A 57671-nucleotide genomic window follows, 5' to 3' on the forward strand; every position below is an offset into this window, starting at 1 on the left:
GTGACCGGCCCGGCTGGGCAGCGGCTCTACCGCACCGGTGACCAGGTGTGCCTCGGCGCGGACGGGCAGGTGGAGTTCCTCGGCCGGGCCGACAACCAGGTCAAGCTGCGCGGGCACCGCATCGAGCTGGGCGAGATCGAGCAGGCGCTGCTCGGCGCGCCCGGGGTCGCCCAGACCGCGGTGGCGGTCCGGGACTCGGAACTCGTCGCCTACCTGGTCGGGGCGGGCGAACTGCCGCCGATCCGGGCGCACGTCGCCGAGAACCTGCCCCGGTACATGATCCCGATGCACTATGTCTGGCTGGACCGGCTGCCCCAGACGCTCAACGGCAAGCTGGACCGCGCCGCCCTGCCCGCCCCCGACCGCACCGAGGCCGCGCCGCCGGCGGCCGCCTCGGACCTCACGCAGATCGTGACCGGCATCTGGTGCGAAGTGCTCCGGGTCGACGAGATCGCACCGGACGACACCCTCTTCGACCTGGGCGGACACTCGTTGACGATCATGCAGATCACCGCCCGGATCCGGAAGGTCCTCGGCGTCGAGGTGCCGTTCGACGTCTTCTTCGACACCCCGACGATCGACGGGGTCGTCAATGCCATCGACGAGTTGCGACAGGAGCAGCCCGCGTGACTGACCTTGATCTCCATCGGGAGCTCGCCACTCTGGTCGCCGAGGCCAGCGACGGCCAGATCAGCGTCGCGGAGGCTCTGGCCGAGTCCGAGTCGCTAGGGCTGCTCGGCCTCACGTCGATGGGCTACGTGCGGCTGATCCAGGCCGTCGAGCGCAAGTGGGGCGTCGCCATAGAGGCAGACGACGATCTTTCCACTTTGGACACCGTGCCCGCCCTGGCCAAGTACCTCCACTCGACCGGCGCCCTCCCCGGTACGAACGCTTCACGTTGACAGGGGTCTGACACCGGCGCGGATGGCCCTCGGCGAGGCATGCAGGACCTGCCTGCACGCCTTGTTGAAGGCCTGCAGGTCGCGGATGCCGACGCTCGCGGCGACGGCGGCGATGGGCAGCGTCGAGGCGCGCAGCAGGTGCTCGGCCCGCGCGAGGCGCCGAGCCCGGATGTAACCGACCACGGTGCTGCCCATCTCCGCGCGGAACAGCCGCGTCAGGTGGTTGTGCGAGATGCCCGCCGCCCGCGCTATCGCCGGCACCGCGAGCGGTCCGGCCAGATTCGACTCGATGTACGCGACGGCGGTGCCGATCGCGGCGTGCGTGCGCCTGTCCTCAGCAGACTCGGCGAGGTGGGCGACGCGCCAGAGCGCAGCCCAGATCTGCGCCACCGCCTGCGTCGGGGTGCGCGCGGAGACGTCGATGGCGTTTCGCATGAGGTCGGACAGCACCGGCGCCTGCGTGCCGGCGTCCTGCATGACCGGGACCTCGATGGCCGGCCCGTGCGGAGCCAGGCGCAGATGCGCGTAGAGGTGCTCGGACCGGCCCTGGTACAGGTAGCGCACCACCACTCCCGGCGGGACGAGGCTGACATGCCCGGGCCGGATCGCGTGGGCGACGCCATCGACGAGGATGTCGGCGTGGTAGCGGTACAGGTGCATCTGCCACAGGTCGCGCAGCTGAAACACGTCTTGCCGGCTGGTGGTGCCGTGCACGCCCACACCCACGTTGACCACGTCGGGCGGTGCGTCGAGGTGGACGGCGACCAGGTGCCTACCCATGATGAAAATTTACCAGTAATAGTGATCCTGACCGACGCGCTTGCGGGTCCTTGCTTCGTAGCCTCGTTGAACAGCAACCAGTTGGAGAGGCGTATGAGACAACACCTGCTGACCTCCACGCAGATGGCCCGCTTCGTGGCGTACGGATCGGTGCGGCTGGACGCCGTCGTGCCGGCCGACATGAACGACGAGGCCGTGAAGGTCCTGACCGACGGCATCCCACCGGTGCCGTACGGCACGCCGGTGGCGGAGGCGTTCCCGGAGGGCTCGTTCGCCCGCCGGCTCGTCGACCTGCCCGAGATCGCCGGGGCGCTGCGCAGCCTCGTCGGGCCGGCGCCGACCGTCGACCACCACGCCGTCCACGTCCGCGAGGCGCGCGGCGGCGAGGCGCAGCCGCTGCACGGCGACGCCATCATCGACACCCGCGTGGACGCGTTCGACGTGCAGCTCATGTACTACCCGCAGGAAGTCACGCTGGACATGGGCGGCACGCTGAGCGTCCCCGGCAGCCACTTTCGGCGCACCAACGAAAGCGACACCGGGCGGTACCAGAATCTGCGCGGCCAGACCCGCTTGGTATGCCCGGCGGGCACCGTCGTCCTCCTACATCACGGCCTGTGGCACGGCGGTCGGCGCAACGACAGCGACACCGCCCGGTACATGTTCAAGATCCGTTTCAACCCGACGGTACGCCAGGTGCGGCTCTGGAACACCGACGACCTCGCCGACCCGCCGGTCGCCCAGACCCTGTCGACCTGGTTCCCCTGGTACGAGGGGGCCACCGGCCGGCTGGAGCTTTACAACCGGATCCGGATGTGGCGGGCGCTGACCGGTGACGACACCTTCGACATCGAGTACTGGATGACCCGGGTGTCCAACCGACCGCAGCGGGTCGCGTCATGAGCGCCCCTACCGAACCCGTTGTGCGCCAACAGGTCCTGGTGCTCTACCTGTCGACCTCCGCGCTGGACAGCGACGTCATCGGCTGGTCCAGGTACGACGGCACCGGCCGGACCTCACCGACCACGGGCGACAGCGACGAGCCTCCATACCGGACCGGTGTGGCCGCTCTGTGCGACGGCTGGCGCCTGATCCAGGCCTCCCCGCTGATCCCGCCATACCCCGGGCACGAGTACGACGTGTCGTTCCTCAAGCACGAGTTCTTCTTCGAGCGGCTGATGAGCGTGTCATAGCGGTTCGACGGGGCCGTCGCGGGCCGGTGGGCTCGCGACGGCCACGTGCTCGGGGGTGCTATCCCGCTTATGGTTGGCAGTGCCAGACCACGGGCTGGATGACTCCGTCGGCGTCGTCGGCCTGGCCAGCGACGACGCGGCCGTCCTCGCTGATCGTCGAGGCCATGTTGGCGGTGGCCGACTTGTGGTTGTCCATGTCCGGCAGCGTCAGCATGCCCCGGCCGGCGGACAGGACCGCCCGGCCCGTGTCGGTCGAGCCGACCAGCCAGCCGGAGTCGTTGGCCTCGCTGGGCAACATCGACACGGCGGCCAGCCTGGTGTACTCGCCGGTGGTCACGTCGAGCCGGACCGGCGTGACGCTGCGTTCCCGCCCCCCGCGGGCGAAAAGCTCCTCGCTGTACGCGACCCCATAGGCCCAGTTCCGCTGGATCGAGTACGGCCGGAAGTACTCCCCGTCGGACGGCTTGGGCAGCGCGCGCCCCGTCCCGTCGGGTCCCCACAGGTACGCCTGCGGCGACTTGTTGCCCTTGGCGCGCAGGAGCGCCAGCACGCTGCCGTCCTCGCTGACAGCCACCGCGTTGCCGGTCCAGCCGGACGGCACCGGCAGGTACGTGGCGGGTTCGGTCGCGGAGCGCCAGACCACCGGTACCGAGTCGGGGTTGCCACCGCCCTGGCCGACGATCACGCCGGCCTCGTTGATGGCGACCGCCTCGCCCGTCGCGACGCCCCGCAGCACGCTCACCTTCCCGTCCCGGTAGACGTACGGCAACGGTCCGGCGTCGTGCCATCCGGCGCCTACCGCGACACCGGCGGTGTTGGCGTCGCGCAGCGCCTGGTCCTTGCCCGGCACGTTCACCGTACGGGGGACGCCGTTGTCCCAGATCACCACCGGGTACGCGCCGCTTTGGCGCTCCGGGTACGCACGGCCCAGCAACAACCGGCCGGTCGGGTCCGCCCCGGTGACCAGGGCCATGGGGTGGCCGCCCGGGATGGGCAGCCGCGACACCGTACACGCCGTGGGCGGGGTCGGGGCCGGTGGCGGCGCCGTCGCTGGCGCCGTCGCGGCGATCGAGTCGCCCACCGACGGGTCCTCACCGGCCAGCGCGCCTGCCACCAGCGGCACGCTGGCGAGCGCCACCGCGGTCACCGCCGCGCAGGCGCCTATCCGGGACCAGCGCCTGATCCGGCGCTTGCGCCGCCCCTCGCTGACGGCCCGGGACACGTCCACCTTCGACGCCGTCGTGAGCTCCACGTCAAGGGTCCGCAGCACGGCGACCCCGTACCGCTCCTCAGACTCCACCGACCATCACTCCGTCCATGCCAGTGCCTTCGACCGATCACCCAACACCTGCCGCAAGGCCACCAACCCGTGATGGGTCTGGCTCTTGACGGTGCCCTCCGAGCAACCCAGGATCTCGCTCACCTCGGCGACCGGAAGGTCATAGAGGAACCTCAGGACCAGCACCGCCTGCTGGCGGGTCGGCAGCCCGGAGAGGGCGGCCCGCACGACGGTGCGGTCGTCGGCGCCGGTGTCGACCCAGTTCGGCCGGTCCGGGGTGGTCGCGAACAGGCGCACCCGCGACCAGGCCAGGCGCTTCTCGTCCAGAAACGTGCGCACGACGACCATGCGCACGTAGGCGTCCACGTTCGTCGCGGCCCGCGCCTTGTCCCAGTGCACGTAAAGCTTCGTGATCGCGTCCTGCACGATGTCGTCGGCACGGTGCTCGTCACCGCACAACAGGCAGGCCAACCTGCGCAGCGCCGGCAACCGCGCTGTGACGTACTCGACGTACTCCTGCTCCCAGGCGTCCCTCATCCGATTCCCTTCAGCGAGGTTCCCCTCTCAGACGGGATCACCGGCCGGATCGGTTGTATGGGATCTCGCGCGTCACCACGCCTACCGCGGGCATCCGCCACAGCCGTACCGTGCCGTCGCGGCTGCCGCTGGCGAGTGTCCCGCGGTCCGGGGCGAACGCGACGCAGCCGGTGGAGTCGGCGTGGCCGGTGAACGTGGTCGTCGGCCCATCCGGCGCCGACCAGAGTCGAACCTTCCGGTCGAATCCGCTGGCGAAGGCGACGTGCCGCCCGTCCGGGCTGAACCACGCCTCGAACACGCTCGAACCCTCACCGGGCGTGGCGAGATACGTGAGGGCGGGCGGATCGCCCGCCAGGCTCCATACCCGGACCACGCCGTCGCTGCCAGAGGTCACGACGCGGGAGCCGGCCGGGTCGAACCCGACGCTGAACACCTGGGGGGCGTAGCGGCTCTGGTGGGCGGAGACCCGGGCGACCTCCTTGCCAGCTGCCAGGTCCCACAGGAGCAGGTCGCCGTCGCTGCCGACGGCGAGCAGCTTGCCGTCCGGGTGGAACGCCGCCGCGTCGTCGTCGGCGTCGTTGCCGTCCAGGATCGTGCTGGCGGTGCCCTTCTCCAGGTCGTACAGCGTGACCGAGGTGCCGGCGATGGCGAGCGTCCTGCCGTCGGGGCTGAGAGAGAGTTGGCCGGTGCCGCGCTCCACCAGCGTCGCCAGGTGTTCCCCGGTCGAGACCCGCCACCGGTGGACGCCGTCCGTGTAGCTGCTGGTGAACACCGTCTCGCTGGCGCTGTCGAAGGCGACCTCGGTCTGGCTGGTCGTGGTGCCGACAGCCGCGATCCGCCGGCCGGTCGCCGCTTCCCACAGGTCCACCCGGTACGGGCCGACCCAGGCCGTCGTCGCCGCCACTGTCGCGATGATCTTCCCGTCCGGGCTGTACCGGACCTGCGCCACGGGCCCGTCGGGGTCGATGACCCGGCTGGCGAACGCGGGGGTTGCCTGGATCGTGGCGACCACGCCCGCGGTGGCCAGCACGAGCGCCGTACCGGCCGCGACCAGCGTCCGCGGCTGGCGCAGCAGCGGACGCCGTGGCCCGTCGGCCGGCCCGGCGAGGAGCCTGCGCGGGACGGTGGCCAGCGATACTCCGAGGCCAAGCGCCGCGACCACCGTCAGCCAGCCGGTCACCGGTGGTATGAGCGCTGGCCACCCGGCGAGGTGCTGCCAGCGGTCCCAGCCGTACGCCAGGACGTTGGCGACGGCGACTGCGCCCAGGACCAGCGGGGCGTGCCGCCGCCAACCCGCCAGCGGACTCCTGCGGGCGCACACGGCGCCGGCGACCAGCGCCAGGATCGCGGCCAGACCGTCGACCGGCGAAATCTCCAGCCGTCGCCATTCGTACACGTCTGCGACGATGCCGGCGAACGGATTCGTGCCGTCGCCGCTGTCGACCAGCGCGGGCCGGGCGAGCAGCAGCAGGGTCAGCGGCAACAGGGCCCACCACGCCCGCCGTCCACCGGCGCCAGCCAGGAGCAGACCGACCGCCAGCGCGGCGAACCCGACGCCGGTGGCGACCAGGTCGATCCGGACGGCCCCGGCGGCGTGCGCGGCGACGGCCGCCGCGAGGCCGCCCACGGCCACCGCGCCGGCGATCCGGACCTGCCGGGTCCGCGGTTCCGCTGGCGTCCGCGGCGCGGATCGACTCTCCACAGCGGCGGGCTCGTCGGCTGCCGGCCCATCGGGTACCGGGTCAGCGGGTACCAATTCAGCGGGTACCGGCGCGGCGGCCACCACGGCGTGCAGGCTGCCCTCGGCCACCACCAGTTCGGGCACCTCGGTGGCGATCGGCGCTATGCGCAGGGCACGGTGCAGCATGGTCGCCACCAGCGGCACGCGGCTCGCCCCGCCCACCAGAAACAGCCCGTCGACCTGCTCCGGCGGCACCGCCGATCCGCGCAACACCTGGAGGGTCAGCTCGACGGTCCGCCCCAGCGGCTCACGGGCCGCCTTGTCGAACTCTTCCCTGGTCAGGTGCGCGTCGGTGCCGACCAGCGGCACGTGCAGCGGCGCGGTGGCGTGCCTTGACAGTTGCTCCTTCGCCGCCCGGGCGCCGCGCCACAGCTGATGCCGCGCCTGCTGGTCGGTGGAGGACTGCGGCCAGTCGAGCCGGCTCCACGCGTCGGTGGCGCTCGCGGTCAGCGTGCGGACGTGGCCCACCACGGCGGCGTCCAGGTCGAGCCCGCCGACGTCGTCGAGGCCGCCGCTGGCCACCACCTCGAAACCGCCCGACGTGCGCCGTACGACGCTGACGTCGAACGTGCCGGCGCCCAGGTCGTACACGATGAGACCGTGGCCGGTGCGGACCCGCCGGCCGAGCACGGCCGTGAGGTACGCGGCGGCGGCGACCGGCTCCGCGACCAGCCGGACACCGGCGAGCCCGGCCCGCGCGGCCGCGTCGACGAGCACGTCGAGCCTGCTGCGGCCCCACGCGACGGGGTGGGTGAGCACGACGTCGTCGGGTGGGCTGCCGGCGACCCGCCGCGCCTCCGCGGCCACCCGGGCGAACACGCCGGCGATCAGATCTGGCACCGCCACTTCGCGGTCGCCGAGCCAGACCACGCCCTCGTCGATCCGGCGCTTCGGGTTGGCCTCGAAGGCGCCCGGGTCGGCGAGCGCGGCCCGCTCCGCGTCGCCGCCGGTCAGCAGTGAACGGTCGGCACCGGATGGCGCCGGGCCTGCCGGCACCGCCACGGCGGACGACAGCAGCGGGGACGAATCGAACAGCAGCGGCACGGCCGGCCGGTCCGGGATCGCTAGGACCGCGACGGTGCTGGAGGTGCCAAAGTCGATCCCGAGCCGATAGCCTCCCGCCACCACGCCACTCTAAGGGCGCCCGCCAACCCCTTTCTCAGGCCTTGGGGCGTTGGTTGATGCGGACCTGGTTGCCGGCCGGGTCGCGGAACGCGCAGTCCCGCACGCCGAAAGGCTGGTCAATCGGCTCCTGCATGACCTCGGCCCCGGTCGCCCGTATCGACTCGAACGTCGCGTCGACGTCGTCGGTCTCCAGCACCAGACCGCCCAGGGAGCCCTTGGCCAGCAGTTCCTTGAGCGCCTGCGCGTCCTCGGCGGGCCGGCCCGCGCCCACGGTCTGCAGGACGATGCCGAGCTCGGGCTGTGACGCGGGCCCGACGGTCAGCCAGCGCGCCTCTTCCATGGCGACGTCCTCGCGTACCTCGAAGCCGAGGGCGTCGCGGTAGAACGCCAGCGCGGCCTCGTGGTCGTCGACTTCCAGAAAGGTGTATCCGACAGCGATATCCATGCCAAGAACGCTACGAGCCCCGGCTGGCCTACGCTTCTCGATTCCTGCTCGGCCTGGTCACGACCTTTGCCCAGCATCCCGGGATGGTGGCGATGGCGGCGTGGTCGCGTGCCCGGTAGGCGCTCGGGCTCTCTCCGACCAGCTCGGTGAAGCGGGAGCTGAACGAGCCGAGGGACGTACACCCGACGGCCATGCAGACGTCGGTGACGCTCAGGTCGCCACGGCGAAGCAACAGCTTGGCGCGCTCGATCCGCCGCGTCATCAGATAGCTGTACGGCGTCTCGCCGTACGCCGCGCGAAACTGGCGGGAGAAGTGCGCCGGAGACATGAGGGCGGTGCGCGCCATCGCCGGCACGTCCAGCGGCCGCGCGTACTCCCGGTCCATCAGATCGCGGGCGCGCCGAAGGTGCTTGAGCTCGTCGGGCCTCACCCGACCAGCATAGATCGCACCCGGGACAGAGCCCGTACGACAACCTCGAAGCGAGTACCTCGTCCGCTTCTGGCCCACTACCTGGAGTACGGTGTGACGCCGATCCTGTCGATGATCGGTGCGTACCGGGACCGCAGCGGCTCGGTGTACCGGTCGCTGATGTAGGTGGTGCCGTCGAAGGCCGCGCGGCCGCTGCCGCCACCGGTGTCGACGTGCGCGGTGGCGCCGAACATGCCGGCGTTCTGGAAGGTGACCACGCCGTCGCCGGACGCGCCGCCGAACAGCGCCCGCGCCTGGTTCTTCGCCCTGTCCACCGTGGCCACGCCCTGCATGGTGTAGCTGACGTTGGGGAAACAACACAATCTCGGATGTGCATCATCGGCCGAACGGGAAGGCGGCCCGCCGTACCCACCGCCCACACTCGTCCAGGGCGAACCACCACAGCTCTGATGCCCAGCTGTGCAGCGGCAACACCTCCGCCAGCTCGGTCTCGGCCTCCTGGAGGGTGGCCCGGTTGCCCTCCCCGATGGTCAGGTGCGGCACCACGTCCTCGAACTCTCCGGCGTACCGTGGCGCTTCTGGCCACACTGCCGCGCTGCGGTCGGACAGCTCACGGAACAGCCGCTCCGGCGTCGGCGCGAGCCACAGAACCTCGTCGCCGAACCAGCGCACCTCCCCGAAGGTGGCGGCGGACGGCGCCGTCGTCGCGGCAGCTCGCGCACCTGAGCTAGCGTGGCGGTGTCGACGGTGGCGGCCGGTATCCACGGGAAGTGGATCGTGACGTGCGCGGGTACGCCGATTGGTGCTCGGGGATCGTGTCTCAGGCGGTGCGGCTCTACGGCGTGTTCGACGTCGGGGAACGGTATGACGAGGCCACTGTCAGCATCCATGACCAGAGTGTCTTCCGACCGCGAAGGACGCGCGACTTCGTTGCCAGCAAACTCGCGCACACCGCTTGAGCCGATTGGTCGGCGGCGCGCAAACTCGGTCGCATCGATCCCTGACGAAGGAGGGTCATCATGGCACTGCGGTTCCTCGGCAAAGATCCCGAAAGCCCGAACGGCGACTCCCCCACGCTGTACTACGACGAAGAGCGCGACACCTACCTGTTCCAGAGCTGGAAGGTCACCGACCCGGAACGGCTGGCGCAGATGAGCATCCCCGACCACGAGACTGTGATTGAGTTCCCGAAGCGGATGATGCGGTTCTTCCCGGAGGTGAACGGTGGCAGCGGAGCCGACGCTTGAGGATCTGATGTGCTCCTGCGAACACTCGGCAGTGCACCTGGAACTCCGCGACGGCTACAGCCGCAACGACCCGATGCTCGACGCGTGGCTCGCCGGAGTCCACCTCGACCCGGCGGACCGTGCCTCGTGGTGGCACCCGTGGCTGGAACTCGTCGCGGAGACCACCGGGCGGGGCGTGCAGATCCGGCGAGCGCGGATCGTCTCGGTGCCGGTCAGCGAGTACATCCGTTACGAGTACGACGTCACGTTCAGGAACGTGCTCGTCGGGGAGCAGGTGCGCTGGCTGCCCCGGCAACAGGCCACCGACATCGCGTTGCCGGGCAACGACTTCTGGCTGTTTGACGGCCAGCTTCTGCTCGTCCACCACTTCAGCGGCGAAGGCGACAAGGTGGGCGCCGAACTGGTACGCGACACCGCCGTCGTGCGGCTTTGCGGCTCGGCGTTCGAGGCGGTGTGGGAGCGCGCCACACCGCACGAGGACTTCCGGCCGGTCTGAGCGATCTCCCGTGGGGTCTCCGTCGTCCAGCGCGCAGCAAGCGCTCGAAGCGCTCGGCGCCCGCCTGCGCGAGATCCGCACCGACGCGGGCCTAAGCGGGCGTGACCTCGGCAAGCTCGCCGGCTGGCACTCGTCTAAGGTCAGCAAGATCGAGCACGCCAAGCAGACACCCTCGGCCGAGGACATCACCGCGTGGTGCGCCCACTGCGGTGCCGACGGGCAGGCAGCCGACCTCATCGCGTCGCTGCGCGCGGCCGAGGGCATGTACGTCGAGTGGCGGCGTATGGAGCGCACCGGTCTGCGGCTGGCACAAGAATCCGTGGTGCCGCTGTGGGAGCGGACGCGACGCTTCCGGATCTACTCCCCCGTCCTGATCCCCGGCCCCGTACAGACCCGCGCCTACATCGCGGCCAGACTCTCGGGTCTCCGCGATCGCCGCAGCCTGACGGACGACGTGGAAGCGGCCGTACAGGTACGAGTCGACAAGCAGCATGTGATCCACGAGGGAGACCACCGATTCGCCATCGTCCTGGAGGAGAGCGTGCTCCGGTACCCGGTCGGCGGCACCGAGACGATGGCGGGACAGCTCGGCCATCTACTCGTCGCCAGCACGCTTCCTTCGGTCTCGCTCGGCATCGTGCCGCTGGGCGCCGACCGGTCCGCGACGTGGCCCGTGGAGGGCTTCTGGATGTTCGACGACGAACAGATCAATGTGGAGCTGGTGTCCGGCCACCTGACACTTACTCAACCACGCGAGGTGGCCATGTACGCCGATGTGTTCGCGCAGCTGGCCGAGCAGGCTGTGTACGGCGCGGCGGCACGGTCGCTTGTCACAGCGGCTATCGCGACGCTCGATAGCTGATCCGCAAACTGACGCACACGGTCTCGGCATTGGCGAAGCTGTGCCGAAAACCCGCGCACTTCTATTGGGGCCACGAGGCCATCGTTCCTACCTTTCTCCACATCGGAATTCCTTCGAGGAGGTGGGCGATGCCGGCCAAGAGAGAACAGTTCGACCAAAGCCTGCGGGCACGCTGGCTGGGCGAACGGATGCGCAAGCTCCGCGACGAGCGCGGCCTGACGCTGAAGTACATCGCGGCGTACATCGGCGTGGAGTTTTCCACCCTGGCTCGCTACGAGCGGGCCGAGTGGCCGTTCCGCAAGGACCACGTAATCGCGCTGCTGGACGTCTACGGCGTGCGCGAGGAAACCGAGCGGGAGCGGCTGATCCAGCTCGCCTGTGACGCCTGGCGCGTCAACCGTTGGGAGCCGGACTTCGATGGAGCGATCGAGGACCCCCACTTCGTGGACTGCCTGTGGCTCGAATCCAGGTCCGAGCAGATCTGCGCCTACGGCACCATGGTCATACCGCCGCTGCTGTGCACCACCGACTACGCCCGTGCCCTGTTCTACGGCACCCACGGCCGCGACGCGCCGGAGTACAAAGTGGACAAGTGGCTGGCGCTGCTCGCGGAGCGACAGAAGGTACTGAACGCCGTCCGAGTACGCCGCGGTCACGGCGGGCAGGGAGGGTGCCGTGCCGACGGTGGTGGCGACGTCCACTGTGGTCTGCCCCACCGACGTCAGCGTGGCGAGGTTGTCTCCGGCGAGCCCTGCCACCTGCGCGTCGGTGAGGGCGGTGTCGTAGACGCGGAAGTCGTCCAGCGCGCCGGCGATCCCCTCAGTTCGTGTGCGGCGGCGAGGATGAGGTAGCTGCTGGCGGTCCAGGTGTAGGCGCGGTCGCGTAGACCGGCGCCGGTTTCGGCGTCGAAGTTCTCGGCGAAGCCGGACTTCTCGCACAGGGTACGGAAGCGGTGGCTGATTTCGTCGGCGAGGTCGGTGTGGCCGGCGCGGCGCAGGCCGTCTTCGATGAGCACGGTGGAGGGTGCCCAGATGGGGCCGCGCCAATAGCCATCGGCGGCGTAGTGGGGCGAGTCGACCGGTTCGGTGGCCAGGCCGTGCGCGGTCAGGTGCGTTTCGATGCGGCGGGCGAGCGCGTCGGCGACGTGGCCGGGCAGGTCGGCGCCCAGGACGATGGGCATGAGGTCGAGCAGGCTGGTGCTGGCCCGTGGTTGGCCGGTTTCGGCGCCGCGGGCGGTGAAGCGTTCGCCGTTCCACAGCTGGCCGAGCATGGCGGCCTGAATCCGGTCGGCGGTTTGTGCCCATCTGGCTGTGGGCTCGCCAAGCTCGTTGGCCAGGTCGGCCAGGCAGCGAAGTTGGAGGACGAGGAAGGCGGCCAGGTCCGCGGTCTCGATGACGCGGTCGCCGTCGAAGGTGGTGGCGTTGTCCCAGCCGCTGTCGTTGCCGTGCTGGTAGTGCGGCAGGTCGTGGCCCGGGACGCGGCGCGACTCCAGCCAGAACCCGGTCCAGGCGGCCAACCGCTCGTACGTCTCGGCCAGCCGCGAGCGATCCGCCGTCGCGTCGAGAAGCCGCCGCAAGGCCCACCCGTGGATGGGCGGCTTGACATAGTTGTATAGGACCTCCGAGTGGGTGACCGAGTCCGGCAGGGCGCCGCTCGGATCCTGGTGGTCGAACGGGAGCTGAAACTGGTCCCACGCCAACTCTGGCTGACCGGCGGCGAGCGCGAGGGCGTTGAAGCAGTGGTCCCAGCTCCACACCTTGTCCATCCAGTGCTTGGACATCAGCACGGCGGGTCGGGCGAGGAAGCCGGCCGGGGCGACGGTCGCCGACCACAGCACGTACGCGGCCAGCTCGGCGGCGGGTGTTCGCGGGCCGCGCCACGGCGCCACCGCGTCGGCGAACGCGGTGAACGCGGCCGCCGCGGCGTTCACGATTTCGTGGAAGGGGACGGTGGACGCGTACGGGCGTCGGGCGGTCTCGTACTCTTCGATGGCGACTTCCCACGGCTGTCCGGCCGGCAGCGTGAGGTGCCGGTCGGCGGCGCCGAGGGCCTGCACGCCGGCGGATCCGGCCGGTTCGCCGCGCAGCACGGTGAGGCGGTAGCGGCGGCCGGTCTCGTAGGCGGTGAACACGTGCGAGCCGTCGACCGGGTCGCGGTAGAGGTAGGTGCCGCTGAACGGGGTCAAGGCGGGCGCGGCCGCTGCGATCCGCATGCCGAGGCCGTCGCCACGGAGCCGGATCGTGTCCGGGCTCTCGTAGGCCAGCTCGACCCTGCCGGTCTCGTGCCGCCACGTCAGTTGGGCCGGCGTCGCGATGACAGCTGTGTCCGCGACGGACGGTGTGAAGCGGAGTACGGGATGCAGGCCGGTCTGGTGCGATATCAGGTGCAGGTCGTCGGCGTGCGTGTGCTTGGCCACCACCGGTGAGATGTTGAGCCAGGATCCGCGGTAGCTGAACGGGATGTCCTGGATGGAGAACATAGGTGGTAGCTCACTTTCTCAGTCTTTGATGGCGCCGGCCGTCACACCCGCGGCGACGTACCGCTGGGCGATGATCAGCAGGATCGTTGCGGGGATGGAGGCCACCACGGCGGTGGCCATGATGGCGTTCCACTGCTGGTTGTTGTTGCCGATGTACTGGTAGATGCCGAGCGTGATCGGCCGGTGGTCTCCGCCGCCATCCAGAGTGGACGCGAATATGAAGTCCGACCACGCCCACAGAAAGGCGAACAGCGACACGGTCACGATGGAGTTGCGGCTGACCGGCAGCACCACCGACCAGAAGGTTCGCAGCCGGCCGGCCCCGTCGACCACAGCGGCCTGCATCAGCTCGTCCGGTATCCCGGACATGAAGGCCGTGAAGATCAGAACGCCGAACGGCACCGCGATCGTCGAGTCGGCCAGGATCAGGCCGGGGATCGAGTTGAGCACGCCGAGGTTGAGGTAGATGGCGTAGAAGCCCATCGCCATGATGATTCCGGGAATCATCTGGGCGATCAGCAACACGAAGCTGAGTGCCCCGCCGCCGACCGGTCGCAGCTTGGCCAGCGCGTAGCCGGCCGGCGCCGCCAGCATCACGGTCAGCGCGACCGTGCCGAGCCCTACTAGCAGGCTGGTGCCGAGGTACGGCAGCTGCTGGTCCAGCACCGCCCGGTACCCCTCAAGCGTCCCGTCGACCGGAAACAGATGCGGTGGGTCGGCCCGCATGTCCTGGTCACGGGTGAACGATACGTTGACCATCCAGTAGACCGGGAAGAGCATGACAGCTGTCAGCACCAGCCCGATGACTGTCTTGATTGGACTTTTCATGCCCACTGCCTTCGCTGGAGCCGGACGTAGACCAGGCCGAAGACCAACGCCATCACGATCAGCAGGTTGCCGACGGCGGCGCCCGGTCCGAACGCGGGCAGCAGGTTGCCGAACCCGAGCCGGTACGACCACGTGGCGAACGTCGTGGAGGAGTCGGTCGGGCCGCCCCTCGTCATGATCCAGATGATGTCGAAGACCTTCAGCGTGTAGATCAGGCCGAGCAGCAGCGTGATCGCCGACACCGGGCGCAGCAGCGGGAACGTGATCCGCCAGAACCGCTGCCACCCGGTCGCGCCGTCCAGCGACGCCGCCTCGTACAGGGTCGTGGGGATCCCCTGCAGGCCGCTGTAGAGCACCACCAGGTTGAACGGGATGCCGATCCAGATGTTCGCGATGATCACGGAGGCCAGCGACCACTGCGGCGAGGTGAGCCAGTTGACCGGTTCGACACCGACCGCGCCGAGCGCGGCGTTGACCACGCCGGCGTCGCTGTTGAGCATCCACGACCACGTCGAGGCCGACACGATCAAAGGCAACAGCCACGGTACGAGGAACAGCGCACGCAGCGTGCCGGACAGCGGGAAGTGTTGGTGGAAGAAGACCGCCAGCGCCATGCCGATGCAGAACTGGAAGGCCAGTGACGCCACGGTGAAGACCACCGTGTGCAGCAGCGCCGGGCCGAAGGTGGGGTCGGACAGGATCTTGCTGTAGTTGTCCAGCCCGGCGAACGGTGCTCCACCTTGGACGAACGAGCGGACGGTGTACTCGCGCAGGCTCAGCTCGACGTTGCGATAGAGCGGGTAGGCGTAGAACGCCAGGAGGTAGACGGTCACCGGGGCCAGGAAGGCCCATGCGGCCCACTCGCCCCGGTGCCCGTATGTCTTACTTCGTCGCACCGGCGGCCGTGGTCTGCGCGGCGGACAGCGCGTCCTGTGGCGACTTCGCACCGCTGAGGGCGGCCTGCATCGCGGTCCACAGCGGCTCGGAGATCTTCGGGTACTTGGTGCCCAGGTTGTCACCGGTGCGTCCCTTGGCGGCCCGCACGGCGTCGACCCAGACCTTGAGCTTGGCGTCCGCGGCGACCTGCTTGTCCTGCACCGCGGCCACCGGAGCGATGTACGAAAGCGTGGTGTCGGTGGTGAGCAGGTTGTCCGCGCTGGTCAGGCACGCCACCAGCTTCTGAGAGGTCGCGTACCGGCCGGTGTCGCTCTGCACCGGGATCGAGACGAACTCGCCACCGGTGGGAGCCGGTGCGGTGCCGCCATCGCTGGCCGGAACGGGGATGATCCCGTACTCGAAGCCGAGCTTCTCCGCGTTGGCCAGCTGCCATGTGCCGTTCTCGCTGAACGCGTAGTCGCCGCTGGCGAACTCCTGCCAGCTCGTGGTCTGGGTGTTGTTGATGACCGAGTTCGGCGCGTACCCCTTCTTCAGCCAGTCTGTCCACAGTGTCAGTGCGGAGACCGCCTGTGGCGAGTCCAGCGCGGTCAGCTGCGCGCCGGAGCCCCAGAACCACGGCAGGAACTGGAAGCTGCCCTCCTCGGTGCCGATCGCGGAGAAGGTGATGCCCTTCTTGCCGGCGCTCTTGACCTTGGCCAGCGCCGCGGTGAGCGTCGGCCAGTCCTTGATGGACGCGACATCCACGCCCGCCGCGCTCAGCACGGCCTTGTTGTAGTAGAGGGCAAGGGTGTTCGCGCCGATCGGCACGCCGTACGTCTTGCCGCCGCTCTGGCCGGCGCCGAGCAGGTTCGGCTCCATCGCCGAGGTGTCGAGCTTGGTCTCCTCGGTCGTGGTCAGCGCTCCCGCCTCCGCGAGCGTCGAGATCACCGGGTTGTCGATGATCAGCACGTCGGGCGAGTTGTCCTGCTGCGCGGCCAGCAGGGCCTTGTTGGTCAGGTCGGTGGTGTCGTAGCCGGTCCGCTCGACGGTCACCCCGGCGGAGGTGCCGCAGCTCTTGAGCAGCTTCACCCACGCGGAGTCGTCGTCGAACTGCGGGTACGGGTCCCAGATGGCGTACGTGCCGCCGCCGGAGTTCTCCGGCGAGTCGTCGCCGGAGGACGAGCAGGCGGCGCCACCGGCGAGCGCGACGGCGGCCAGGGCGGCGCCAACGGCGCGCCATCCGCGAGCGGGGGTCTTCATATCGATGCTCCTCTGGGGTAGCGAATCGGTTCGCGGAATCGGTTCGACAGAAGATAGGACCGCATTCCTACGGCGGTCAAGTGGCCTTGACATCGATTCGAAACATCTTCTACGCTCCTAGCGAACCGATTCGCTACCTCCAGCGTTGCTCTAAGCTGCACTTCGTGAGGGATACGAGATGAACATCGGCGAGATCGCCCGCAGGGCCGGGGTGTCGCGCAGCACCGTCTCGTACGCGCTGAGCGGCAAACGTGTCGTCTCCGAAGAGACCCGCCAGCGCATCCAGGCCGTCATCGACGAACTGGACTACCGCCCCAACGCCGCGGCCCGCGCCCTGAAGGAGGGCCGCACCCGCACCCTCGGCCTGGTCATCCCGCCGGCCAGCCTGCGCCTCACCGACATGCAACTGGGCTTCGTCGCCAGCGTGGTCGAGGCGGCCGCCCGCGTCGACCTCGACGTGCTGCTGTCCCCCTCTGGCGGCGACCACGACCGCTCCTTCGAGCGGATCGTCAGCGGCCGGCGGGTCGACGGCGTCATCCTGATGGAGATCCGCCTGGAAGACGAGCGCGTCACCCGTCTCCAGCAGACCGGCCTGCCGTTCGTCACCATCGGGCACACCGCCCACCCGCAGGGCACCTGCTGGGTCGACGTCGACTACGCCACGCTTGTCGCCCGGTGCGTACACCACCTCGCCGACCTGGGCCACCGCCACATCGCCCTGATCAACCGATCGGCCGAACTTGTCGCCGCCGGCTACGGGCCGGCCCAGCGCGCCCTGACCGGGTTCACCCAGGCCATCACCCAGCGCGGGCTGACCGGCGTCGACCTCTGCTGCGCCGACGACGCACCCGGCGGCGAGGCCTGCCTCGAACAGCTGCGCGACCAACACCCGGACGTCACCGCCATCGCCACCATCAACGAGGCCGCGCTGCCCGGCATCCAGCGCGCCCTCGAACGCGCCCAGATCTCCGTACCCACGGACATGTCCATCGCCGGCATCGCCGCCCGGCACTGGGCCGAGGACTTCCGCCCTCCCCTGACCGCCGCCGACGTGCCGACCGAGATGGGCAACCACGCCGTCGATCTGCTCCTGGAGCGAATCGCCACCCCCGACGCGCCGCCCCGGCACCTGCTGCTCACCCCGCCGATATCCCTTCGCTCCAGCACCGGACCGGTACCCACCCGGTAACCCCGCCTCCGGACACCCCGGGACGAGCCCCCGCTCGCCCCGCGATCATCCCTGCCCCCCACCCCCGAAGGAGCAGACCATGCGACGAACCCTGCTCGCGCTCAGCGCGCTCGTCGCCACGTCCCTCATCACCGATGCCGCGCCCGCACGGGCCGCGGACGAGTCCATCACCGTCAACTTCTCCGTCGCCGGCGGCAACCCGACGTACCGCGCGTCAGGCTGGATCTACGGCATGACCGAGAACGCCTCCGGGCCAGCCGACCACTTCTACCGTGACGTCAAGTTCCGCTACATGCGCGCCGGTGGAGCGCAGCTCGGCCAGCCGGGCGGCTGGGTCGCCGGCACCTACCAGCGGCGGTGGAACTCGACGCTGGCACAGGCACGCCGCACCATCGCGCTCGGCGGCCAGTTCGTCCTGCTCCCCCACGACCTGTGGGGCGCCGACGGGTACCCGATCTCACGCTTCCCGGGCGACAACGGCAACTGGACCGACTACGACGCCTTCCTCACCCGTCTGATCAGCGACGTACGCGCGGCGGGGATCGCCGTGCAGTGGGACATCTGGAATGAGCCGAACCTGGGTCTGTTCTGGAACCGCTCGCAGGCGCAGTACTTCGAGCTGTGGCGCCGCACCTACCAGCGGCTGCGCGCCGAGTTCCCCAGCCACCTGCTCGTCGGCCCGAGCTGCGCCTGCGTGCCGTCGACCGGAGGTTGGTGGGTCCAGTACCTCGACTTCATCCGCGCCAACAACGTCGTGCCGGACATCATCAGCTGGCACAGCCTGCCCGGCGACCCGGTCGCCAACGTCGCCACCGCCAACACGACACTCAACTCGCGCGGCATCCCGCACCCGCGCCCATACCAGATCAACGAGTACGGGTCGACGAGCGAGCAGAACCCCGGCGACGGCTCCTGGTACATCGCGCGGCTCGAACGGGCCGGCGCCGACGGGCTGCGCGCCAACTGGGCCAGCACCGCGAACCTGCACAACGACCTCGGCAACCTGCTCGTGCGCAACTCGGCCGGCCAGCACCTGCCCAAGGGCGAGTGGTGGGTCTACCGCTTCTACGGCTCGCAGACCGGCCTGATCTCGTCCGTCACGCCGAGCCCGGCGTACGACGCCTTCGCCACCAAGGACAGCGGCGTCGCCAAGATCCTGGTCGGCGGTGGCGGCACCACCGGTAACATCGCCGTCAACCTGCAACGCCTCGACACGACCAGCGGCATCGTGCAGAACAACCAGGTGCGCGTCGTCGCCCAGCGCATCCCGCACAACGGCGGCGGCGCCGTGCAAGGCCCGATCACCATCGCCAACTCGGTCGTGACGCTGTCAGGCAACGCCACCACGGTAAACCTGCCGCACACCAACGCCAACGACACCTTCACCCTCACGCTCCTGCCACCGTCTGACGGCGGTTTCCAATCCGTGGCGGTCGCGCAGCACTCCCAGCAATGCCTGGACAACACCAACCTGAGCACGGCGGACGGCAACCAGCAGCAGCAGTTCTACTGCGAGGGCGGCGACCAGCAGGTGTGGAACTTCCGCCCCGTGGCCGGCGTCGCCAACACGTACACGGTCGTGAACCAGCAGAGCGGCAAGTGCCTCGACGTCAGCAGTATGTCCACTGCGGACGGTGCCGCGGTGCGGCAGTGGAGCTGTAACGGCGGCACCAACCAGCAGTTCACGCTGCGGAAGGTCACGTACGCCGGCAACGACCCCCACGACTACCAGCTCGTCGCCCGGCACAGCGGCAAGTGCGTGGACGTCAGCGCCATCTCGACGGCGGCACGCGCCGTCGTCCACCAGTGGACCTGCAACCCCACCACCCAAGCCACCCCGGCCAACCAGACCTGGCGCCTCTGGGCCCGCTAGCCCGCTCCCAGCTCCGCCGATCAAGGGCAGACGCACGTGGTTCGATCTCGGATCCACGTGCGTTTGCCCTTGATCGACACGCATCTCCTTGATCGAGATCCTAGAAACGTTCGGCGTTACCCGCGCGCCTGGACCAGGGCCTCACTCCCCGGCAGGTGCGGGCTCGGGAGAGCCCGCTGGAGGACTTCCGGGCCGCGCTCGGCGCCGACGGCGTCGAGGTGGAGTGGCCCGGCTGAGCGGTCACTGACCAGACCGGCTCACCGGGAGATGTCGAGGGTCGCGATGAGGTCCTCGTGGAGCTCGAACCAGACCCGGTGACACGAGTCGACCTCTATGCCCGTGATCCACTCTGGACGATCGACGGCCCGGGCCAGCGCGCCGCTGAACCGGTCGTGGTAACCGGTGAAGCGGGTCAGGTGCGCGGTCAGGCGTCGTTCGAGGGCGCGGAGCCCATCGGCGATGTCCGCGAGCTGGCCGCGTACGTCCCCGTCGTGCCCGAGCTGCGCCGCCGTGAAGACCCGAGACGCCGCGGCGTTGAAGGGGAGGAACTCCTCGTGGACGGCGTCGACGGCATCGCGGGCACCGGCGGCGGCGAGCTCGTCGCGTAGCTCGGACTCGTTTCGCTGGCGGCCCGTAGTCGTGAGTGACCAGCCAGCCAGGTCGGCGAAGGACGATCTGGTGACCCAGCCGTGGGCCTGCGCGTCGAGCAGGTACTCGTGGGTGTCATGAGTGTCGAGGTCGAAGCGGGCCGCGACAGCGGCGGTGTCGGCGTGCCCTTTGAGCCGCACCGCGTGAAGTACCAGCAGTTCGGTGGCCGACGGGTGGGTCATCGGGGACGCCTTTCAAGGTGTACGGGTAGTGCGGCGACCGTGCCGAGGGTGCCGTCGATGGTGACGTGTTCTCCGTCGGGGACGCGGGTCGTCGCGCCGGTGGCGCCGACGACGGCGGGGATCCGGTACTCCCTCGCGACGATCGCCGCGTGGCACAGGACCCCGCCGGTTTCGGTGACGACGCCGGCGGCGAGGCGAAACAGGGGTGTCCAGGCCGGGTCGGTCGTCCGGCACACGAGGACGTCGCCGCGCTGTACGCGGGAGAAGTCGTCGACCGAGCGCACCAGGCGTGCCGGTCCCCGCACGCGGCCAGGGCTGCTGGGCACACCCGTGACCAGCGTCGGGCCGGTATCCGGATCCGGCCGGCCGACCGGCGAGGTGAGGGTGGTGATGGGCCGCGACTGCAGGATCCAGACGCTGCCGCCGCGTACCGCCCACTCGACGTCCTGGGGCCGGCCGAAGAGGTCTTCGCAGCGCCGGCCGAGGGCCACGAGCCGGGTGACCTCGTTGGGGGCCAGGCAGCCGCGCGCACGCGCCGCTGCCGGGACGGACGTGCGGACCAGGCCGCGCTCACCCAGGTCGACCCGGGTCTGTTTGGTGCCGACGGTCGTGCGGACGGCGTCCGTTGGCGGGGTCACGGTGAGCTCATCCGGAACGACCTCGCCGGAGACGACGGACTCCCCCAACCCCCAGGAGGCGTTGATCACGAGCCGGTCGGCGCCGCTTCGAGGGTCGCGGGTGAAGAGCACCCCCGCGTGGTCGGCCTCGACGAGTTTCTGCACGATGACCGGCGCGCTTGCCTCGCCGTCGAGGTCCAGGTGCGTGCGATAGTTCTGGGCCCTTCGCGTACGCGTCGAGGCGGCGCAGCGCTGGATGGCGGCCAGCACCTCGTCGAGGCCCCGAGAGCCGAGGACGGTCGCGAGCTGTCCGGCGAAGGAGGCCGTTTCGGTGTCCTCGGCCACTGCTGACGATCGGACCGCCACCGCCCCGGCGCCCAGCCGGCGCAGGTGCGCCGCGATCAGTCGGGGATCGGTGGCCGGGTCGGTGACGACGAACCCGTCCGGGACCGGAAGGCCGGCGCGCAGCAGGACGGCGAGGGCGGAGGCCTTGTGGCCGTGGCCGCGGTCCGCCTGCGCCAGCGGTGTGACGCTCACGGCAGCCGAGCCACCACGCGTTCGTGCCGCTGCTGCGCCGCCTGAGCGGTGCGCAGTCCGAGCGCCTCGGCGATCTGCGCCCAGGTCAGCCCTTCCGCGCGGGCGACGAACAGCAGCCCCGCCTCCATCTGGTCCAGCTCGCTGCGCGCTGCGGCCAGCAACGTGACCGCGGCGAACAGGTCTTCGGGTATCTGCAGGGCGTCGCGATCGGTGTTGGCGCGCCACAACGCCTGGCGGATCAGCGTGACGGCGTCGTGGGGCTGACCGCTGATCATCCACGGAAGCCGGGGCAGGTCCTTGCCACCGCGATCCATCAACCGTTGCCGCGCCTGTTGCTCGACCTCGGCGACGGCCTCGTCTCCCGATCCACCACTCATGCCACCCAGCGTTCCCTTCAACAACTTGTTTGTCAACAACTTGTTGATATACCGTCCCGCCCATGCCCATCGCCCTCGTCCTGGACGTCGACGGTGTCGTGTGCCCGGCATCGGGGTTCAGCCCATTCGGCGAGCTCGTCGAGGTCGGGATCGCACTCCAGCCGGTGCTCGTCGCGCCAGCGCTGTGCGCCGCACTCACCAACCTCGCCGCGCCACCCGACGTCACCCCGGCCTGGCTCACCAGCTGGCTGCCGCAGACACGCCAAGCCATGCGATCCCCGTTCCCCGGGCACGCGTGGGAGCAGATCGAGCTTGAGCCCGGCGGCGACGGGTGGCCCAAGTGGTCGGCGCTGAACGCCTGGCTGGCCCGCAACCCCCAGATCACCCGGCTCGCCTGGGTCGACGACGACCTCACCGACCGTGCCCCGCTCTACACCAAAGAGCTGCGCCGCCGCGGCCTCGACGCCCTGATGATCGCCCCCGCGACCGACTACGGCATGACCCCCCACCACGTCGCCCGCTTGAACCACTGGTGCGCCCGCCACACCCTCTAAAGCATCCTAGGACAATAGGCTGTCGCGAGGCTCCCACACGCCGCGCTCCCGCGCCGCCGGCGGCCGCCTTGGGCCACCCGCGGCCGAATGCCGACGTGACGCCGCCACAGCGGGAAGCAGCGGCCTCGGGCCGCCCGGGACTAGAGGCCCATGTCCTGGCGCAGGGCCGCGACCATCCGGACGTTCCGGACGTACTCCTCGGCGGTCGTGGCCTCGCTGGCCTGGTTCAACCCGTGCGGCCAGAAGTGCGCGCCGTCCGCGAAGAGCACCGCCGAGCTGCCGTCCAGGGCACGGAGCTGGTTGATCGCGTTGGTGCCGGTCCACCGGCCGCCGGAGACGTAGGAGGACCAGTTCCTGTGCGTGCCCACGCCGAGGGTGTGCGCGATCTCGTGCATGGCGGTGGCCTGGACCATCGTCGACTTCGCGCCGAAGCGGATGGTGCCGTTGATGTTGCCGTCGGCCGTCGGCACGCTGGGCTCGTAGTAGATCGACAGCGACTTGCCGACGCTGAGGTAGCAGTTGTAGTGCGTCAGGGCCAGGTTCATGGCCTTGGTGATCCGGTCGTACGAGTCGAGTTGGTCGGCGGTCGGCGACGAGGCCCGGTTCAGGGTGTAGGTGATCCCGCCCGAACCCGGGCACCCAGCGCCGCCGGTGGTGCTGCTCCACCGCTGGTTGCCGCCGCCGTTGCAGGTCCACAGGATGATCGCGGTCCCGTTGGCGGTGCCGCCGCCGTTGGCGTCGAGGCAGAGGCCGGACTGGGCGCTGGTGATGGTGCCGTTGCCGTTGATGTTCCACTGCTGGTTGGCGCCGCCCGTGCAGTCCCAGATGACCACCTGGGTGCCGGCCGTGGTGCCGTTGTTGTACGCGTCCAGGCACTTGGTGCCCGCGTACGCCCTCAGCTGCCGGCCAGAGGCGTAGTTCCACTGCTGGTTGCTTCCGCCGTTGCAGTCGTACAGCTTCACCTGTGTGCCGTTGGTCGTGCTCGCGCTGGGCACGTCGACGCAGCGGCCGGACGGGACGCCGCGGATCGCGCCGACGGCGGCCGAGGCCGGGGCGGCGATCACCAACAGGGAGCCGGCCAGCGCGGCGACGGCCGCGGTGGCCACGGCGAGGGCCGGGCGGAGGAGGCGGAGGTTGGACATGCTCTGACTCCTCAAGGCCAGGGGAACCGCTTTCCGCAGAACGTACACATTTAGATATTTGGATGCAAGCGCTCATCGGCGACCGCACGCCCGCGCAGGCGTGCGGAAACGTCGCCGCGTGACGCCCACTCCGTTCGCTGATCCCCGCGACCTTCACCGGTCGCGGGGATCGATGTTCAGGCGCCGGCGATCACGGGTGGGAGGTCGTCGAACCAGCCCAGCATCGCGCGCTCGTACGCGATCCCGAACCTCAACGTGGCTATCGCGTATGGTTCCGCCTCGGTCGCCTCGGGCGGCAGCGCCGCGTCGATCTGCTCGTACGTGGCCAGGCGATCCGCGTGCACCTGCCGGTGTCTGGCCACGATCGCGGCCAGCCGTTCGGCGGGCAGGTGCCGGCCGAACATCACCGTCAGCAGCAGGGGAAATCGGATCGTCTCCGGATCGGGTTCGCGCGAGACCCACGCGACGAACGCGGCCCGGCCGGCGTCGGTGATGGCGTACGGGCGCCGGTCTCGCCGGCCGCGTTCCTGCGCCTCGACCAGTCCGTCGGCCGCCATGGCGGCCAGTTCCCGGTACACCTGGCTCTGCGTGAGGGACCAGAAGTCACCGATGCGGGACTGGGCGGTGGCGACGAGGTCCCAGCCGGACATCGGCTGCTCGTGCAGGAAACCGAGCAGCGACGCGGCGGTCGCGTTCAGCGGGCGAGCGGTCATCCGCGATACCTCCTTGACATGTCATTGTGTCAGGTCGCACGATGGGGTGACGACATTCCACTTAGATAGGTCACGGGGGCGTTTCCATGGACTGGTTGCATCCCGCGCTCGTCGGAGTCCACGCCACCGCCGGCGGCCTCGGTCTCCTGCTCGCCGGCCCGGTGATGCTGGCGCCCAAGCGGCGCGGCCGGCATCCGCTGCTGGGCCGGGCGTACGCGATCAGCGCCGGCGTGCTCTGCCTGACCGCATTCGGCCTGGTCGCATACGACCCGGCGGGCCTGGTGGGACTGGCCGTGCTCGGCACCCTCGCCGTGGTGTGGATCGCCGGCGGCGTGTGGCTGGCTCGCCGGCGGCCGGTGTTGCGCGGCAGCCGCCACGCCTGGCGGGTCTGGCATCTGAGCCTCATGGGCAGCAGCGTGATCGCCTTGGTCACCGCCTTTCTCATTCAGGTGGCCGAGGGCCATCTGGTCGCCTGGGTCGCACCGACCGTCGCGGGAACGCTGCTCATCACGTTCGCCAACATCCGCGAGCTGGCCCGCCAGGCGGCTCGCCCGGCGACGCTCACTTCCTGATGGCCCGTGCCGCGTGTGGCGGCGGACACGAACGGGACATACGGGCGTTACGCGCCGTTGAGCTGCGCTAGCGTGGACGGCTGGCCGCGCGCCCGATGGCGTGCCCAGAGAGGTGCGCTGTGACCCTGACGCCCGTGCTGCCGACGGCTCCTGCCGTCTTCCGGTCTGACACCGCCCCGGCCAGCCGCACCCTCCTGGACATCCTCGACGACACGGTCGCCCGGCACCCCGACGCCCCGGCGATCGACGACGGCGCGCGGGTGTACGACTACCGCCGGCTCGCCGCCGAGGTCGACGCGGTGCGGCAGAAGCTCGCCGCGTCCGGGATCGGCGCCGGCGACCGGGTCGGCATCCGCATCTCCTCCGGCACGGCGGACCTGTACGTCGCGATCCTTGCGGTACTCGCCGCCGGCGCGGCCTACGTACCGGTGGACGCCGACGATCCGCCGGAGCGGGCGGAGCTGGTGTTCGCGGAGGCCGGCGTGTGCGCGGTGCTCGGCGACGGCCTGGCGATGACATCGCTCGCCCCCGCGGGGGGAACGGCGCCGGAAAGGCCCGGTCCGGACGACGACGCCTGGATCATCTTCACCTCCGGTTCGACCGGCAAGCCGAAGGGCGTCGCGGTACGCCACGCGTCGGCGGCGGCGTTCGTCGACGCCGAGGCGCGGCTGTTTCTGACCGCGGAGCCGATCGGGCCGGGCGACCGGGTGCTCGCCGGGCTGTCGGTGGCGTTCGACGCGTCGTGCGAGGAGATGTGGCTGGCCTGGCGGCACGGCGCGTGCCTGGTACCGGCCGCGCGTTCCCTGGTACGCAGCGGGGTCGACCTCGGCCCGTGGCTGGCGGCCCAGCGCATCACCGTGGTGTCGACGGTGCCGACGCTGGCCGCGCTGTGGCCCGCGGAGGCGCTGGACGGAGTGCGACTGCTGATCTTCGGGGGCGAGGCGTGCCCGCCCGAGCTGGCCGAGCGCCTGGCCGTGCCCGGCCGCGAGGTCTGGAACACGTACGGGCCGACCGAGGCGACCGTGGTGGCGTGCGCCGCCCGCCTCACCGGCGAGGGACCGGTGCGGATCGGGCTGCCGCTGGCCGGGTGGCGGCTCGCGGTCGTCGACCAGTACGGCGAGCCGGTGCCGATGGGCGGCACCGGCGAGCTGGTGATCGGCGGTGTTGGCCTGGCCCGCTACCTCGACGCGGCCAAGGACGCGGGGCGGTTCGCGCCGCTGCCCTCGCTCGGCTGGGACCGCGCCTACCGCAGCGGTGACGTGGTGCGCGCCGAGCCGGAAGGGCTCGTCTTCATCGGCCGCGACGACGAGCAGGTGAAGCTCGGCGGCCGCCGGATCGAGCTGGGTGAGGTCGACGCCGCACTCCAGGCTCTGCCCGACGTGGCCAGCGCGGCCGCGGCGGTGCGCCGCACCAAGGCCGGCAATCAGGTCCTGGTCGGGTACGTGACCGTCCTTGCTGGCGCGGCGTTCGACTCTGACGCGGCGACGGCACGGCTGCGCGAGCACCTGCCCGCCGCGCTGGTGCCGCTGCTCGCAATCGTCGACGCGCTGCCCACACGTACGTCCGGGAAGGTGGACCGGGCCGCGCTGCCCTGGCCGCTGCCCACAGTGGACGTCCCTGCTCCGGCGCTGTCGGCGACCGAGGTGTGGCTGGCCGAGGGTTGGGCGCAGATCCTCGGCGTACGCGTAACCAGGGCGGACGCGGACTTCTTCCGCAACGGCGGCAGCAGCCTCGCCGCGGCGCAACTGGTCGCCTGGATCCGGACCCGCCACCCCCAGGTGTCGGTCGGTGACCTCTACCAGCACCCACGGCTGGCCGACCTCGCGGCGGTACTGGACGGGCTCGGCGCGAGCGCCACGACCAGGCGGGAGATCGCCCCCACGCCGCGGCTCGCGGGCGCCATCCAGACGCTGCTCATGGTGCCACTGCTGACGATCGTCGGGCTGCGCTGGCTGACCGCCCTGTCTTTCACCGCCAAGCTCCTGGGCGCGCCGTGGGCGCCGGCGGTCTCCTGGTGGTGGGTGGCGCTGGGCTGGTTCGCGCTGTTCAGCCCGGTCGGCCGGATCGCCATCTCGGCCGGCGGGGCGCGGCTGCTGCTGCGCGGCGTGGGCCCCGGCCGCTATCCCCGCGGCGGCGCGGTCCACCTGCGACTGTGGACCGCCGAGCGGCTCGCCGACCTGAGCGGCGCCACCAGCGTGGCCGGCGCGTCGTGGATGACCCGGTACGCGCGGGCGCTCGGCGCCGATGTCGGCCCGGACGTCGACCTGCACTCGGCGCCGCCGGTCACCGGCCTGCTGAAGGTGGGCCGGGGCGCGGCCGTGGAGCCGGAGGTCGACCTGTGTGGATACTGGGTCGACGGGGACGTGGTCCACATCGGACAGATTCGAGTCGGTGCGGGTGCGCGGGTCGGCGCGCGCAGCACGCTGCTACCGGGCGTGCGGGTCGGCAAGGGCGCGGAGGTCGGCGCCGGCTCGACGGTGCGCGGAGCGGTGCCGGCGGGTCAGCGGTGGGTCGGCGCGCCGGCCGCCCGGGCCGGGAAGAGCGGTCACGCGTGGCCGGCCGGGCGGCCGGGCCGGTCCCGGCGGTGGGCCACGGTGTACGGCGTCACCTCGCTGCTGCTCGGGGCCTTGCCGGCCGTGGCCGCCATACCGGGGATCGCGGTCCTGGTGCGCGCGTCGGCGGGCACCGGCACGCTCGGCGGCGCGGCCACCGCCGCACTGCTCGCCATGCCGGTCGCCGCGCTGATGTACGTGGCCGCCTACGCGGCGCTGGTGCTGGCCTCGGTCCGCGCGCTGAGCGTGGGACTGCGCGCGGGCTACCACCCGGTGCACAGCCGGGTCGCATGGCAGGTGTGGGCGACCGAGCGCCTGATGGGCATGGCGCGGGTCGGGCTCTTCCCGCTGTACGCCAGCGTGCTGACTCCGGCGTGGCTGCGGCTGCTCGGCGCGAAGGTGGGCCGGGGCGTGGAGGCGTCCACGGTGCTGGCGCTGCCGAAGATGACCACCGTCGCCGACGGCGCGTTCCTCGCCGACGACACTATGGTGGCCACGTACGAGCTGCGGAACGGCTGGCTACACGTGGCACCCACCCGGATCGGCAAGCAGGCGTTCCTCGGCAACTCCGGGATGGCCGCGCCGGGACACTCGGTGCCGAAGCGTGGCCTGGTCGGGGTGCTGTCGTCCGCGCCGCGCAAGGCCAAGAAGGGCTCGTCCTGGCTCGGCATGCCGCCCATGCCGCTGCGCCGGTCACCGGAGGAGTCGGACAGCAGCCGCACGTACGCCCCGCCGGCCCGGCTGAGGGCCGCCCGCGCCCTCGTCGAGCTGTTCCGCCTGGTGCCGGTCGTGTGCGGCGGCGCGCTGGCGGTGCTCGTCCTGGCCGCGCTCGCCGCGGTGTGGCACGCGCTCGGGCCGGTGGCCGCCGGAGCGCTGTCCGGTGTCGTGTTGCTGGGCGCCGGCGTGCTGGCCGCCGCGACGGCCACCGCGATGAAGTGGCTGCTGGTCGGGCGGTTCCGCGCCAGTGACCGTCCACTGTGGGACTCTTTCGTGTGGCGCAACGAGCTCGCCGACACCTTCGTTGAGGTCCTCGCGGTGCCATGGCTGGTTCCCGCCGCCACCGGCACGCCGGTGCTCACCGGTTGGCTGCGTACGATGGGCGCGAAGATCGGCCGCGGGGTGTGGCTGGAGACGTACTGGCTGCCGGAGTTCGACCTCGTGCGCCTCGGCGACGGGGCGACGGTCAACCGGGGTTGCGTCGTACAGACACACCTCTTCCATGATCGGATCATGAGTATGGACGACGTGACGTTGGCAGCGGGTGCGACGCTCGGCCCGCACGGGATCGTGCTGCCGGGCGCGACCATCGGCGCGCGGACCACAGTCGGGCCCGGCTCCCTGGTGACCCGTGGCGACACGGTGCCGGCTGATTCGCGCTGGCTCGGCAACCCGATCGCGGCATGGCCGAGCCGCCCGTCAGCGGAGGCGAGCCAGCCGGCAGCGCACCGGGGATGACCGAGACCGCGCGGCCGGGTGCGGAGCGCTCCGGAGATCCGTACCTTCCAGAACACGGCAACGGCGGCTACCGGACCCGCCACTACGACCTCGACCTGGACTACCGGATCACCACCAACCGGCTCACCGGCAAGGTGGCGATCACGGCGGTGGCCACTCACGGCCTGTCGCGGTTCAGCCTCGATCTGGCCGGGCTCCAGGTCAAGCAGGTGCTTGTCAACGGCACGGTGGCGAAGTTCAACCATGCGGGCCACAAGCTGCACGTGCGGCCGGCCCGCCCGGTGCCGGTCGACGCGGTGTTCCAGGTCGAGGTCCGTTATGCCGGGCGGCCCCGGCCGATCGCCGGGCGGTGGGGCGACATCGGGTGGGACGAGCTGACCGACGGCGTCCTCATCGCCAGCCAGCCGGTGGGCGCGCCGTCCTGGTTTCCGTGCAACGACCACCCGTCGGACAAGGCGAGCTATCGCATCGCGGTGACGGCGGCGACGCCATACACCGTCATCGCGACCGGAAAGCTGGCGGAGCGCCGGCGGAGCGCGAGCACGACGGCCTGGGTCTACGACCTGCCCGAGCCGACGCCCACCTACCTGGTCAGCATCCAGATAGGACGGTACGACCGGATCGACCTCTCCACCCGCTGGCCGGCGCAGCGGGCCGCGGTGCCGGCGAGGCTGCGCCGGCAGTTCGCCCACGACTTCGGGCGCCAGGGCGAGATGATGCAGGCGCTGCAACGGTTCTTCGGGCCATACCCGTTCGGCGAGTACGCCATCGTCGTCACCGACGACGACCTGGACGACCCGATCGAGGCCCAGGGCATGTCAATCTTCGGCGCCAACCACATCGACGGGCGGCGGACCCACGAGCGGCTGGTGGCGCACGAGCTGGCGCACCAGTGGTTCGGCAACAGCCTGACGGTGGCCGACTGGCGGCACATCTGGCTCAACGAGGGCTTCGCCACGTACGCGGAGTGGCTCTGGTCGGAGGCGTCGGGTGGCGCGTCCGTGGAGGCGCTCGCCCGGATGTGGTACGCGCGGCTCGCGGCCCGCCCCATGGATCTGCGGGTCGCCGATCCGGGCGTGGATCGGATGTTCGACGAGCGGCTCTACAAGCGCGGTGCGCTGACCCTGCACGCGCTGCGGCGCCAGGTGGGCGACGAGCGGTTCTTCCAGACGCTGCGCGGCTGGGTCGCCGCGAACAACCACGGCACCGTGACCACGCGGGCGTTCACCGCGCTCGCGGGACGGCACGCGGGCCGGCCGCTGACGGACCTCTTCGACGCCTGGCTCTACGCCGCGCCGCTGCCGGCTCTGCCGCTGGGCCGGGCACTTTAGACTCTGCGCTGTGGCGCCCGGCCGGCCGACCGGGCGCCACAGCTGGTCCAGCTCGCCGAGCATCGCCTCGCCCCAACGCCGCCGAGGCTCGGGAAGGGTGGCCACCGTGGCGGCCAGCAACTGACCCGGCGCGTCCAGCGTGGACATGAGAGCGCCGGCACGCTCCCACCAGTGGTGGACCAGCAGCGACGACGCGACCAGCCAGAAGAAGGTCGGTATCAGGAACAGCACCGCGAGCCAGACCATATCCGCCGACGCGTTCGGGCCATCGGCCAGGACGCCCCAGGCGTACAGGGCGGCGAAGACCACCACGACGGGCACGGCGGCGGCGATCTCATACCGGCGTTGTGGCCGGCTCACGCTCCCTGCCATCTCGGCTCCGTTCGTCGTGGGGACGCCGCTGGCCGCGGCGGTGCCTCCGCCAGCTCCGTCGCGAGCGCGCGACCGGAGCCGGTCAGCCGGTACAGGTGTCGCGGCGGTCGGCCGGCTGGCGCGTTGGTCTCCCAGGCGGTCTCGAGCAGGGCGCGGTCCGCGAGCCGCACGAGGATCGGGTACAGCGAACCGGGCTTGAGACCGAGCTGCCGGCACAGGTCGTAGCCGTACCGCCAGGCGGTGGGCTCCTCAGCCAGCGCGAGCACGACCGCCGTGGTCTGCGCCGACGGACGCCGAGATCTGGTCACGCGATAACTCTATATATTCAGAGTTGACCCGCCAAGCAGTGAACTTGTGTCGATCTTGCACAATCGTCGGATGCACGCGACACCCGCCGCCCGCCTCGCCGCGGTATCCGCCACGCTGGTCGTGCTGGCAGCCTGTACCGACGAGTCGACGCCGACACCGGACCCGACACCGCCCGCACCAACCGCCACCGCCAGTCCGGCGTGCCCGCCGTCCGGCGTGACACTCACCGCCGGCCAGGTGGAGGCCGCCTCGGGCCTGCGAGCGATGCGGGTCGAGATGGCCAACTGCGGCAGCCAGCCGTATACCGCCAACGGCTACCCGGCGCTCCAGGTACTCGACGCCGACCGCAAGCCCCTCGACGTCACCGTCGTGCGAGGAACGGCACAGATCTCGACCATCACGGGCTTCGACGGGCCGCCGCGGCAGGTGACGCTGGCCCCCGGCGCCCTCGCGGCAGCGGTCGTGGTGTGGCGAAACACCGTAACCGACGCCAACGTGTCGGCGACTACGGGCACCTACCTGGAGATGGCACCAGCCGCGGGCCAACCCGCACAGGTGCTCAGTCCGGAGGGCGGCATCGACCTCGGCACCACCGGCACCATCGCCACGAGCCCGTGGGTCGCCCCCACCTGACGCGGTCAGTCTCGGGACGGCTGTCTCTGGTCCGCCAGCCAGCCGGCCACCTGGGTCCGGGAGGTGAAGCCGAGCTTGCTCAGGATGTTTTCCACATGTCCCTCGGCCGTGCGCTGCGCGACCACGAGCCGGGCCGCGATCTCCCGGTTGGTCAGGCCCTGGGCGATCAGCGCCGCGACCTCGCGCTCCCGCCTCGTCAGCCCGTGGCCGGCGGCCGTGTCGGCGCGCTGCTCGGGCACCGGTACGCGGGGCTTTCGCTCGAGCGCCGTCGCGACCGCGTCGGCGGCGGACAGGTCGGAGCCGCGCCGGATGGCCGCCGAAAACGCGGTCGCGCCCAGGCGCGACCGCACCTCGTCGACGACCTCGTCGTGCCAGTCCTGCAGGCTTCGAAAGGGCGCCAGTGAGGTGTGCATCGTCTGCCACATCCGCTTGGAGGCGCCGAGCAGCTCGGCGGATCGCTGGTCGCGACGTTCGCTGCTGGCGATCCAGGCGAGCGACTCCATCGCGAGCCCGACCGTGAACTGCTCGTCTTCGACGACGTTGCGGATCACCAGGCTCTCCTTGGCCGCCGCGGTCGCCGCGGCGTAGTCGCCGTCCCGCCAGCGCAGTACGCTCAGCGCCCACAGCGCGAACGACTGCCACCAGGCCTCGCCGCTTGCCGCACCCAGGTCCTTGGCGGCGACCAGATCCGGGTAGCCGCTGGACGGTTGTTCGGCGAGGCCGCGGCTCAGCCCGAGCACGATCAGCGTCCACATTTCACCGTTGCGGTTGTTCAGCGCGCGGAATCCGGCGAGCGCCTGCTCGAGTCTCGGCAGTGCCTGGGCGTGGTCGCCCGCCCACATGAGGAAGACGCCCTGGATCAGGGACAGGTAGGCGTGCTCCGACGACGGTGGCAACGTCTCGGCCAGCGCCACCGCGTCGGCGAGCAGCGCGGCGGCCCGGTCGTCTGCCTGGATGCCGGCGATCCACGCCGCGACGCGTAGGGCCTTGACACGTGTCCAGTGTGGAGACGCGGGCATCGCGAGGGCGCGGTCGAGCCAGTGGCGCCCCTCGGAGAGGAAGCCGCGGACGAACCAGTGGTTCAGCAGGTCGGCCGCGAACTGCAACGCGGTCTCGGGCGGGCCGGTGGTGATCGCGTACTCCAGGGCCGTCCGCAGGTTGGCACGCTCGTGGCGCAGCCGCTGCATGACCACCGTCTGGCGAGGGCTGACCCAGTTCCGGTCGGCGTACGCGGCGAGCTCGGCGAACCAGCGGCAGTGCCGGCTGGCCATGGCCTCCTGCTCCCCGGCTGCGAGCAGCTCGTGCGCGCCGTACTCGCGGATGACATCGAGCATGTGGTAGCGCGCGGTGCCATTGCCTGCGCGGGTCAGCACCGACTTGTCCACTAGGGACGCGATCAGGTCGAGGATGGTGTCGGCGGGCAGCTTGTCGTCGGCGCATACCGCCTCGGCGGCGTCCAGCTCGAAGCCGCCGGAGAAGACCGAGACCCGCGACCACAGGGTGCGTTCGGCGTCGGAGCAAAGGTCCCAGCTCCAGTCGATCAGCGCGCGCAGCGTCTGCTGCCGGGCCGGCGCGTTGCGGGCACCCGCAGTGAGCAGCCGGTACCGGTCGGTCAGCCGGTCCAGGATCTGGTCGAGGGAGAGCACCCGGAGCCGAGCCACAGCCAGCTCGATCGCCAACGGCATGCCTTCGAGCGCCTGGCACAGCCGTACGATCGTCACGCAGTTGGCGTCGGTGACCTGAAAGTCGGGGCACAGTGCTGTCGCGCGTTCGACGAGCAGGCTCGCCGACTCGTATTTGTGCAGTTCAGCGGAGGTGCAGGCGGCGCCGTGGCCGGGCACCGACAGCGGCTGCACGGTCAGGTTGGCCTCGCTGTCGAGCCGCAGCGCCTGCCGGCTCGTGACCAGGATGCGCAGGTCAGGGCAGGCCCGCAGCAGACTCTCGGCGAGCTCGGCGCAGGCGTCGACGAGATGTTCGCAGTTGTCCAGGATGAGCAGCGCCTGCTGGTCGGCCAGGAACGCGGCCAGCCCTCGCGCATCGGGGCTGACCTCGTCTTCGCGGATGCCGAGCGTCTCACCGACGGTGACCGCGACCAGGTCGGGGTCGTGCAGCTCGGCGAGCCCGACGAACCACACCCCGTCGGCAAAGCTGCGGCGCAGCTCGGCGCCGACCCGCGCGGCGAGCCGGGTCTTGCCGACCCCGCCCGCGCCGGTGAGCGTGACGAGCCGGCTGGTGGAGAGCATCCGCCTGACCCCGGTCACCTCGTGCCGGCGGCCTACGAAGCTGGTCACCTCGGCGGGAAGGTTGCCGAGGGAACCGCGCGCGGTCGTGGCGGTAGCCATAGAGGCACGGTAGTGGGTCGACGGTTCCGGGTAGTAGTCCAGGTACTTTCCCCGTGTCCGCACGGGGCCTGGAGATCGAGAATTGGAGTCCACACACAACGATCGGAACGAGAGGGGCAAACGGCATGGGCCGCCACGCCGCCGATAGGCAGGCCAGTGCGGAGCGTGCCGCGGAAGCCTTCAACCGACTGGTCGACCCGCATCGGGCGGGCCTCCGGGCGTACGTATTGAAGCTCACGGAGGGTGATGAGGCCGCTGCTGACTCGATACTCAAGGAGACGCTGTATCGGCTGGCGCAGGACCCTCGGCGCTACCCCCAGCGTCCGTCCGCCGTGCGGCCCTGGCTGGTGCTGACCGCCCGCAACGTGCTGCGCGACGGTGAGCGATACGCGCCGGCCGGCCGCGACGATCGCCCGTACCCGCTGGTCCAGGAGCTGCGCGGTCCGGAAACAGGGCCCCAGGTACCCACCCGCGCGATCGTCGGGATGATGAACGACCTACCGCACGCGGACCGCGAACTGCTCGTCGAACTCGTCTACGGCGGGGTTTCGCTCGAGGCCGCCGCGGTCGAACGCGGCGTCCCGGTGGAGACGATCAAGTCCCGGCTGTACTTCGCGATGCGCGCCCTGCGCGGCGTTCTCGACCAGCACCTGGACGATTGACACCCGCCGGTACGGTATCGGCTGATGCTGTCGTCGCCGGTGGTGCGCCGCCTGGGTGCGGGAATGCTGCTTGCCGCGTCCGTCGCTCTTGCCGGGTGTGCGGCCGAGCGGCCGGCGCTGCGCGAGGCGGCCGTGACCACCGAGGCTCCTCGTCCGGTCGGCGTGGAGGATCCGGCGAAGCCGGTAGCGGCCGACGGCGACCAGTCCTGCGATCCTCGGGCGAGCCTGCCGCCGACCGGCCTGAGCGGCCCGACCGTGGCGCGGATCCGCGCGCGTGGCCGGCTGATCGCCGGCGTCAGTCAGAACGCGTACCAGGTGGGGTTCCGCGATCCCGCAACCGGCGAGCTGGCCGGCTTCGAGATCGACCTGGTCAGGGAGATCGCCCGTGATCTGGTCGGCAGCCCCGACCGGGTGCAGTTCGTCGCGCTCGGCGCCGCTGACCGGATTCCCAGCTTGACCAGCGGCAGGGTCGACCTGGTGATGCGCACGATGACCATGACGTGCCGAGACTGGCGGCAGGTCGCGTTCTCGACCGAGTACTTCAGCGCCGCTCAGCGGCTGCTCGTGCCGCAAGGCTCCCCCGTGGCCAGCATGGCGGACCTGGCCGGGTCGAAGGTATGCGCCGCCGCCGGCAGCACCTCGATCAGCAACATCGCCTCCTATCCCGGGGTGATCCCGGTCGCCGTGGTCGAGGTGATCGACTGCCTGATCCTCCTGCAGCAACGCCAGGTCGCCGCGGTATCGACCTCCGACATCCTGCTCGCCGGCCTGGCCGCGCAGGACCCCACCACCGTCGTGGTCGGCCCACCGATCAAACGGCAGCCGTACGGCGTCGCGACCGCACCCGGCGCGACCGACCTGGTCCGGTACGTCAACGGAGTCCTGGAGCGCCTGCGCCGCGACGGCACCTGGCAGGCCAGCTACCGGCGCTGGTTGTCGAACCTGGGCCCCGCGCCGGCGCCGCCGCCAGCCCGATACCGCTCCTGACCTGCCGATATGGCGTGATCTTGAGGATGTGTGTCACATCCTGGGCGCCGGTGGTGCTGTAGAGATGTGGATGTCGTTGAGCGTGGTGGGAGCGGGCCGGCCGTCGCGCTGTCGGCCGCCCTCGCCAGACGAGCGGAGCGGAAGGACGGCGTGGTGGCGAGTCCTCCGAGACGAGGGGCAGTCCGTGCCGACCTCGAGCAGATCTTCCGCACCGCCTATCCGCGGGTGGTCGCCGTCGCGGCCCGCGTGCTCGGCTCGCGCGACGAGGCCGAAGACGTGGCTCAGGAGGTCTTCCTGACGTTCGGGCGCTCCTCGGTTCCGGCCGGCGAGGCACTGCCCTGGTTGTCCGTCGCCGCCGCGCACACGGCGCTCAACCACCTCCGCTCGGGCCGTCGCCGCGCCTCCCGGGAGGTGGCCGCCGACAACGGCGGGGCCGTCTGCCCGGATGTCGCCGACACGGTCGTGACCCTCGACGAGCGCCGCCGCGTGCGGGCGGCGCTGGCGCGGCTGCCCCGCAGGCAGGCCGTTGCCCTGGTCCTGCGGCACAGCGGCCTCAGCTACGCCGAGGTCGCCGCCGCTCTCGATCTTTCCCCCGGCAGCGTGGGCACCACCGTGCGGCGTGCCGAGTCCGCCCTTCGCAAGGAGTTGAACCATCATGCGCCATCCGAGTGACGGCACGCTGCGCCGGCTAGTGGACGAGCCGGCCGGCGTGACCGACGCCGATCGGCAACACGTAGCGGGCTGCCCGGTGTGCCTGTCCGGGCTGGCGGCCGCCCAGCAGGACGCGGCGGCGGTCACCGCGTCGCTGGCCATCGAGGTCGACGCGGACGTGGACGCGGGGTGGGCCCGCCTGTCCCGCGCGGTCACCGTCGAGGGAGGCCGGCCAGCGACCACAGCCGTCCCGACCACCACCAGCCCCGCCCGCCGGTGGCGCGCGGCGCTGCGCAGCCCGGTGGTGGCCGGGTTCGCCGTCGTCGCGCTGCTGGCCGGAGCCAGCACCGCCGCCGCGACGGACTGGCTGCAGATCTTCCGCGCCGAGCAGATAACCCCGGTCACCGCCCCCGAGGCCGATCTGGTGAAACTGCCCGAGCTGGACGCCTTCGGCAAGGTCGAGGTCGTCGAAAAGGTCGACATACACGAGGTCGCCGACGCCGCCGCGGCGGAGAAGGCCTCCGGCCTCTCCGTCCCGGCAGTGAGCGAACTGCCCCGCGGCGTGACGGGACAGCCCACGTACCACGCTGCCGGCCCGGCCAGCGCGATCTTCACCTTCTCGGTCGAGAAGGCGGCGCAGACCGTCGCGGCGTCCGGCCACACGCTGCCGCCGCCACCTCCTGGCCTGGACGGCAGCCAGTTCCGGTTCACGGCCGGACCGGCGTTCGCCGCGGTCTGGGCGGAGAACCGTCCCGTGCCGGCCATGATCGTGGCCGGCGCGGTCGCGCCCACCGCGTACTCCTCCGGCATCCCGTTCGAGACGGCCCGCGACTACGTGCTGTCCCTGCCCGGCCTGCCGGAGAACGTCGCCTCGCAGCTGCGCGACTTCTCCGGCGACGGGACGACGCTGCCCCTGTTCGTGTCAGCGGACGAAATGACGAGCTCGGCCTCCGACGTCGGCGGGGTGCCGGCCACGGTGCTCGCCTCGCGAGACGGTGTGATGGCAGCTGTGGTCTGGGTGGACCACGGCGTCGTCACCGCGGTGGCCGGCTCACTGACCGCCGACGAGGTGCTGTCGGTGGCGCGCGGGCTGCGGTGGGACCGGTGACCGGCCCGTCCCTGGACGCCGCGGAGCGGCTGCTCGCCGAGCTGCCCTCGGCACCGGCGGTGTGGTCCTCGGGTCTGCGCAAACAGTACCGGCGGCGCACCGCGGTCGACGGCGTCTCCTTCACCGTCGGGCGCGGCGAGGTGCTGGGCCTGCTCGGACCGAACGGCGCCGGCAAGACGACCGTCATCAAGATGCTGCTCGGCCTCGTACGGCCCGACGCCGGTGAGGTGCTGCTGCTCGGACAGCCAGCCAAGGACCCGCGGGCCCGGGCCCGCGTCGGCTACCTGCCGGAGCTTTTCCGGTTCCAGCCGTGGCTCACCGCCGTCGAGGTGCTCGCCCTGCACGTCCGCCTCGCCGGTGTCACCGTGCCGGACGCGCAGCGGCGCGAGTGCCTCGGCGCCGTCGGCCTCGCCGATCGCGCCGGCGACCGGGTGGGCGGCTTCTCCAAAGGCATGCAGCAGCGCCTCGGGCTGGCCGTCGCACTGGTGGCCCGCCCGGAGCTCGTCATCCTCGACGAGCCGACCAGCGCCCTCGACCCGCTCGGCCGGGCCGACGTGCGGGACCTGTTGCTGTCCCTCAAGGACCGCGACGTCGCCGTACTGCTCAACTCACACCTCATCGGCGAGGTGGAGCGCGTCTGCGACCGGGTCGTCATCCTCGACAAGGGTCAGATCGCAGCGTCAGGAACCCTCGCGGAGCTGCTCGGCCAGCGCGAGGTGCGGTTGCGGCTCGACGGGGTGAACGCGCGGGCGGAGGCCAGGCTGGCCGCCGCGGGCCGGCTCACCCGCAGCGGCGACTCGTTCACCGTCGCGCTCCCCGCCGAACAGGACACCACGACCGTGCCGGACCTCGTGGCCGACCTGGTGGGCCTCGGTGTGCGCGTGCACGCCGTCGAGCCCGGCCGGATCAGCCTCGAGGAGCGCCTGCTGGACATCCTCCGCACCGGTCACGGCGAGGAGATCCCCAAGCGGAATCCAGGTCAAGGTCCGTCGGGGTCGGCCCCGGCTTCCAGCCACACCGGAGTGTCCTGATGATTGTCCGTACCGTAACCACCGTCGCCGCCCTCACGCTGCGGGAGGCCGCCCGCCGCCGGGTGCTGCGCTCGCTCGCCGTGATGACGGTCGTTCTGCTCGCGCTCAGCGCCTGGGGGTTCTCCCGGCTCGACGCGGAGTTCGGTGGGTTCACCTCCGGAGAGGCCAAGGTGGCCGGCTCCACTGTGCTCAATCTCGTGATGTTCGGCCTGAGCCTGATCGCCGCTCTCGGCACGGCGTTCCTGGCCGGCCCCACCCTGGCCGGCGAGGTCGAGTCCGGGACGGCGCTGGCGATCCTGGCCCGGCCGATCCGCCGCTCGGCGGTACTGGTGGGCAAGTGGCTGGGGCTCGTGGCGTTCGGCGGCGGCTTCGTGGCCGTGGCTGGCCTGGCCCAACTCCTCATCGTCCGGGTCACCATGGGCTACTGGGCACCGCATCCGGTGACCGGTCTGGCCCTGCTCGCGGTCCAGACCGCGGTGCTGCTCACCCTGGGCCTGCTGCTGTCGACCGCGATCTCGCCGATGGCTTCCGGCATCGTGGCGGTCGGCCTCTTCGGCGCCACCTGGATCGCCGGCGTGGTCGGCTCGGTCGGCGAAGCCCTCGACAACGACAGCGTCGCGCGGGTCGGCACCGTCTCCCGGATGCTGCTACCGACCGACGGCCTGTGGCGCGGTGCCATGAACTCGTTCCAGGACCCCGCGTTGGCCCTGCAGGCCGACTCCGGGATCGGGGAGTCCCCGTTCCTGAGCATGGCCCCGCTCACCACCACCTATCTGGCTTGGACCGGCCTCTGGATCGCCGTCGTACTGGGGCTCGCGGCCGTCGCCTTCCAGCGCCGCGACCTGTGACGTCGATCCGGCTTCGCTCGCTAACCTGCGGCTCAGGCTGCGAAGCTGCCAAGGCTGAGCGGCTTGCGGTACCGGCGGTACTCACGCACCACGCGGAAGCCGAGCCGCTCGTACAGTGACCGCGCTCCGGCGGGGTCGTGTCCCTCGGTGTGCAGTCGAACCGGGCCCGCTCCCCGCGGCGCCAGCGCGCTGAGGGCCCGGGTGAGCATCGCGGTCGCGAGGCCGCGGCGCTGGAACTCCGGATCCACCTGAATATCCTCGACCTCGACGCGCACAGGCGAGCGGCTCACCGCGACGAACCCCACCACTCGGTCCTCGATGGTCGCCACCTGAAACAGCGCCAGCCGCGACCGGCGCAGCCAGTCACGGAACCGGTCCTCGGTCGGCAGCGTGAAGAATGGCCGCCCCGCCCACACCCGGGCGGTGAGCGCGTGCAGCGGTCGAGCGTCGGCGACCGTGGCGGCTCGGACGGTGACGCCGTCAGGCAGCGGCCGAGGCCGCACCGGCGACCTGTCGTGCTCCATCTCGACCATGGTGAACGTGTGCTCGTATCCACGGTGCTCCAGCAACGCCGCCCGGTCCGGCTGGACCGTCGAGGCATTGCCGCCGAGCACGACCGGGCCGTCTTGGGTGTGGCCGGTGGCGAGCTGGGCCGCCACTGCCTCGGCCTGGCGCAGCAGCCGCCTGCCAAGGCCGCGCCCCCGCGCCGGCGGCGCCACGTAGCCGTCGGTCAGGAAGACGCGGGTGGCGTCGTCTTCCGTCCAGGACTGCAACGAAGCCCACCCGACCACCGAACCGGTCGCGTCGACCGCGACGACCGCCCAGTCGGCCGTTTCCATCCCCCGCCGCACAGCGTCCGCGTCGAGGACAGGCTCGATAGTGGAGTACACATCAACGTCGTCAGCCGTGGCATGGCGGGCATGCAGCTCATGCACCGCCGGCACGTCGTCGGTCTGGAACGGACGCAGCACGTGGTCGACCACACGCCGAGTACACCACCGCCGTCAAACGCATTCAGCGCCACGGATATCACCCGCGCCCGGATCGGCCATGTCACGGCCCGGTGTGGGTGAACGGTGTCCATACCGGTTGGCCGGCTCACCTTACTGGGTGATCTCGGCAGTGGATCAAGCCGGTCCGGACGCCGGCCGCCCCGGCCGGCCGGACAGGACTTACTGACGTTTGTCGATCTTGTTAATCAAGAACATACGCCGCAAACCAGGCCGAGATCTTGCCTCATCAATCGATGTCGTCCTATCCTCGCGACGGAAAGCGCTTTCCTAACGCGACAAGGTCGGCAGCCTCCGTTGGCCGCCGAAATGACCCACGGCATGAAGCGGCAAGCCAGGAATCTCGAAAAGTGAGGCGACGATGAGACGACCAGTCGCACTGCGACTCTATGCGGCACTGGCCACGACGGCCCTCGCGGCCGCGACCGGTGTGGTGCTGTCGATACCCGAGGCGTCGGCGGCGACCGGCGGCGTCACCGGCTACGCGACCCAGAACGGTGGCACCACCGGCGGTGCGGGCGGGCAGACCGTGCGGGCCACCACGGGCACCGCCATCCACACGGCGCTGTGCAATCGGGCCAGCAGCAGTACCCCGATCATCATCCAGGTCGAGGGGACCATCAACCACGGCAACACAACCAAGGTGTCGGGAGCGAGCTGCAACACCGCCGCCGACGTGATCGAACTCAAGCAGATCAGCAACGTCACGATCATCGGGGTCGGTGGCGGAGCCATGTTCGACCAGCTGGGCATCCACATCCGTGACGCCAGCAACATCATCATTCAGAACGTGACCGTCCGGAACGTCAAGAAGTCCGGCTCACCGCTCTCCAACGGCGGTGACGCCATCGGCATGGAAAGCACCGTCCGCAACGTCTGGGTCGATCACGTCACCCTGGAGGCGTCGGGCGGGGAGTCCGAGGGCTTCGACGGCCTCTTCGACATGAAGAACAACACCCAGTACGTGACGCTGTCCTACAGCATCCTGCGCAACTCCGGCCGCGGCGGCCTCGTCGGGTCCAGCGAAAGCGACCTCTCGAACGGCTTCATCACCTACCACCACAACCTGTACGAGAACATCGACTCCCGCACGCCCCTGCTGCGCGGCGGCGTCGCCCACATCTACAACAACCACTACGTGAGCCTCCACGAGTCCGGCATCAACTCCCGGGCCGGTGCTCGCGCCAAAGTGGACAACAACTACTTCAGGAACTCCAAGGACGTCCTGGGCACCTTCTACACCGACCAGGCCGGCTACTGGCAGGCCAGCGGCAACATCCTCGACAACGTGACCTGGTCCAGCCGTGGCAGCGACACCAACCCCGCCGGGCCCGGCATGCCGTCCAACACCACGGTCAGCATCCCGTACCCCTACACCCTCGACGGCGCCAGCTGCGTGCCGAGCGTCGTGAGCCAGACGGCCGGCGCCAACAAGGGCCTCCAGGTGTCGAACGGCAACTGCGTGCCGCAGACACCGACGACAACGGCACCGACCACCGCCGCGCCGAACCCGACCACGCCGGCACCGACCCAGCCCAGCGGGACCAACCTCAGCATCGGTGCCGGAGCCGACGGCTCCAGCAAGGCCAGCGGGACGAGCTACGGCAACGTGCTGGACGGCAACATGGGCACCTACTGGTCGCCGAGCGGCTCGACCGGCTCCATCTCGGTCAAGTGGGGCTCCGCGACCACCGTTTCCAGGATCAACATCCGCGAGGCGTCAGGCGCCACCGGCGCCATCGGTTCCTGGCGGGTCGTCAACCACGACACCGGTGCCGTCCTGGCCTCCGGCAGCGGGGCCGGTGTCATCAGCTTCGCCCGGACCTCGCTGAAGAAGGTCACCTTCGAGATCACCAGCTCGAGCGCCACACCGAGGGTCGCCGAGTTCGAGACGTACGCCGGTTAGGGCCTGGGCCAGGGGCCGTCAGCTCCGACGGCCCCCGGCCCGATGGTCGAGGGCGGCAAGGCCGAGGTCGGCCAGGGCCGCCACGCCGGTCGCGGCGCGGTCGCCACCGGCGAGTACCAGGGTCCGCGCCCACTGGTAGCGGCAGCCGGCGGCCTCGAACGCCGCCGCGGCGGCGAGCATCCGGTCCTGGTCGCCGTCGAGCAGGGCCTCTGCCCGGTCCACCAGGGCGCCAGCGATCGGATTGCCGGCGACGATCGTGCGGGTGGCGGTGACGCGGCGGCGTGCTTCGGGGTCCGCGGTGAGCGCGGCCGCCTCGGCACGCAGCGCGAGATACCAGTGCCGCCACACCCAGATGACCCACTCGTCCATCTCGTCGGGCTCGGCCGCCAACCCCGCCAGGGCCCGGTCGGCCTGACCGTGGTGGAGCAGGACGATCGCATCGAACACGGCGCTGTAGCCGGCATTCTGCTCCGGTGCGATGCCCAGCTCGTCGACGATGGCCAGCCACTGGGCTCTGGCCCCGTCGTCACCGCGCAGGCCGTGGACCATCGCCACCGCGGCCGCCGCCATGGCGAGGTGGGGCGCGTGCCTGCTCCCGGAGCGCTCCCAGGCGTCGAGGAACCGCCCGCTGCCGGCGAGCACGCTGTCGATGTTGCCCGCCAGCGCATCCGCCACCAGCAGCCGGGACGTGGCGAAGTCACCGCGTTCGGCCAGCAGCGGCAGGTCGCGAAGCTGCTCGCCCCACCGGCGTGCGCCCTCCAGGTCACCGACTCCGATACAGGTCTCGGCCGCCTCGGAGAGGGCGTTTACCCGCTCGCGCGCGCTCGCTGGCGTCACCGGCACCGAGGCGAGCAGCTCGACCCGCCGGCGGGTCGTGCCTGCGGTGGCGAAGGTGTCGCCCGCCCAGCACTGGACGGCGGTGAGCGCGTCGAGGGCCGCGCTGTGGGCCAGCGGATCGCCGGTCCGCTGGGCGAGGTCGACCGCCCGCTCGGCACGCGCGATCGCCTCCGGCAAGGTCGTGTCGGCGGCCTCGGTGAGAACCCCGCACTCGGCGAGGGCCACCGCGGCCTGGGCGGCGGAGTCGTCGCCGGCCAGCTCGCGTGCCTCGGACAGCAGCATCGCGGCCTCGCCCGGCGGTGGCGGCTGGGAGAACGTGCCGGAGAACCGGTAGACGGTGGCCGCGGCCGTAGCCAGGTCGCGGGCGACCCCGGCGGCGTCTGCGGCGCGACGCGCGGTGTCGGCGGCGGCGCCGTAGAGCCGGTACATGTCTTCGCCACGCATTCGACAACCGGCGACCGCCGCGGCGTACCGGAGCGCCGACCCCGCGGCGGCCGGGTCGGCGGTCAGCGACGCCGCCTGCTCGTATCGCTGCTGGGCCTCGCCGACCAGGTTCCGCGTGAAGGTCAGCTGAGCCAGGGACAGTGCCAGCTCGTACGCGTCGGCGCGGTGACCGGGCTCGTCGGCCGCCCAGCCGAGGGCGGCCCGGATGTCGTCGGCCGCCGCGTCGAACCCGGCTCGCCACACCCCGGTGCCCGGCGAGGTGTCCCGCGCCAGCTCGGCGGCGGTCGCCAAGCACCAGCGCAGGTGTCGAAACCGGACATCGTCGAGCTCACCGGCGCTGGCCAGCTGCTCCACCCCGTACTGGCGGATGGTTGCCAGCGTGCGATATCGGGTGACGCCCGGGGCCGGGGCAGCCGTCAACAGGCTCTGCTCGGTGAGCCGGGCCAACCCCTCCACCACCGCCGCCGCTTCGAGCGGCGCGAACCCGGCGACCTGCCGCGCGGCGTCCACTGTGAACGGAGCCACGAAGACGGCGACCCGGCGCAGCAGCGTGCGGTCGGCCGGCTCCAGGAGGGCGTGGCTCCAGTCCAGCATGGCCCGCACCGAGCGGTGCCGGTCGTCGGCGCGGGCGCCGCCGGTCAGCAGCCTCAGCTGATCGGAGAGCACGCCGGCAAGGCCGTCCAGGCCAAGGGTGGGCAACCGGGCGGCCGCCAGCTCGATCGCCAGCGCCACGCCGTCCAGCCCTCGGCAGATCTCGGCTGCCTGGGCACGCTGCTCGGGCGCGGGCGGCCAGCCCACCGCTGCGGCCCGTTCGAGAAACAGCGCCACCGCGTCGGACTCGCCGTCACCGGTCAGCGACAGCGGCGGGATCGGGTAGACGCGTTCGAACGGCACCATCAACCGCGCCCGGCTGGTGGCCAGCGCGGTCAGCCGCGGGCAGCCGGCGAGCAGCCGCTCCAGGAAAAGTGCCACGCCGTCGCGTACGTGCTCGCAGTTGTCGAGCACGAGCAGAGCGTGCCGGTCGGCGAGGGCGGCGACCACCGACTCGTCGATGCCGCGGCTCTGCTGCTCGCCGATGCCGACCGCGGCGGCCACCGCCGCTCCGACCATCGCCGGGTCGGTGACCGGGACCAGGTCGACGAACCACACACCGTCGGCGAAGTCGCCTTCCGCTTGGGCCGCGACGGCCAGCGCCAGCCGGGTCTTGCCGACCCCGCCCGGACCCACCGCGCTCACCTGCCGGTGGGTCTTGATCGCCTCGGCCAGCGCCGCCCGCTCGTGCGCCCGGCCGACGAACGTGGTCACCGGCGCGGGCAGCCCCAAGGCCGCCTCGCCGCCCCGCGCCGCCCGGCTCCACTCGGTCGCGAGGTGGGCGAGGGCCCGCCGGTCTGGAGCGCCGAGCTTGCGCAGCAGCGAGGACACGTGGGTCTCGACGGTGCGGACGGAGATGTACAGCCGCGCGCCGATCTCCGCGTTGCTGAGGTGCTCCCCGAGCAGGGACAACACCTCGGCCTCACGGCCTGAGATCCCTGCCTGAGCCGCCACGGGGTCCATCCTGCCGCATACGCAGGCCCGACTCCGTGGTGGTCCCCGTGGTCAGCACGGATGTGGGCCCGCCGCCTCCGGGGAGATGCTCTAGGCGTCGATCTGAACCACGACTTTCAGGAGAAATCATGATCAAGACCGTGCTGCACCCCGTGTCCGACCTGGCGGCGGCGAAGGCGGTGTACGCCGCTCTGCTCGGCGTCCAGCCGCAGACCGAAAGCACCTACTACGTCGGCTTCGAGGTCGACGGCCAGCAGATCGGGTTGGTACCGGGCGGCGGACCGCAGGGCATGACCTCGCCGGTGGCCTACTGGCACGTGCCGGACATCGAGGCGAAGCTGACCGAGGTGACGGCGGCGGGTGCCACCGTGAAGGAGCCGGTGCGCGACGTCGGTGGCGGCCGCGTGGTGGCCACCGTCACCGACCCTGACGGCAACGTCCTCGGCCTGCTCCAGGACAGCTGAGCCCAAACACCCCAAGCCCGCACGCAGGAGAGGAAACCACCATGAGCACGAAGAAGTCGACCAAGAGCACGGCGACCGCTACCAAGACGTACGACGGATTCAGCGACGAAGAACGAGACGCGATGAAGGAGCATGCCCGGGAGCTGAAGACCGCCGCCCGCCGCGGCGCCGGCGCCAAGGCCGCTGGCGAGGGCGACGTGCTCGCCAAGATCGCCGAAATGGCGGAAACGGACCGCGGACTGGCCGAGCGGATCCATGCCATCGTCAAGGCCAACGCGCCGGACCTGGCACCGAGGCTTTGGTACGGGATGCCCGCGTACGCCAAGGACGGCAAGGTCCTCTGCCACTTCCAACCCGCACAGAAGTTCAAGACGAGGTACGCCACATTCAGCTTCACCGACGTCGCCAACCTCGATGACGGCACCATGTGGCCCACCACGTTCGCACTGACGACGATGACCCCCTCCGACGAGGCGAGGATCAGCGCACTCGTCAAGCAAGCGGTGAGTTGATCCCGTCCCTGCGCCGATCAAGGGCAAACGCACGTGGTTTTGAGATCGAACCACGTGCGTTTGCCCTTGATCCGTGGGGTTTTCCTTGATCGACGCTCGCGGCGCTGCCGGGCTCAGCTCGGTCGCAGGGCCGCGAATACCTCGGGCCAGTTGGCCGGCAGGTTGCTGAAGACGAAGCGCTGGTACCGCGTCATCAACAGCGTGCCGGACGCGCGCACCTCCGCGCCATCCGACTGCGCGGCTGCGATGCACTGTTCGAGGCAGTCCCAGTCACGGTCACGATCGCGTACGCCGATCGCCGTGAGCGCCGCCTGGATCTCGTCGTCCTCGAAGAACGAGTCGTCCCACGCCGTCGCCGCACCCATCAGGTACATGAGGTGACTGCTGGGCGAGAGCCGTTGCGCCGCAAGCGTTTCACTGTCGAACGTGCGATCCTCGTCCTCCCCCACGAGGCCGGACTCCTCCACCGACGAGTCGACGAGCTCCCGCCAGTAGGCGGCGTCGTGCGCACCGTCGGTCTGGAGCATGTACTCGCTGGCGAACGCCGCCATCCGCCCCGGGTCGTCGATCAGCGGCGAGACCGCCGTATCCATGCTGTAGTCGAATCCGAAGAACCACCGGCGCCCGTCGACCATCATGGACTCGATACCGCCCACGTGGCCCTCGCGGTCCTCGATCGGCTTAAAGTCGTTCATGGCGTGCGAGCCTAAAGGGCCGCCGCCACAAAGCTGCCTCTAGCCCGTCCAACCCGATGGCGACGCCACGCCGCTAGAGATCCAGGACGGGTTGTGGGCGGTGACGTCGAGCGTCCTCTGCTGGCCGCCGTCCATCAGTCGACGGCGCGGGCGCAGCTGCTCGCGCCGTACGCCGCCTCCATCTGTGTGGTAACCGGAACCGCGTCGACCGCCCCGGTGACCTTCACGGTCAGGGTGCCGGCCGGCACCGTCGCGCGGCGGGTGTTGAAGGACTGGTAGACGGACTTGCCCGCAGCGACGTCAGCCACCGTGCGTGTGCCGTACGGCGTGACCATCTCGATGGTGAGCGGCACGTCGTCGGCGTTGCGGACGTTGACCGACAGGTAGGCGTTGGTGCCGATGCACTGCGTGCGGGCCTGGATCTCGACGGCCCAGGCCGCGGGCGGCGCGAGTTCCTGTGCCGCGCTGACGGCGCGCGCGACGATGACGTCCCTTTCGGACACGGTGAAGACGCCCGCCGCGACGAACGCCTCGGCGGTGCATGTGACGGACTCGACGAACGCGTCGTGGTCGGGGAAGGGCGCCTGATCCCACACCAGGTCGAGGAAGGTCGGGCCGTCGGTGCCGGGCGAAGGGATGCCCGACACGGGGACGTCGTAGTTGGGCAGGCCGTCGTTGCGCTTGCGGTTCGGCACGCCGGTGTCGATGGAGCCGAACACGATCGTCGGCTCGACCCGGCGGAAGTACGAGGAGACGGGTTGGGTGTCGCTGATGTAGTACGGCCGCAGGGTGAGCCCGTGCGTCGTGAAGTACGGGTCGCCCGCCGCTGTGGTGCTCTCGTGCGTGATGGCCGCGCGGGCGTAGTCACCGTCTCGCTTCAGGTGGCGGCAGAGGGTCAGCTCGCGGAAGGTGCCGCCGCCCGGGTTTCCGAGGGTCTGCAGTAGCACCGGGCCCCAGAAGACCGCCTGGGTGTCGGGGCGGTCCAGGGCCCGCTCGATCCTGATGCTGAACGGCATCCGGATCTCGACGGTGTCGCCCGGCTGCCAGGCGCGGCTCACCGTCAGGTAGCTACCCGGCTCGGCGTCGACGCTCTGCGCCACGCCGTTGATGGTGACGAAGAAGCCCTTCCGCGCCCAGCCCGGCACCCGCAGCTTGATGTCGAGCGGGCCGCTGCCGTCGATGGTCAGTGTGGTCCGGTCTTCGCGCGGATAGGTGGTTCGCTGGGTGACGGTGAAGCCCTTCTCGGCCCAGGTCAGGGTCGAGGGCGCGTACAGGTTGACCCACAGTGTCGCGCCGTCGGCGGACTTGAGATAGATGGTCTCCTGGTACTTGGTGTGGTTTTCCAGGCCCGTGCCGCCGCAGCAGGTGCCGGTGTTGCCGTAGCTGCGGGCGGCTCCCGGTGTCAGCGGCTGGAAGTAGGTGAGTTGCGGGTCGCTCGTGGTCGCGGTGTCGGCTCGGGACCCGGTGATCATGTTGAGCAGGCCGCGTTCGTAGTAGTCCATGTAGGCCGGGTCGTGCTCGTGCAGGAACAGGTTGCGGGCGAGCTTGATGAGGTTGTATGTGGTGCAGGTCTCCGCGCCGCCCTGCGCGATCGCGTTGGCGATGTTTCCCCGGTTTTGAAACAGCTCGACGTTGTTGTTCGAGCCCGGGTAGTTGCCGCCCGCCCCGCCGCTGGCGAACATCCGGTGTGGAACGACCATGCCGTAGAAGTTCTTGGCGGCCGTGAAGTACTCCCGGTCGCCGGTGTGCTCGAAGACGCGCAGGTAGCCGATGAACTGCGGAACGTGCGTGTTGGCGTGCAGGCGCTCCGGGCGGCGCCGGCCGGGCCTGTTTTCGGGTGTGACCACGAGGATGTCCCTGTTTTCGACGCAGGCGCCGAACAGCGACTCCCGGTTGTCGAAGCACTTGGCGGTCTCCAGGTGCTTCGAGTCGCCGGTGATCGCGTAGATCTCGGGAAAGACCTCGTTGGCGCCGCCGAACTCGCCGGCGATGTAGAGGTCCCACATGTAGTTCAGGTTGTCGCGGGTGATGGGGCCGGTGTAGTCGGGGTGGTTCTTGTCGCCGACGGTCAGCGCGAGGTGGGCCCAGTCCGCCATCTTGACGACGATGTCGCGGGCCTGCGTGTTGCCGGTTTGGTAGTAGGCGTCTAGCAGACCACGGATGATCTTGTGCTGGGTGTACCAGGGCGCCCAGGTGTTGGTGTCGGCGTTGCCGCCGTAGACGGCCCAGCGCGGCGGGCCGAGCCGCAGCACCGCGTCTTCCGGGATCGCGCCGAGATAGCCAGGGTGGGTCGGGATCCAGTCGCTGTCTCCGCCCTCCTGTGCCGCCACGATGCCGCCGTCGCGGCCGTTGGGCGAGGCGTCTCGCAGGGTGGTGCCGCCGTCCTCGTCGAACCGGTACCAGGCGATGCTTCCGCCGCCGGTGCCGCCCGCGGGCGAGTCCACCATGGACAGCAACTCCTGCTGGCTGAGCGCCCGGTCGAAGATGTGGAACTCGTCGATGGTCGCGTCGAGGTACGGGTCGTTGTACTGCGAGCGCCCGATCCAGCGGTTGCCGGGGTTGCCCAGGCTCGACGGGTTGAGCGTCATGTTCGTGTTAGTGCCGACCGGCTGGCCGTCGACGTACAGCGTGCCGGTGGTCTGCGACAGGGTGACGGCCAGGTGCACCCACTGGTTCGTGGGCAGCGCGGCGGTGCCGTTGATGCGCTGCTCCTGGCCGGATCCACCGATGGTGATGGCGAACCGGGGCGCGTTGCCGGTGACGCCGGCCCGGGGGGTCAGAAACATGTTGACCGTGGCGTTCTGTCCAAAGTCGAACAGCCGGGTCCAGCTCTGCGCGGACCCGAGGTTCACCCAGGCCGCGATGGTGAAGTCGGTCAGCTGGTTGATCGCCTCCTGGGGCAGCGTCACGTACTGCGCCACGCTGGGCCCGTTCAGCCGCAGCGCGTTGCCGAACCGGCCAGGTACCCGGTCGACCTGCGGCTCCGGCGGCTCCTCGCCGCCCGGCCCGCCGGTGCCCATCCGGGCGGTGATGGCGGCCTGGCACGCGGCGAGCTCGCTGACCATCCAGTCAAGCTTTTCCTTGAAGACGGCCTCGCTCTGGTCGGCGTACGCCTGCGCGAGCGCCGTCAGGTAGTGACCGGCCCAGTGTCCACTCAGGAGTCCCCCGTCCTCCCAGCCGCCCGGCACCGAGACGCCCGCGGGGTTCGGCCGGCCAGCCTGGTTGTTGAACAGCACGAGGAAGCGCCGCTCGTCGTACTGTCGCAGGAAGTTCTTCATGCGGTCGCGCTTCTCCTGCAGCAGTCCGTTGCCGAGCCGCACCTCGCGCAGTTCGAACGGCCTGACCGGCGCGGTAACGCCGGGTCCGAGCGCGGTGGCCGTCACAGCCGCTGCCGCGCCGGCATCCGGCGCCGCCTCGGCGCGTGCCGTGAAAGCGGCGCTGCCCGCGACCGCACCCGCGCCGGCGCTGAGGGCGGACGCTTGAAGGAGCCGACGCCGGTTGAACTTGACCTCGTCGAACTGGGCCACTGTTCCACCCCTTCTCAAGATACTTTTTCGGACATGTCCCGGGCTTCCGCCCGGCCTTCGTCGCGGGCGCGGGCGAGTAGTTGAGCGAGCCGCTGCCGGCGGCGCCGGCTGATGGTCCGGGCGCCGAGGACTGCGGCGACGAAGACGGCCATCAGGAGCAGTTGCGGCCACGGAAGTGTCCACACCGTCACGGCCGCCGAGGCCGGCCGGATCTCGGCGCCGCTCGTGTCGCCGTCGAGGACGGCGGGGGTCAGGTCGACGGTCGTGCGCAGCGGTGCCAGTCCCCACACGCCGGCGACCCGGACGTCGACCTGCCGGCTGCCGCCCGGCAGCGTCTGTTCGACCCGCGCCCGCGCGTCGCTCGTGGTCAGCCCGCCCAGTTCGGCGGTGGCCACCCGGCCGGTGCCGGTCACCGCGACGCTGCCGTCGTTCCTGGTGGTGTACCGGACCCGGATGGAGCCGGCCGCGAAGGGGTTCCACGAGTGCCGGTACGTCGCGGTGAGATCGTCGACGGTCAGCGCCGCGGTGACCGTGCCGCTGATCCGCATCATGACCCGGAAGCCGACCCGGCTCTCGACGGCGACCGTACCGCCGGTGGCGGTGACCGTCGCCGCGATGCCGGCCGGGTGGTCTCCCGGCTTGGCGTCCCGCGGCACCGTGATGGTGAACGGCACGACCTTCGTCTCGTTGGCCCCGACGTTCACCTTGTCCTGGACCTGGATCCAGGTGCCGCCGTCCACCGACGCCTTGTCGGAGGGCAGCATGTTGAAGCGCCCGTTGTCGGTGAGGTAGCCGTCGGCGGCCTTCAGGGCGAACACGGCGGCGCGGTTGCTGAAGTTGCGCACGGCCAGCCGCTCGGTCACCACCTGCCCGGGGTCCAGCGTGTGCGCGATCCAGCGACGGCCGTCCGGGCCCTGCTGGTTGGCCGGCTGGACCGCCCAGGTGAGCGTCGGCTTGTTCGGCGGCCCGGTCGGGGTCGGATCCGCCAGGGCACGGGCGGGCGCGAAAGGCACGGCGACGAGCACCGCGGCCAGCGTGGCGAACGAGCTTCGGATCATGGCGAGTCCTTCATGCCCGGTTGTGGTGGGGGCCGCGACGGCGCGGCCCCCACAGCGCGCTATTCGAACAGGGACAGGGTCAACGTCGAGGTGTACGAGCCGGCCGCGACGTCCGCCGGGGCGCGCAGGTACAGGTTGGCGTTGACGGAGTACGCGTCGCCGGCGACGGCCTCGGAGTCGAATGTGGACACCAGCAGTTCCTGGTCGACCAGGCCCACGTTGTTGCCGGGCTGGGTCGGCTCGTCGAGCACGGTCACCACCTCTTCACCTTCGGTGACCAGGCCGGTCTCACCGCCGTCGATCAGGTTGGGCCGCCAGCCGAGGTGGCCGGCGCCGATCGGCGCCTGGCCGGCGTCGCCGGTGAAGTCGGTCGCGCTGCCCAGCACGGCCCAGGCGGCGCCGTCGGGCACCTCGTCGGCTGTGCGGGTGTCGGTGACCGTGACCGTTGGCAGGGTCCCGACGAACTGGCGGACCAGCAGGGTCGACCCGTTCTCTGCCAGCGCGACGGAGTCGCCGGCGATCGACATGGCGAGTACGCCCGGTTCGTTGATCTCCTCGATGTCGACCGTCACCCGTATGTCGTCGCTGTCGCCGGGCGCGGCCAGGGCCGGCGACGGCAGCGCCACCGCCCCGGCCAGGACCGCACTGGCGGCACCCGCCACGGCCAGCCGCTTGCGATTCAATGTGCTCATGCGATGCTCCATTGTCCTTTGTGGTTGATGGTCAGGCGGCGCAGGCGACGCCGGGATGGGCGGTCGTATAGACAGTTGTCACCTCCTTGCCGTTCACCGTCCCGGTGGCGCGGACGGTGACCGATCCCGCCGCGACCGACGCCGCCCGCGTGGCGAACGACTGGTAGGCGTTGGCGCCGGGTGCGACGGCGGGGAACGACCGCTCGCCGTGGCCGGTCTCGATGTCGATCCGCACCGGCCCGTCGTGGTCGTTGTGCCCCTGCACCGCGACGTACGCCTTGCCGGCGAGGCACCGCGGCTGGACCGTGACCGTGACCGGCACCCGGGCTGGCTGGTCGCCCGGGTCGTCGGCGAAGACCCGCCATTCGGTGACCGCGACCGCGGAATAGGTGGTGCCGTTGCCGTTGGCCTGGATCGTGACCCGCACCCGCGGCGTGGTGACCGGGTCGAAGGTGACGTTGTTGAACGCGCTGCTGCTCGTGCCGTACCCGGACGCGCCGGTCACGTCACGCCAGGCGGCCGTCGCCTCGTCCCAGTACTGGAGCACCCAGCCGTCGGGCTCGGCGACGCCGTCGCCGCTGCCCTGGTCGGAGTCGCGCCAGAACTTCAGCTCGGTCGCCGTCAGGCGCACCGGGCGGGCCCAGTCGTACTGGATCCACTGGGTCTGCGGCCGGGTGCCCGACCAGGTGCCCCAGATCTGCGCCTGGCTCGGGCTCGGCGGGTCGGCGCCGTCGTTGAGTGCGGTGACGCTGTTCCAGCCCGCCGTGTACGAGGCGCTCGGGGTGCCGATGGGCCCGATGTTGCCGGTCAGCGGCCCGGATATGTCCGCCGGGATGGTGACCGTCTTGGCGGTTTCCAGGTTTCCGGCGACGTCCAGCGCGCGGAACGAGACAGTGTGCTTGTTGGTGTCGGGTGCCGCGATGGCGCCGCTGTACGTCGTCCACGCGCCCGTGTCGATGGTGTATTCGACGCGGGCGACCCCGGAGCTGGCGTCGCTGGCGGTCACCGTGACCGCCCGGGCCGCGCTCACCGCGGCCGTGCTGGCCGGCGCCGTGGCGTCGATCATCACGGCGAGGCTCACGGGCGCGGAGACGTTGCCGGCCCGGTCGGTCGCGGTCGCCGCGACGGTGTGCTGCCCGTCGCCCGAGACATCGACGTCCGCGTACCGCACCTCCGTGGCGGTGACCGGCTGTCCGCCGTCCACCGTGGACCGGATGGTCATACGGCCGCCCCGGTCGTCGGTACCGGAGGCACGCACCCGCACCGCGGACCGGAACCAGTCCGCGCTGCCCGCGCTGCCGCTTGGTGTGAGCGTCAGCGCCGGTGGGGTCACGTCGCCCTCGGTGTCGCCCGGCGAGATGACCCGGACCTGCGCGGCGACGCGGCCGGCGGCGTAGCCGAGCACGGTGCCCCGCACCGTGAATTCGCCCGGCGCCGCGACCTGCTCCGCCGTCACCGGGTCCCAGAAGACCGGCGCGCGCAGCGTCTCGCTGCCGAACGCCACGCCGACCGTGCCGGGCAGTTCCCGCTCCCCCACCTCGACCGTCATCGCCGGTGCGGTGACCGACTCGGGTTGCGCGGCGAGGATCTTCCACTCCTCTACCGCCACCGCCGAGTAGGTGCTGCCGTTGGTCGAGGCATCGAAGGTCGCGCGGACCTGCGTGGTGGTGACCGGGTCGAAGGTGGTGTTCTGGAAGCCCTGCGTGCCGGTCGGATAGCCACTCGGGTTGGGCACGTCGACCCATTGTCCGCTGTCGAGGGCCCAGTACTGGATGCGCCAGCGGGCCGGTGCCGCGACGCCCACGCCGGTGCCCTGCGGCTGGTCGTTCCAGAACTCGATCTGCGATCCGGAGATTCGCATCGGCTGGTCCCATCGGTACTGCACCCACTGCTGGGGTGGGTTGTTGCCGGTCCAGGTCCCCCACATGTCGGGGGGCAGCGGGTTGGAGCGCACGATCTCGTCGTTGAGCGCCTTGACCCAGTACTGGGTGGGCACCGGCTCGTTGGAGACGCTGACCGTCGCCTCCTGCGCGATGTTCGGCCGCGGGGTGAGGTCGCGGCCCTTGGCCGGCGTCGGCGTGACGGGCTTCATCCGCGGCGGGGTCTGCGTGTCGTCCCACTCGACCTTGTCGATCGCCACCGACCGGCGGAAGTGGCCGCCGCCGACGGCGTCAGCGGTGTGGTACGCCAGGTACCACTGGCCGTTGAACTCCAGGATGCCTGGGTGGCTCGTGGTCGAGGAGACCGGCGGCAGCACGGTGCCCCGGTAGGTCCACGGGCCTTCGGGTGACGCGGCGGTCGCGTACGCGATGCAGGCGTGGTAGTTGGCCGGGGTGCACGGCGAGGTCGGGCCGGCGTTGTTGCCGGCGTACGCGATGTAGTAGGTGCCGTTGCGCTTGAAGGCCCAGGCCGCCTCGAAGAAGCCGGTCAGACCGGTGACGGTGCGCTGGGTGCCGACCGGGGTCTTCATGTCGGCCTGGAACTCCAGCATCCGCAGGTTGCCGAAGGAGCCCCACCACACGAACACCCGCTGGCCCTCGACCAGGATCGTCGGGTCGATGTTGTGGATGTTGTTGGCGGTGGGCACCCGCTGGGAGATGATCGGGCCGCCGGCGTGGTCGGTCCACGGGCCGGTCGGGCTGTCCGAGACGGCCACGCCGATCGCGAACTTGTCGGCCGCCGGGCTGTCGCGTTCGTTGATCGGCACGTACCAGTAGTAGCGGCCGTCCACGCCTCGGACGACCTGACCGGCGTAGGCGCGTGCCGGCGTCGCCCAGGCGAAGACCTGCTCGGGGCGCATCAACGACGGATAGTGGGTCCACTGTCCAGCCTGGACGTCGGTCGTGCGGAACGCGCCCCACTCGTTCATGACGAAGTCGTTTGTGGACGGTCCGGCTTCGTCGTGGCCGGTGTAGATGTAGAGCTCGTCCCGACCGCTGGTGTTGCCGGGAGCACCGGCCGGCACCACGAGCGGCGCCGGGTCGGCCGAGTAGTAGCTGCCGTCGCCGAGGATCGGATTGGTGGTGTTGGTGAAGGTGATCGGGTCCGCGGCCTGGGCCGGGGTGGCGATACCGATGAGGAGGCCGGCGGCCGCCGTGGCGACCGCCCAGCATCCAACGGAGATTTTCACGGTCTCGTTCTCCTAACCACACGTGATCGCCGCGTACGGCGCGGTGATTTGCGCCGTCACCGGCTCCTCGCCGACGGTCCCGGAGACCTTCACCGTCGCGTTTCCGGCCGGCACCGACCCGGCACGCGAGCTGAACGCCTGGTAGGCGGACTTTCCGGGAGCCACGCCCGGCACCGTCCGCGATCCGTACGGCGTGATCAGCTCGATGGTCAGCGGCACGTCCTCGTCGTTGCGGGCGCTGACGGAGACGTAGGCCTTGCCGCCGACGCACTGCGTGCGTGCCTGCACCGTGACCTCCCACGCCGGGGCGCCCTCGCCCACGGTGAGGGTCAGCGTGGTCTGCGTGGTGCCGGCCTCGCTGACGTAGTCGGGCAGGAGCAGGTCACCGACGACGGTGTAGCGGCCGGGGGTGTTGACGATGTTCTCGTCGAAGTCCCAGTCGACCCCGATGGCCTGGTTGTCACGGGATCCGTCGTTGTAGGAGACCTCCACCTTGTCCGGCAATCCAGGCAACTCCCCCACATCGACACTCTGCTGAAACGACTCGGCGCCCTGGATCGAGATGCCACCCGGTGCCGTCTCGGGCCGCACATAAATTCGCGCCTCGGCGATCAGGCCGTAGGCGTCGTTCGTTCCGTAGACCACGAACGGGTCCACATTGGGCTCGGCGACCATCTCTGGGGTGATCTGCTGCCACTTGAACCCGATCTTGCCGCGAGCGCCGCTCGCGTACACCCCGTCGAGCTCCCCCGGCAGGGTGGGCACCTGTCCCACGGTGGTGCGGATGAGCACCGGCGAGCGCACCGAGTCCACGGTCTCGCCGTTGGCGCGCCAGCGCAGCACGCCCGTGCCCGCGCCGCCCTCCATGACACCCCAGATGCGGATGCGCAGGTGGCTGGTCATGATCGGTTCGAAGGCGAGGCGGTTGTAGGTATTGGTGGCCAGGCCGTTGGCGTACGCGGACCCGCCCGTGAGGGTTACCGGAGTCCAGGTGGTGCCGTCCGTGGAGGACTCGATGACGTACGTCTCGGCCGTGGGCCGACGGGTGCCGCCGTTGTCGTCGTACCAGTAGATGTCGGTCGAGGACAGCCGCACCGGCGCGGTCCACCGGTACTGGATCCACGCCTCCGTCTCCGGGCTGGTTCCGTTCTGGGTCTGACCCCAGGTGCCCCAGCCGTTTCCGGCGCCCGGGCTCGAACTGGCCGGGGTGGTGGCCTCGTTGACGCGCAGGGGGTTTTCCCAGGACGCGCTGCCGCTGGTGGTCACCGTCGCCGACGAGCCGAACTCCGCGACGACGTCCTTCCTGGCGAGCGTCACCGCCACGGTTGCCTCGGCCCGCTTCTCGCCGTCGTCGGCGAAGAACCGGAACACGTAGTCACCGGGTACGGTGCCGGTCACCCGGGTGGCCAGCGCCTTCGCGTCGGTGAAGATGACGCCTGCGCCCTCGGGCTTGGAGACCGTCTCCCAGCCCAGGGTGAACTCGCTGTCGTACGGGATGCCGTCGTCGGTGGCCGTGCCGACCAGCCGGGTGGACAGGTTGCCGTCCGCCGAGCTGTCACGCGTGGCGGTGACGATGGGTGCCTGGTTGGAGACCGGCGGCACGTCCCGGCCGGAGTTGAACACCTGGATCTCGGCGATGGCCGTGTAGAAGGACGGGTGGTTCGTGAACGCGACGCGCAACTTGTTCGACGTGACGGTGCCGAACAGCGCCTCGTTGAACTTCGCCGACGTGACGGTCGGGTTCTTGAACTGGCCCGGCACCTCCTTCCAGCCGCCGTTGCCGTCGGGCATCTGGACCCACCAGCGGGCGGGTTCGCGGTAGCCGCCGGACTGGCGGTCGCTGACGAAGGTCACCTTCACGTTGTCGAAGGACTTGGCCGACCCCAGGTCGAGTTCGATGTACCCGTTCTTCTCGGTCGTGCCGTAGTTGCCCCAGTAGGGCTCGTTGGCGGTGACGCCGTCGGTGACGGCGGCCAGCGACACCGGTCGCTCGGTCTGGCTGATCGCGCCGGGCGTGTAGTTCATCGTCGAGGCGTTCCACCCGGGCGTGTGGAACTGCCGCCACGGCGTCGGCCGCGCGCCCTGCTGGGTGTACGACGAGCTGAGCTTGGCGCCCGTGGCCAGGTTCGGCGCGTCCTCGGTGAGGTCGACGCCGGCCGTCTTGAGGTACTCGACGACCCGCTCGTCCTGGATCGGGGTGTCCACCGCGCTCGGGACGTTGGCCCCGGTCGCCGCGGTGAACGTGACGCTCACGCCGTCCTCGGCCTGGACCTGGTTGGTCTTCGGGTCGTAGGTGAGCTTGCCGAGCTTGTCGGTGCTGACCTTCTTCTCGCCGTTGAGGAACAGGCTGTAGCCCGCGCCCAGGCCGTACTTGCTGCCGTCCGGGTCCCAGACGATCGTGACGTCCTGCCCGTGGTAGCGCAGGTTGTTGACCATGAAGTGGTCGTAGCCGAACTTGATCGGCCACAGCTCGATCTTGTCGTCGGAGCGCGGCTGGATGCCCGCCATGTCCTCGACGAAGATGTAGTTCTGGTTGCCGAGCATGATGTGGTTCGGGTTGTTGCGCGTGTACGTCTTGGTGGTCGGGTTCCAGCCGGAGTAGTACTCCGCTTGGTTGGCGACCCGCATGTCCGCGCCCGGGTAGACGCTCCAGGCCATCCAGTCCAGCAGCCGCTTGGCGTAGGCC

At 70.7% G+C, this 57671-nt stretch carries 50 protein-coding genes and 1 pseudogene (2 of these 51 only partly in view); 24 read left to right on the plus strand and 27 right to left on the minus strand.

Annotated features, from left to right (window positions below):
• Both V6V89_RS01280 and V6V89_RS01285 read left to right on the plus strand, forming a co-directional pair.
• Positions 1 to 630: the final stretch of a non-ribosomal peptide synthetase gene (locus V6V89_RS01280; RefSeq protein WP_334616993.1), read on the plus strand. The gene continues 2352 nt to the left of window position 1, outside the view; only the last 630 of its 2982 coding nucleotides appear in the window; its start codon lies off the left edge, out of view; its stop codon occupies positions 628 to 630.
• Positions 627 to 902: an acyl carrier protein gene (locus V6V89_RS01285; RefSeq protein ID WP_334616994.1), complete on the plus strand. Its 276-nt coding sequence runs from the start codon at positions 627 to 629 to the stop codon at positions 900 to 902. Before V6V89_RS01280 ends, V6V89_RS01285 begins: the two co-directional genes overlap by 4 nt.
• Here the strand turns inward: V6V89_RS01285 and V6V89_RS01290 are convergent.
• Positions 894 to 1682, minus strand: coding sequence for an AraC family transcriptional regulator (locus V6V89_RS01290; protein ID WP_334616995.1), 789 nt, complete (start codon positions 1680 to 1682; stop codon positions 894 to 896). The two genes, V6V89_RS01285 and V6V89_RS01290, sit on opposite strands and share 9 nt — an antisense overlap.
• Positions 1683 to 1775: 93 nt before the next feature.
• On the opposite strand from V6V89_RS01290, the gene V6V89_RS01295 reads away from it, so the two are divergent.
• A complete protein-coding gene (locus V6V89_RS01295; protein ID WP_334616996.1) occupies positions 1776 to 2585 on the plus strand; it encodes a phytanoyl-CoA dioxygenase family protein in 810 nt (269 codons plus the stop codon).
• Positions 2586 to 2605: 20 nt separating this feature from the next.
• The gene (locus V6V89_RS01300) at positions 2606 to 2875 is read left to right on the plus strand and encodes a hypothetical protein (RefSeq protein WP_334616997.1); all 270 of its coding nucleotides are present in this window, start codon (positions 2606 to 2608) and stop codon (positions 2873 to 2875) included.
• 67 nt (positions 2876 to 2942) lie between these two features.
• On the opposite strand, the gene V6V89_RS01305 is transcribed toward V6V89_RS01300, so the two are convergent.
• From V6V89_RS01305 to V6V89_RS01335, 7 genes are all read right to left on the minus strand, one after another.
• Positions 2943 to 4175 (minus strand): hypothetical protein, encoded by a 1233-nt coding sequence (locus tag V6V89_RS01305; protein ID WP_334616998.1) that lies wholly within the window; start codon positions 4173 to 4175, stop codon positions 2943 to 2945.
• A 6-nt stretch (positions 4176 to 4181) separates the two neighbouring features.
• Complete coding sequence (locus tag V6V89_RS01310) at positions 4182 to 4691, minus strand: SigE family RNA polymerase sigma factor (RefSeq protein ID WP_334616999.1); 510 nt, start codon at positions 4689 to 4691, stop codon at positions 4182 to 4184.
• A gap of 37 nt (positions 4692 to 4728) precedes the next feature.
• The gene (locus V6V89_RS01315; protein ID WP_334617000.1) at positions 4729 to 7557 is read right to left on the minus strand and encodes an Hsp70 family protein; all 2829 of its coding nucleotides are present in this window, start codon (positions 7555 to 7557) and stop codon (positions 4729 to 4731) included.
• 34 nt (positions 7558 to 7591) lie between these two features.
• On the minus strand, positions 7592 to 8002 hold the full coding sequence (locus tag V6V89_RS01320) for a VOC family protein (protein WP_334617001.1): 411 nt from the start codon (positions 8000 to 8002) through the stop codon (positions 7592 to 7594).
• A gap of 28 nt (positions 8003 to 8030) precedes the next feature.
• On the minus strand, positions 8031 to 8387 hold the full coding sequence (locus V6V89_RS01325; RefSeq protein ID WP_334617204.1) for a helix-turn-helix transcriptional regulator: 357 nt from the start codon (positions 8385 to 8387) through the stop codon (positions 8031 to 8033).
• A 122-nt stretch (positions 8388 to 8509) separates the two neighbouring features.
• A complete protein-coding gene (locus tag V6V89_RS01330; protein WP_334617002.1) occupies positions 8510 to 8755 on the minus strand; it encodes a hypothetical protein in 246 nt (81 codons plus the stop codon).
• Between the two features lie 52 nt (positions 8756 to 8807).
• Complete coding sequence (locus V6V89_RS01335; protein ID WP_334617003.1) at positions 8808 to 9197, minus strand: 2'-5' RNA ligase family protein; 390 nt, start codon at positions 9195 to 9197, stop codon at positions 8808 to 8810.
• A 254-nt stretch (positions 9198 to 9451) separates the two neighbouring features.
• Here V6V89_RS01335 and V6V89_RS01340 point away from each other — a divergent pair, with 254 nt between their 5' ends.
• From V6V89_RS01340 to V6V89_RS01355, 4 genes and pseudogenes are all read left to right on the plus strand, one after another.
• Positions 9452 to 9679 (plus strand): hypothetical protein, encoded by a 228-nt coding sequence (locus V6V89_RS01340; protein ID WP_334617005.1) that lies wholly within the window; start codon positions 9452 to 9454, stop codon positions 9677 to 9679.
• The gene (locus tag V6V89_RS01345) at positions 9657 to 10175 is read left to right on the plus strand and encodes a DUF6879 family protein (RefSeq protein ID WP_334617007.1); all 519 of its coding nucleotides are present in this window, start codon (positions 9657 to 9659) and stop codon (positions 10173 to 10175) included. The genes V6V89_RS01340 and V6V89_RS01345 overlap by 23 nt, the downstream gene beginning before the upstream one ends.
• 10 nt (positions 10176 to 10185) lie before the next feature.
• Positions 10186 to 11037: a helix-turn-helix domain-containing protein gene (locus tag V6V89_RS01350; protein ID WP_334617008.1), complete on the plus strand. Its 852-nt coding sequence runs from the start codon at positions 10186 to 10188 to the stop codon at positions 11035 to 11037.
• A 128-nt stretch (positions 11038 to 11165) separates the two neighbouring features.
• Positions 11166 to 11657, plus strand: a pseudogene (locus V6V89_RS01355) (Scr1 family TA system antitoxin-like transcriptional regulator); the annotation flags it as partial.
• 101 nt (positions 11658 to 11758) lie between these two features.
• Here V6V89_RS01355 and V6V89_RS01360 read toward each other — a convergent pair.
• Genes V6V89_RS01360 through V6V89_RS01375 form a run of 4 tightly spaced genes read right to left on the minus strand, consistent with a single transcriptional unit; the run spans position 11759 to position 16480 of the window.
• Positions 11759 to 13516, minus strand: a complete 1758-nt coding sequence (locus V6V89_RS01360; RefSeq protein WP_334617009.1) for an amylo-alpha-1,6-glucosidase — start codon at positions 13514 to 13516, stop codon at positions 11759 to 11761.
• A gap of 18 nt (positions 13517 to 13534) precedes the next feature.
• Positions 13535 to 14344, minus strand: coding sequence for a carbohydrate ABC transporter permease (locus V6V89_RS01365; RefSeq protein WP_334617010.1), 810 nt, complete (start codon positions 14342 to 14344; stop codon positions 13535 to 13537).
• A complete protein-coding gene (locus V6V89_RS01370; protein WP_334617011.1) occupies positions 14341 to 15177 on the minus strand; it encodes a carbohydrate ABC transporter permease in 837 nt (278 codons plus the stop codon). The genes V6V89_RS01365 and V6V89_RS01370 overlap by 4 nt, the downstream gene beginning before the upstream one ends.
• Positions 15178 to 15226: 49 nt before the next feature.
• Positions 15227 to 16480: a sugar ABC transporter substrate-binding protein gene (locus V6V89_RS01375; protein WP_334617012.1), complete on the minus strand. Its 1254-nt coding sequence runs from the start codon at positions 16478 to 16480 to the stop codon at positions 15227 to 15229.
• A gap of 178 nt (positions 16481 to 16658) precedes the next feature.
• Here V6V89_RS01375 and V6V89_RS01380 point away from each other — a divergent pair, with 178 nt between their 5' ends.
• Positions 16659 to 17669, plus strand: coding sequence for a LacI family DNA-binding transcriptional regulator (locus V6V89_RS01380; protein ID WP_334617014.1), 1011 nt, complete (start codon positions 16659 to 16661; stop codon positions 17667 to 17669).
• 79 nt (positions 17670 to 17748) lie between these two features.
• Complete coding sequence (locus tag V6V89_RS01385) at positions 17749 to 19542, plus strand: RICIN domain-containing protein (protein ID WP_334617015.1); 1794 nt, start codon at positions 17749 to 17751, stop codon at positions 19540 to 19542.
• Between the two features lie 257 nt (positions 19543 to 19799).
• On the opposite strand, the gene V6V89_RS01390 is transcribed toward V6V89_RS01385, so the two are convergent.
• From V6V89_RS01390 to V6V89_RS01400, 3 genes are read right to left on the minus strand one after another with little or no spacing between them, the layout of a single operon-like run.
• Complete coding sequence (locus V6V89_RS01390; protein ID WP_334617016.1) at positions 19800 to 20372, minus strand: transcriptional regulator; 573 nt, start codon at positions 20370 to 20372, stop codon at positions 19800 to 19802.
• Positions 20369 to 21526: a PEP/pyruvate-binding domain-containing protein gene (locus V6V89_RS01395; protein ID WP_334617018.1), complete on the minus strand. Its 1158-nt coding sequence runs from the start codon at positions 21524 to 21526 to the stop codon at positions 20369 to 20371. The genes V6V89_RS01390 and V6V89_RS01395 overlap by 4 nt, the downstream gene beginning before the upstream one ends.
• A complete protein-coding gene (locus V6V89_RS01400) occupies positions 21523 to 21903 on the minus strand; it encodes a DNA-binding protein (protein ID WP_334617020.1) in 381 nt (126 codons plus the stop codon). The genes V6V89_RS01395 and V6V89_RS01400 overlap by 4 nt, the downstream gene beginning before the upstream one ends.
• Positions 21904 to 21965: 62 nt before the next feature.
• Between V6V89_RS01400 and V6V89_RS01405 the strand changes: the two genes are divergently transcribed.
• Entirely contained in the window at positions 21966 to 22457 is a 492-nt protein-coding gene (locus tag V6V89_RS01405) for an HAD domain-containing protein (RefSeq protein ID WP_334617021.1), read from the plus strand.
• 140 nt (positions 22458 to 22597) lie between these two features.
• On the opposite strand, the gene V6V89_RS01410 is transcribed toward V6V89_RS01405, so the two are convergent.
• Together V6V89_RS01410 and V6V89_RS01415 are read right to left on the minus strand one after the other, a co-directional pair.
• Complete coding sequence (locus V6V89_RS01410) at positions 22598 to 23599, minus strand: RICIN domain-containing protein (RefSeq protein ID WP_334617023.1); 1002 nt, start codon at positions 23597 to 23599, stop codon at positions 22598 to 22600.
• A 176-nt stretch (positions 23600 to 23775) separates the two neighbouring features.
• On the minus strand, positions 23776 to 24312 hold the full coding sequence (locus V6V89_RS01415; RefSeq protein ID WP_334617024.1) for a PadR family transcriptional regulator: 537 nt from the start codon (positions 24310 to 24312) through the stop codon (positions 23776 to 23778).
• An 86-nt stretch (positions 24313 to 24398) separates the two neighbouring features.
• Here V6V89_RS01415 and V6V89_RS01420 point away from each other — a divergent pair, with 86 nt between their 5' ends.
• The 3 genes from V6V89_RS01420 (at position 24399) to V6V89_RS01430 (ending at position 30222) form a co-directional block, all read left to right on the plus strand.
• Positions 24399 to 24884 (plus strand): hypothetical protein, encoded by a 486-nt coding sequence (locus V6V89_RS01420; RefSeq protein ID WP_334617026.1) that lies wholly within the window; start codon positions 24399 to 24401, stop codon positions 24882 to 24884.
• A gap of 119 nt (positions 24885 to 25003) precedes the next feature.
• Complete coding sequence (locus V6V89_RS01425; protein ID WP_334617027.1) at positions 25004 to 28891, plus strand: Pls/PosA family non-ribosomal peptide synthetase; 3888 nt, start codon at positions 25004 to 25006, stop codon at positions 28889 to 28891.
• Positions 28837 to 30222, plus strand: a complete 1386-nt coding sequence (locus V6V89_RS01430) for a M1 family metallopeptidase (protein ID WP_334617028.1) — start codon at positions 28837 to 28839, stop codon at positions 30220 to 30222. Before V6V89_RS01425 ends, V6V89_RS01430 begins: the two co-directional genes overlap by 55 nt.
• 356 nt (positions 30223 to 30578) lie before the next feature.
• On the opposite strand, the gene V6V89_RS01435 is transcribed toward V6V89_RS01430, so the two are convergent.
• Positions 30579 to 30902, minus strand: coding sequence for a PadR family transcriptional regulator (locus V6V89_RS01435; protein WP_334617029.1), 324 nt, complete (start codon positions 30900 to 30902; stop codon positions 30579 to 30581).
• A gap of 70 nt (positions 30903 to 30972) precedes the next feature.
• Here V6V89_RS01435 and V6V89_RS01440 point away from each other — a divergent pair, with 70 nt between their 5' ends.
• Positions 30973 to 31536, plus strand: coding sequence for a DUF4232 domain-containing protein (locus V6V89_RS01440; protein WP_334617030.1), 564 nt, complete (start codon positions 30973 to 30975; stop codon positions 31534 to 31536).
• Between the two features lie 5 nt (positions 31537 to 31541).
• Here V6V89_RS01440 and V6V89_RS01445 read toward each other — a convergent pair whose 3' ends face one another.
• Complete coding sequence (locus V6V89_RS01445) at positions 31542 to 33878, minus strand: ATP-binding protein (protein WP_334617031.1); 2337 nt, start codon at positions 33876 to 33878, stop codon at positions 31542 to 31544.
• 125 nt (positions 33879 to 34003) lie between these two features.
• Between V6V89_RS01445 and V6V89_RS01450 the strand changes: the two genes are divergently transcribed.
• The 6 genes from V6V89_RS01450 to V6V89_RS01475 all read left to right on the plus strand — a co-directional run bounded on the left by V6V89_RS01450 (position 34004) and on the right by V6V89_RS01475 (position 39165).
• Positions 34004 to 34540 carry a hypothetical protein gene (locus V6V89_RS01450; protein WP_334617032.1) on the plus strand — a complete coding sequence of 179 codons (537 nt, stop codon included), beginning with the start codon at positions 34004 to 34006 and terminating at the stop codon, positions 34538 to 34540.
• Positions 34541 to 34564: 24 nt separating this feature from the next.
• Positions 34565 to 35527, plus strand: a complete 963-nt coding sequence (locus V6V89_RS01455) for a glutamate ABC transporter substrate-binding protein (protein WP_334617033.1) — start codon at positions 34565 to 34567, stop codon at positions 35525 to 35527.
• A gap of 66 nt (positions 35528 to 35593) precedes the next feature.
• Positions 35594 to 36199 carry a sigma-70 family RNA polymerase sigma factor gene (locus V6V89_RS01460; RefSeq protein WP_334617034.1) on the plus strand — a complete coding sequence of 202 codons (606 nt, stop codon included), beginning with the start codon at positions 35594 to 35596 and terminating at the stop codon, positions 36197 to 36199.
• Positions 36183 to 37286 carry a hypothetical protein gene (locus V6V89_RS01465; RefSeq protein ID WP_334617035.1) on the plus strand — a complete coding sequence of 368 codons (1104 nt, stop codon included), beginning with the start codon at positions 36183 to 36185 and terminating at the stop codon, positions 37284 to 37286. Before V6V89_RS01460 ends, V6V89_RS01465 begins: the two co-directional genes overlap by 17 nt.
• Entirely contained in the window at positions 37283 to 38317 is a 1035-nt protein-coding gene (locus V6V89_RS01470) for an ABC transporter ATP-binding protein (RefSeq protein WP_334617036.1), read from the plus strand. Before V6V89_RS01465 ends, V6V89_RS01470 begins: the two co-directional genes overlap by 4 nt.
• On the plus strand, positions 38317 to 39165 hold the full coding sequence (locus tag V6V89_RS01475; protein WP_334617037.1) for an ABC transporter permease: 849 nt from the start codon (positions 38317 to 38319) through the stop codon (positions 39163 to 39165). The genes V6V89_RS01470 and V6V89_RS01475 overlap by 1 nt, the downstream gene beginning before the upstream one ends.
• A 32-nt stretch (positions 39166 to 39197) precedes the next feature.
• On the opposite strand, the gene V6V89_RS01480 is transcribed toward V6V89_RS01475, so the two are convergent.
• Positions 39198 to 40148: a GNAT family N-acetyltransferase gene (locus tag V6V89_RS01480; RefSeq protein ID WP_334617038.1), complete on the minus strand. Its 951-nt coding sequence runs from the start codon at positions 40146 to 40148 to the stop codon at positions 39198 to 39200.
• Positions 40149 to 40536: 388 nt separating this feature from the next.
• On the opposite strand from V6V89_RS01480, the gene V6V89_RS01485 reads away from it, so the two are divergent.
• On the plus strand, positions 40537 to 42081 hold the full coding sequence (locus V6V89_RS01485) for a pectate lyase family protein (RefSeq protein ID WP_334617039.1): 1545 nt from the start codon (positions 40537 to 40539) through the stop codon (positions 42079 to 42081).
• A gap of 18 nt (positions 42082 to 42099) precedes the next feature.
• Here the strand turns inward: V6V89_RS01485 and V6V89_RS01490 are convergent, their stop codons facing one another.
• Positions 42100 to 44907, minus strand: coding sequence for an ATP-binding protein (locus tag V6V89_RS01490; RefSeq protein WP_334617041.1), 2808 nt, complete (start codon positions 44905 to 44907; stop codon positions 42100 to 42102).
• A 128-nt stretch (positions 44908 to 45035) separates the two neighbouring features.
• Here V6V89_RS01490 and V6V89_RS01495 point away from each other — a divergent pair, with 128 nt between their 5' ends.
• On the plus strand, positions 45036 to 45371 hold the full coding sequence (locus V6V89_RS01495; RefSeq protein WP_334617042.1) for a VOC family protein: 336 nt from the start codon (positions 45036 to 45038) through the stop codon (positions 45369 to 45371).
• A gap of 41 nt (positions 45372 to 45412) precedes the next feature.
• Positions 45413 to 45883, plus strand: coding sequence for an iron chaperone (locus V6V89_RS01500; RefSeq protein ID WP_334617043.1), 471 nt, complete (start codon positions 45413 to 45415; stop codon positions 45881 to 45883).
• A 113-nt stretch (positions 45884 to 45996) separates the two neighbouring features.
• Here V6V89_RS01500 and V6V89_RS01505 read toward each other — a convergent pair whose 3' ends face one another.
• From V6V89_RS01505 to V6V89_RS01530, 6 genes are all read right to left on the minus strand, one after another.
• On the minus strand, positions 45997 to 46578 hold the full coding sequence (locus V6V89_RS01505) for a hypothetical protein (protein ID WP_334617044.1): 582 nt from the start codon (positions 46576 to 46578) through the stop codon (positions 45997 to 45999).
• Between the two features lie 134 nt (positions 46579 to 46712).
• The gene (locus V6V89_RS01510) at positions 46713 to 50105 is read right to left on the minus strand and encodes a beta-L-arabinofuranosidase domain-containing protein (RefSeq protein WP_334617045.1); all 3393 of its coding nucleotides are present in this window, start codon (positions 50103 to 50105) and stop codon (positions 46713 to 46715) included.
• Between the two features lie 14 nt (positions 50106 to 50119).
• A complete protein-coding gene (locus V6V89_RS01515) occupies positions 50120 to 51163 on the minus strand; it encodes a WxL protein peptidoglycan domain-containing protein (RefSeq protein WP_334617046.1) in 1044 nt (347 codons plus the stop codon).
• Positions 51164 to 51222: 59 nt separating this feature from the next.
• A complete protein-coding gene (locus tag V6V89_RS01520) occupies positions 51223 to 51855 on the minus strand; it encodes a hypothetical protein (protein ID WP_334617047.1) in 633 nt (210 codons plus the stop codon).
• A 31-nt stretch (positions 51856 to 51886) separates the two neighbouring features.
• Positions 51887 to 54985 carry a family 43 glycosylhydrolase gene (locus V6V89_RS01525; protein WP_334617049.1) on the minus strand — a complete coding sequence of 1033 codons (3099 nt, stop codon included), beginning with the start codon at positions 54983 to 54985 and terminating at the stop codon, positions 51887 to 51889.
• 12 nt (positions 54986 to 54997) lie between these two features.
• Positions 54998 to 57671, minus strand: the 3' portion of a protein-coding gene (locus V6V89_RS01530; RefSeq protein WP_334617050.1) for a discoidin domain-containing protein. 2057 nt of this gene lie beyond the right edge of the window; the window shows 2674 of its 4731 coding nt (coding positions 2058-4731); the start codon falls outside the window, past its right edge; its stop codon occupies positions 54998 to 55000.

The sequence above is a fragment of the Micromonospora sp. CPCC 206061 genome (genome assembly GCF_036906915.1).
Classification (GTDB): domain Bacteria; phylum Actinomycetota; class Actinomycetes; order Mycobacteriales; family Micromonosporaceae; genus Phytohabitans.

Bases quoted from the DNA above. Each gene is read 5' to 3' on its own strand.
- V6V89_RS01465 (WP_334617035.1), top strand. From the start codon at position 36,183: ATGCGCCATCCGAGTGACGGCACGCTGCGCCGGCTAGTGGACGAGCCG.
- V6V89_RS01390 (WP_334617016.1), bottom strand. From the start codon at position 20,372: ATGACCCACCCGTCGGCCACCGAACTGCTGGTACTTCACGCGGTGCGG.
- V6V89_RS01500 (WP_334617043.1), top strand. From the start codon at position 45,413: ATGAGCACGAAGAAGTCGACCAAGAGCACGGCGACCGCTACCAAGACG.
- V6V89_RS01415 (WP_334617024.1), bottom strand. From the start codon at position 24,312: ATGACCGCTCGCCCGCTGAACGCGACCGCCGCGTCGCTGCTCGGTTTC.
- V6V89_RS01520 (WP_334617047.1), bottom strand. From the start codon at position 51,855: ATGAGCACATTGAATCGCAAGCGGCTGGCCGTGGCGGGTGCCGCCAGT.
- V6V89_RS01485 (WP_334617039.1), top strand. From the start codon at position 40,537: ATGAGACGACCAGTCGCACTGCGACTCTATGCGGCACTGGCCACGACG.
- V6V89_RS01455 (WP_334617033.1), top strand. From the start codon at position 34,565: ATGCTGTCGTCGCCGGTGGTGCGCCGCCTGGGTGCGGGAATGCTGCTT.
- V6V89_RS01495 (WP_334617042.1), top strand. From the start codon at position 45,036: ATGATCAAGACCGTGCTGCACCCCGTGTCCGACCTGGCGGCGGCGAAG.
- V6V89_RS01515 (WP_334617046.1), bottom strand. From the start codon at position 51,163: ATGATCCGAAGCTCGTTCGCCACGCTGGCCGCGGTGCTCGTCGCCGTG.
- V6V89_RS01475 (WP_334617037.1), top strand. From the start codon at position 38,317: ATGATTGTCCGTACCGTAACCACCGTCGCCGCCCTCACGCTGCGGGAG.
- V6V89_RS01420 (WP_334617026.1), top strand. From the start codon at position 24,399: ATGGACTGGTTGCATCCCGCGCTCGTCGGAGTCCACGCCACCGCCGGC.
- V6V89_RS01445 (WP_334617031.1), bottom strand. From the start codon at position 33,878: ATGGCTACCGCCACGACCGCGCGCGGTTCCCTCGGCAACCTTCCCGCC.
- V6V89_RS01360 (WP_334617009.1), bottom strand. From the start codon at position 13,516: ATGTTCTCCATCCAGGACATCCCGTTCAGCTACCGCGGATCCTGGCTC.
- V6V89_RS01310 (WP_334616999.1), bottom strand. From the start codon at position 4,691: ATGAGGGACGCCTGGGAGCAGGAGTACGTCGAGTACGTCACAGCGCGG.
- V6V89_RS01290 (WP_334616995.1), bottom strand. From the start codon at position 1,682: ATGGGTAGGCACCTGGTCGCCGTCCACCTCGACGCACCGCCCGACGTG.
- V6V89_RS01375 (WP_334617012.1), bottom strand. From the start codon at position 16,480: ATGAAGACCCCCGCTCGCGGATGGCGCGCCGTTGGCGCCGCCCTGGCC.
- V6V89_RS01505 (WP_334617044.1), bottom strand. From the start codon at position 46,578: ATGAACGACTTTAAGCCGATCGAGGACCGCGAGGGCCACGTGGGCGGT.
- V6V89_RS01320 (WP_334617001.1), bottom strand. From the start codon at position 8,002: ATGGATATCGCTGTCGGATACACCTTTCTGGAAGTCGACGACCACGAG.
- V6V89_RS01365 (WP_334617010.1), bottom strand. From the start codon at position 14,344: ATGAAAAGTCCAATCAAGACAGTCATCGGGCTGGTGCTGACAGCTGTC.
- V6V89_RS01410 (WP_334617023.1), bottom strand. From the start codon at position 23,599: ATGTCCAACCTCCGCCTCCTCCGCCCGGCCCTCGCCGTGGCCACCGCG.
- V6V89_RS01400 (WP_334617020.1), bottom strand. From the start codon at position 21,903: ATGAGTGGTGGATCGGGAGACGAGGCCGTCGCCGAGGTCGAGCAACAG.
- V6V89_RS01295 (WP_334616996.1), top strand. From the start codon at position 1,776: ATGAGACAACACCTGCTGACCTCCACGCAGATGGCCCGCTTCGTGGCG.
- V6V89_RS01430 (WP_334617028.1), top strand. From the start codon at position 28,837: ATGGCCGAGCCGCCCGTCAGCGGAGGCGAGCCAGCCGGCAGCGCACCG.
- V6V89_RS01325 (WP_334617204.1), bottom strand. From the start codon at position 8,387: ATGGACCGGGAGTACGCGCGGCCGCTGGACGTGCCGGCGATGGCGCGC.
- V6V89_RS01405 (WP_334617021.1), top strand. From the start codon at position 21,966: ATGCCCATCGCCCTCGTCCTGGACGTCGACGGTGTCGTGTGCCCGGCA.
- V6V89_RS01340 (WP_334617005.1), top strand. From the start codon at position 9,452: ATGGCACTGCGGTTCCTCGGCAAAGATCCCGAAAGCCCGAACGGCGAC.
- V6V89_RS01450 (WP_334617032.1), top strand. From the start codon at position 34,004: ATGGGCCGCCACGCCGCCGATAGGCAGGCCAGTGCGGAGCGTGCCGCG.
- V6V89_RS01385 (WP_334617015.1), top strand. From the start codon at position 17,749: ATGCGACGAACCCTGCTCGCGCTCAGCGCGCTCGTCGCCACGTCCCTC.
- V6V89_RS01380 (WP_334617014.1), top strand. From the start codon at position 16,659: ATGAACATCGGCGAGATCGCCCGCAGGGCCGGGGTGTCGCGCAGCACC.
- V6V89_RS01440 (WP_334617030.1), top strand. From the start codon at position 30,973: ATGCACGCGACACCCGCCGCCCGCCTCGCCGCGGTATCCGCCACGCTG.